We start from the raw sequence: 57,237 nt of genomic DNA, 5'->3' as shown, positions 1-57,237 counted from the left end.
GGCGTGCAACCAGCGGATCGTCTTCCGGCTCTGGGGCGCCGGGGGCTGGTCCGACGACCAGCGCCGGTTCACCTTCGTGCGCTGACGCCGGCCGGGGGGCCGCTCGGCCGCCGCGGCGACGCCCGTCCGGCCGCGGCGACGCCCGTCCGCGGCCCGCCCGCCGCGGCTTCCCGCGCGCTCCAGCTCGCTGCCCGGCGGGCCCGGGCCCGCTGCCCCGGCCCGGCCGGCGCGGAGCCTCCGCCGCGGCGGGCCGCGAAGCGATGTCAGCGAGCTTGACCCCTCCGCTCTTCGACGTCTAGAACCGTGGTCCTCTCCACCCGGGTCGGGAATCCAGCGCGAGGTGCGGGCCGGGTTCTCCGTCCGGGCTCGCTTCATCGGTCGGGGGTCCGCCCAGGCGGCCTCCCACTGGCGCGGGTCGGAGAACCGCGATCCCGCGGTCCTCCAATGCACCGAGGCGACGTTTGCACACCGAGCAGCACGAGATTGGCATCGTCTGTGGCCAGTGCGATCTGTGGAGCCCGATGGGCACCGCGCGTTGCCCTGAGTGCGCGAACGACCTGGCCCTGTTCACGCCGCGACGGGCGATCGCGCCGGCGACCTCGTCCCGGCGCTCCCCGACGCCCGCCGCCGGCAGCGGCAGGGTGGAGCCCCGGCTCGACCCGACGAGCTCGCGCGGCTCGGGGCGAAGCCCCAAGACCACCTCGCCCAAGAGCGAATTTGCCGAACTCTCCCAGGAGGAGCTGATGGAGCAAGCCCGTAACTACGTCTGCCGTTCCTGCTCGAGCGGTGTCCCCTCGGGCCACAAGTTCTGCGGGAGGTGCGGAACCGCGGTCCCGCCCGAGATCCTGAGCGCGCAGACGCTGTTCTTCGGGGACATGCAGAACCCGGCGAAGGCGAAGCTGATCCTCATCCGCGGCGAGGGGATGGACGGCCTCTCCTTCCACCTGAAGGCCGAGCAGCACATCGTCGGCCGCAACGGGCAGCTCGTCTTCCCGGACGACCCGTTCGTCTCGCCGAAGCACGCGAACTTCTTCTACCGCGACGGCAAGCTGGTGGTGCGCGACGAGGGCTCGCTCAACGGCGTGTACATCCGCGTGCGCGGCACGATCGACATCACGCCGGGCGACACCTTCCTCGCGGGCGAGCAGCTCTTCCGGCTCGATCCGACGCCGCGCGCCTCCGACGGCCAGGATCCGGACGGGACCTTCTTCTACTCGTCCCCCAAGCACCCGAGCCCCTTCCGCCTCACGCAGGTGCTCCAGGGCGGCGCTGTCGGCATGACCGTCTGCGCGCGCGGCAGCTCGCTCCAGATCGGGCGCGAGGGCGGCGACCTGAACTTCCCGGTCGACCTGTACATGTCGGGCTCGCACTGCCGCCTCGAGGAGCACAACGGCAAGTTCACGCTCACGGACCTCAACAGCCGCAACGGCACGTACGTGCGCATCAAGAGCGAGCGCGAGCTCGCCCACGGCGACTACCTCTTCATCGGCCGCAAGCTCCTGCGCGTCGAGCTCAACACGAACTAGCGCCGCGCGGGGTCGACCCGCGCGCTTCGACCCCGCGCCCACGTCGCGCCGTCCTGGCGCTGGCCGCGGCGCCTGTGCGCGGCGCGCGGCGCGCGTCTCCGCCGCGCAGGCGCCGCGCAGGCGCCGCGACGCGCCTGCTACACTCCACGCAGGCCGGTCGATCCCTGGCACGCGTTCGCGCCGGAGCGATCTCCTCCCGGAGGACCTCTCGCCCATGACCACCGCTCGCTGGCCCCTCAACGTCTTCCGCGCCGGACCGGTCGCAGCGGGCGCGACGCTGTGGCGCAGCCGTGGCCAGCTCCATGTGACCGTCATCGCCAAGGCCACCTTCACGATCGTCGCCGGCGGCGAGGCGCAGCGGATCGAGCCGCTCGAGGTGATCCGGAGCGAGGTCTACGCGCGGGGCCATCCGATGAAGCCGCTCCTCGCGGCCAGCGAGCTCGCGCCGTGGCTGGAGCGCGCGGAGGTGGTGCTCACCGGGCATGCATGGGCGCCGGGCGGGGTGCCGGTCCGGCGCATGCCGGTGCGGCTCGCGATCCTGCGCGGGGCGGCGGCGCTGGTCGACAAGCGCCTCGAGATCGTGGGCGATCGAACGGCCACCGCGGCGTCGCCGGACCCGGAGCCCGAGCCGTTTGTGAAGATGCCGATCGAGTACCAGCGCGCCTGGGGCGGCGACATCCGCGACCCGGAGAACCCCTTCGGCGTCGGCGCGATCCAGGACCCGCGCGGCAGAACCTCGCTGCCCAACCTGCTGCCGCCGGGCGGGGGTCGCGCGCCGATCGGCCTCGGGCCCATCCCGCCGATGGTGCCGAGCCGGGCGAGCAAGCTCCGCGGCCTCGCGTGCACCGCGCTGGAAGGGATCGCGTCGCTCCCGGACGACTTCGACTGGTCGTATTTCCAGTCGGCGCCTGCGGATCAGCGCTTCGATCGGGTGCTCGGCGGCGAGCAGATCGTGCTGGAGGGGCTGAGCCCGCATCACCCGGTGCTGACCACGCGCCTGCCGGCGCTGCGGGCGCTCGCGACGATCTACCTGCCGAACGGCGCGCAACGGTGGCTGCTGCTGGTGGGCGACACGCTGATCGTGCATCCCGACGCCGAGCGCTGCGCCGTGGTCTTCCGCGGGAGCTTCCAGGTGGCCCTGGAGGAGGCGCTCTCCGCGCTGCGCGTCGCGGTGGGCGTGGAAGCGGGGGGCGAGCCGGTGCCGTGGCCGGACGCCACCGAGGTGCTCGCGAGCGCGCCGATCGAGGCAGCGGCGGCGGGGCGCGTGACGTCGGGGGACTGGAGCTCCACGGTGACGCTCGACGACGATGACGTCGTGGACGCCCCGGAGAGCGCGGTGGGGGAGCACCCGCTCGCGGGCACGCTGCCGCTCGGCGACGCGGCGCCGTCGCCTGGCGTCGAGGCGCGGCCCGAGGCGCAGGCCGCTTTCTCGTCGGCCGCGGGGCTCCGAGCCCAGGGCCGGGACAGCACGGCGGGCGCGCCGTTTCCGCTCGCGCCGGCGGGGGTGCACGGCGCTCGGAGCAGCGGCGAGCACGCGGACGCGCCCTGGGCGACGAGCCGTACGACGGCGATCCCGGCGGCCGCGTCGCCGCTGGAGGGCACGATCGATCTGAGCGTGACGGCCGCCGCACCGCTGGAGGGCGCGCTGGAGGGCGCGCTCGTTCGGCGCGCGCCGGCCGCCGCACCGCTGGAAGACACGATCGATCTGCGCGTGCCGGCCTCCGCGCCTGCGCTCGCCGCCGCGCCTGCGCCCGCCGCCGCGCCCGCGCCCACCGCTGCGCCCGCGCCCGCCGCCGCCGCCCCGCCGGCTTCCACGCGGGTGCCCACCTCGGATCGCGATCCGCAGGCCGAGCGCTCGCCCGGGCCGAGCGCGCCAGCCTCCGCGCCGCCTGCGCCGAAGCAACAGCGGCCCGATCTCCTCGGCAGCCTGTACAAGCGCTTCCGCAAGGGCTGAGCCGGAGCGAGGATGGAGGGAACGTCATGTCGCAGGAAGCCGTGATCCGGGAGCGCGCCGCGTCCGTGCGCGCCGAGGAGTACCTCGGGCCAGCGCACGTGCTGGAGGTCCGCGGGCAGGCGGTGGTGGCCGAACTGCCGGAGGGGGAGAGCGCAGAGGCGACGATGGCGCTGGCGATCCCTTATGCGCCGGCCGTGGGCGACGTGCTCCTGGTGATCGGCCGCGGCGGGCGCTTCTATGTGATCGGCGTCCTGCACGGGACGGGCAAGACGACGCTGGAGCTCCAGGGCGACGTCGACGTCCGGGCGGCGGGCGGGGCGCTGCGGCTGTCCGGGGACCGGGGGGTGGAGCTCCGGGGGCCGGAGGTGGACCTGCACGGCGACAAGGTGAGGGTGTTCGCGGGATCGCTGGTGCAGAAGGCGGCGTCGCTCTACCAGCGCGTGACCGACCTGTTCAGCCTGCACGCCCGGGAGAGCCACACGGTGGTGGACGGGTCGGCGACGACCAAGGCGAAGAGCGCGACGGTGCTGACCGAGGAGACGATGACGATCAACGGCAAGGAGATCCACCTCGGCTAGGCGCCGTCGGACGACCAGCCGCGCGGCCCGATCCGTCGGTCGATCCAGCTCGCAGCGCTGCTGCGTTCCTCGCTCGCTCTCCCTGGGCGCGGGCCGCTCGCGACCTGCGTCCGACCGCGCCTAATCGGAGCGGGGAAGAGGGCGGGGGTCGAAGGCGACCAGCTTGGACCCGTCCTGGATGTGCCCATCGACCTTCTTGTAGCGCGTGTGGTCCTCGTCCTCGCCATCCCGCTGGTGGATCGTGCATTTGAAGTCCTTGGTCAGCTTCTCTTTCTCCATCTCGGAGGTCCCTGCGTCGCAATGGAGGAAATACCCGTTCTTCCGCGCGCGGGAGTGGGTGAACCCGATATAGTGCTTCACCGGGGTCGCTCCCTCCCTGCCGTCGGTGTAGGTGCCGAGGATGTCCGTCTCGGGGAGCACACCGAGCGAGGGGAGGAGGTGGATGTCGACACCATCGCCGCCGACCTCCTTCTCGAAGAAGCGCAGGACGTGGTTCCGGCGATAGTCGTTGCATACCTCCACCGCGAAGACCAGATCGCGCAGCCGAAAGAGCGCGCGCGTGTCCTTGGAGGCGTCGGGGTACTTGAGGCCCCACAGCTTGCCGCTGCCGCTCTCTGTGCTGCCTGGCCACCGCTTGCAGTACACGCACTGCAGCTCGCCACCATGGAAGACCGGGACGACGTTGAACGCATGCGTGGCCGTCTCGAAGCAACATGACCCGGGGATGATCACCATCTCAGGGTGTTCCTCGCTGTACGCCGCGATTCGAGCGAATGCCATCTCGCGCTCCTCGTCCGAGATCGCCACGCCGTCAGGCCCCGACAGGAACCCCTCCGCGGTCATGAAGATCGGCAGCGTCCCGGCGTCGTCCTCGGCGCCGAGCGCGCCTGCGCGGTCCAGGTAACCGTCCTCGCCGAGGAGCTTGTCCAGCCTGTCCTTCAGGGGACCTCCGTCGTCATAACCACGGTCGAACGAGAGCATCGTCACCCTCGTGCTCGTCGGGCGATCGCCTTGTGCGGCGCACTGGAAGATCGCGGGGAGAGAATCGTCGCTCGAGTATGCGCGAACGAGCGACTTCCCGGGATCGGCGCGGCGGCGAGGAGCTTCATCGCTCGCTGACCCGCTGCCCCCCTTCGTGCCCGTGTCCCGGAGCGTCGCGAGCCTCGGCGTGCTTCCATGACTCGAGCTCGTGATGGTCGTTGGAGCGCCGCCGGACGCGGTCGCCCGTTTGCGAGGTGTGCAGCAGCAGAGGAGGGCCTTCAGCCAGCTGGGCATGGCGTCGTCACCATTCCCCCCGTCCGACGCCCACCCCCTGCACCTCTGCCCCGCCCGGCAGGGTCACCCGCACCGCCGCCGCCATCTGCGCGCCCTCCTCGCTCACCCGCAGCGCGTGCCCCACCCCCTTGCCGTACGTCCGCTCCCCGACGATCTCCGCCCGCCCGTGCGCCTTCAGGCACCCCGCGAACAGCTCCGCCGCCGACGCCGTCCCGCGGTTCACCAGGATCGTCACCGGCGCCGTGTACGGCTTCTCCTGCCCTGACCGGTACACCGTCTCGTCCCCGTCGCCGTCGGCCACGATCGCGACCACACTCCCCGCGGGCAGGAAATCCCCCGCCAGCTCCACGAACGCCCTCAGCTCTCCCCCCGGATTGTCGCGCAGGTCGATCACGATCTCCCTCATCCCCGCCGCCTCGAGCGCGCGCACGGCCCGGTACACCAGCGCCGGCGTGTCCAGCGAGAACACCCGGATCCGGATCACCCCGATGCCGTCCCCGACCAGCGCGTGCGCCACGTTCTCCGGGCCGGGGAGCACCTCCTCCGGCGCCGCCGCGCACGTGTAAAAGACATTCACCGCGCTCGGCACCAGCACCGCGCCCACCGCGTTGTTTCCGGCGTTCCCGGTGGTGGGGCAGGTGAGGTTGATCGCCGGCAGCCCCTCGATGATCACCTTGGAATTGCCCGTCACGTACGCCCCGACATCCATGTAGAGCGGGTGCGCCACCCCGGGCTCCATCCCGAAGGTCATCGGGATGGTCGTGCCGAGGTTCAGCGCGTTCATCATCGCGACCTTCACCTTCACCGAGAAATTCACCGCCATCGCGTTGAGCGCGAAGTTCGGATAGGGGATCGGCACCACCACCGGCCCCACCGGCGTCAGGCACACGTCCGGGAATCCGATGCTCATCCCGGCGCCGTTGTTGCTTGCAGGCAGCATTCCCTCCGCTCCTTATCCCGGCCCTGATCGGGGCGGCCGCGGCGGCGTGTACGCCTCCGCCGCGAGCCGATCGGCGTCGGTCCGGCGCGCGCCGGCGAGCTTCGCGCCGGCGAAGCGCGCGCCCCTGTCGTGCAGCGCGTGCAGGTTGGCGCCGCCGAGATCGGCCTCGCTGAAATCGGCCTCCTCGACCCGCGCGTGCGACAGGTTGGCGCGCTCGAGGCGCGCCGAGAGGAAGAGCGCGCCGCGGGCCTCCGCGTGGTCGAGCATGGCGTCCCGCAAGTCCGCCGCGGCGAGGTTCGCGCGCTCGAGGTCCGCCCGGGTGAACGTGGCGTACCGGAGCATCGCCTGCGAGAGCTTCGCCCCCCGCAGCGAGGCGCCGCCGAAATAGGCGGCCTTCGCCACGACCTTCGGCAGGCTCGCGCCGTCCATCGCGGCCTCGCGGAGCTTGGCCTGCGTCAGGATGGATCCCTCGAGATCGGCGCTGCGCAGGTTCGCCCTCGAGAAATCGCTGCCCATGAAATCGCAGCCGCGCAGGCTCATCCGCTCGAGGTTCGCCTCCGTGAAGGCGCAGCGGTGGACGGTGAGGCCGGAGAAAGAGACGGCGCGCAGGTCCACGCCGGTGAAATCGACGCGATCGAAGATCGTCTTGCCGAGCACGGCGCCCGCCAGCGCGGCCTCGCGGAGGAGCGCCTGCTGGAGCACCGCGCGCGTGAGGTTCGCGCGCGAGAGCCGCGCCCGGTCGAGGATGCAGCGGACGAGGCGCGCGGCCGTGAGATCGGCCCCCTCGAGATCGGCCTCGATGAGGATCACCGACTCCAGGTCGCGGCCGGAGAGATCCACGCCGCGGAGGGTCGAGCGCGAGAGGTCGCAGCCGAGGAAGCTCGCGCCCCGGAGGTCCGCGCCGGTGAGATCGCAGCCCGAGAGGATCGAGCGCTCGAGGCGGGCGCCGCGGAGGTCGGCGCCCCGGAGGTCGGCGCCGCGCAGCGAGCAGAGGGAGAGGTTCGCGCCGTGGAGATCGAGCCCGGAGAGGTCCGCGCCCTCGAGGTCGCTCCCGGCGAGGTCCTTGCCCGCGAGCTCCGGCCGGCCCAGCGTGGCCTCGTCGAAGATCGCGCCGTGCATGCGCCGCGGGAAGCGGACGCCGCGGAGGTCGGCCTTGACGAACACCGCGCGTTCGAGCGCCGCGCCCTCGAGGTCCGCGCCGCCGAGATCGGCCCCGACGAAGGCGCCGTCCTCGACGTGGGCGCGGGCGAGGCGCGCGCGGCGGAGGTTCGCGCGGCTGAAAGAGGCGCGCGCGATGCGGGCCTCCGTGAGGTCCGCACCCTCGAGGTTGGCGAGGTCGAGGCGGGATGCCTCGATGGTCGCGCCGACGAGCCGGGCGCCGGACCAGTCCGAGCCCACCGCTTCGACCTCGACGATCGTCGCGCCGGAGAGATCGGCGCGGGCGAGGCGCTGATAGGCGAGCTTCGCGCGGGCGAGCTTCGCGCCGACGAGGCGCGCGCCCTCGAGGTTCGAGCCGAGCACCAGCGCGCGGTCCAGCGCGCAGCCCTCGAGATCCGCCCCGCGGAGATCGCACTCCACGAGATGCGCGCCGGAGAGCGCGCTGCCCGCGAGCCGGGCGCCGCGGAGGTCGGTGCGAAGGAGCCTGACGCGCGAGAGATCGAGGCTCGAGAGGTCCCGGCCCGCGAGGTCGAGCCCATCGAGGCGGGCGTCGGTGAGCCGCTTGCCGGCGCGGATGCGCTCGAAGAGCTCCTCGACCGTCTTCACGCGCGCTCCAGGCTGGAGCGCCGCAGGTTCGCCCCCTCGAAGTCGCACCCGGCGGCGCTCGCGCCCTCGAGGCGGGCGCCATACAGGCTGGCCCCGGCGAAGGAGGCGCCGTCCAGGCGGGCCTTGCAGAGGTCGGCGCCGAAGAGGTCGGCCCGCGAGAGGTCGGCGCGCTCCAGCGAGGCCCGGTAGAAGCGGCTCTCGCGCAGGACCGCGCAGGCGAAGCGCGCGCCCCGGGCCGAGGCCCCCGAGAGGTGCGCCCGCGGGAGCGAGGCATACCGGAGGTCGGCGCCGTCGAGCTTCGCCCGGAGCAGCGCCGCGGCTTCGCCCTGCGCTTCCACGAGCGTCGCGCCCTCGAGATCGGCGTCGGAGAAGCTCGTGCGCGGCAGCGACGCGCCGGTGAGGTCCGCGCCCTTCGCCGAGGATCCCGCGCACATGCACCCCACGAGCGCCGCGCGCCGCAAGGAGGCGCGATCGAGCCTCGCCCCCTGGAGGACGGCGCCCTCGAGGTGGAGCTCCTCCCCGTCAATCTCGCGAAGGTCGGCCTCGTCGAGCAGCACGCCGCGCCCGCGCGCCCCGGCCAGGCGGGCGCGGGTGAGCGCGGCGCGCGTCAAGATCGCCTGGTCGAGCGTGGCGCCGCGCAGATCGGCGGAAGCGGCGCGCGCGCCGGTGAGGTTGGCCTGGGAGAGATCGGTGCCGGAGAGATCGGCGCCCGAGAGGTTCGCCTCGAACAGCACGGCCCGCGAGAGATCGGCGCCGGAGAGGTTGGAGCCCGAGAGGTTGGCGCCCGAGAGGAGCGCCCCGGAGAGCTTCGCCCTGGAGAGGTCGCGGCCCGAGAGGTCCTGCCCCGAGAGGTCCTGCCCCGAGAGATCGACGCCGGGGCCGGGCTCGGGCGGCGGCGCCGCGGCCTCGCCGGGGAGCCGGTAGCCGGGGAGGATCTCGCGGAGGCGGGCGTCGCCGAGCAGCGCGTCGAGGCGCTCGACGCCCTCGAGCTTCGTCCCGCGCGCGGCCGCGCCCTGCCGGAGCGCCTCGAGGCGCTCGACGAGCGCGGCGAGCGCGCCGCCCATGGGGACCCGCGGCGTGCCCGCGGGCGTGGCCGGGAGGTACGCGGCCTGCCGCCGGGCGGGCAGCCGCGCGAGCGCCTGCGCGACGGTTCGCTCGAGGTCCACGCCCTCGGGGGTGCGCAGGGTCCGGAGCTTCGCGACGAGCGCTCGCACGCGCTCCTGCTCGGGCGCGTGCAGGCCGCCGAGCCGCTCCGCGAGGAGCCTGGTCACGGGATCGGCCTCGTCCGCGACGACGCGCGCCGGCCGCGGCGCACCGTCGCGGACGAGATCGTAGGCCTCACGCATCTCCGGCGGGAGATCCTCGAGGCCGCGCGGATCGCGGGCGAGCTGCCCGAGCCCGTCCCGATAGCGCTCGAGCGGCAGCGGCGGGGCCTCCAGCGGCTCGGCGCCGATGACGGCGGCGCGCAGGTCGGCGAGGTCGTCCTCGGCCACCTCCGCGTGGCCGCGCCAGGTGAGGGTCACGAGGCCCTCGTCCGGCTCGACGAACAGGGTGTCGAGGTTCATACGGGCGTCCTGCACGCGGCCCCGCGCGTCCTCGACGACCGCGCGGATCCGGAGCCCCGGCAAGCGGAACGAGGCGCTCTGCGCGGCGGGGTGGAGGTGGAGGAGCGCGACCTCCTCGTCGCCGCGCAGGTAGCCGGGGAGGCGCTGATCCGGCGGGGCGGCCTGGAAATAGGTCCAGTCGAAGTCCTCGGCGTACCATGGGGCGCGCGTCTTCCGGTACGACGGGCCGTACTCCTTGCCGAGCCTCCGGCGGCGCTCGGGCGCGTCGGGGTGGAGCGGCCCGAAGGGCGCGGGGACCGGTCGGCCCTGGCGTGGCGCCGGGACTCGCTGCGATTTCGACCACGTCCCGACCGCGAAGCGCACGGGGTGCTCGCTCGGCGCGTCGCCGGGAGGCGGATGGCACGCGCCGCGGAGCAGGAGGTCCGCAGCCGGCTTCCAGTCGGCGAAATCGCCGGGATAGGTGGGCTCGCCCTCGCGCTCGCCGCCTCCGCCCGCGAAGGTCTCGGCCGTGAGAGCGCCCTGGGCCAGCGGGCCGTCGTCCACCGGTGCGAGCGGATCGCCCAGGCGGAGCGAGAAGCGGCCGCGGACGATGAGGACCACCTCCGGCTGCGGCGGCCTGCGCGAGCAGGCCTTGGTGCCGAAGAGGAACGGCGTGAGGTTCCGGGTCTGCATCAGAACAGGTTGATGACCCCAGACATCAGGTTGTACGCCCCGGTGCTCACCGATTCGGCCGACGAGACGCTGGAGCAGATGTTCTTCACGTTGGTGCGGAACTGAGAGAGCTCCTGCCGGTTGGTCAGGTTGAGCTCGGCCTTGGGGCCCATGTTGATCGAGACCCCCGCCGTGAGCGAGACCTCGAGCAGGGCCGCGATCGTCAGCTCGACCAGGCCGCCGATCGTGACCTCCTCGGTGGCGCCGACGGTGATCGACATCGCGTTGCCGATGGTGACGTCGCTGGTGCTGCCGATGGTCACCGACTCGACATCGCCGATGGTGGTATCCGATACGAGCGCGGCGGTGGTGGTGCTCGAGACCGTGCTCGCGGTCGTGTCGTCGCTGATCGTGGTGGCCGTGGTGGTGCTGGAGACCGTCTGCGCGGTGGTCTCGTCGGTGATCGTGGTGGCGCTCGTCCTGCTCGCGATCTGGCCGGCCCAGGTCTCGTCGAGGATCTGCGGCACCGGGCAGGCGGCGGAGCCGGTGTACGACTCCATCTGCTGAGCCCACGTGTAGCTCAGGCAGGTGGGGTTCGGGCGCTCGGCGGTCGGGGCCTCGGAGCCGGTGATGCTGGTCTGCTTGTTACCGTAAAAGCGATCGAAGGTGTCGCCGTGGTAAGTGGTGTCGACATCACCCTTCTCGGTCTTCTCGGTGACCTTCCAGGTGCCGTTATAGTTCTGGACCCATTCGATGGTGGTGGCGGCGGTCCAGAGGTCGGTGGCGTCCTGGACATGGCCCCCGGAGACGTCCCAGCCGGCGGTGTCTTCCTGCCGCCCGAGGACGAGCATGCGGTAATTGCCCTTGATCACCTCGACCTTGTCGCCGCGCGTGGTGGTGATTCGATTACCGTCGGAATGATCGCGCCAGCCGCCCTTGGTGTGCAGCTTTGCGGTCTCGGCCTGCCGCTCGCCCTCGGGGACGAAGCCCGGGCAGCCGTCGCGCTTGCGGGTGTCGTCGATGAACGAGGTGACGCGGGAGGCGAGGTCCTCGCCGCTCGCCTTGGGCGCGTTCGGGTTGGCGGCGAGGCCCGGGTCCTTGACCGCGCCGAGGCGCAAATAGGAGCTCATCGCCTCGGACTCGGTCCCTGCGTCGTTGAAGTTCGGGACCTCGATGAGGAGGTATTTCCCGCTGATACCGTCACCCTCGCGCGTACCCATGCGTGCCTCCGTATCGGGTACAGTAACAGGCGAGCCGCGGAGGAGGCGCAACGATGAACGGGGAGCCGACCGAAACCCTGAGGTGCAGCGGGCCGAACGCCGGGTCGTGCGGCGAACGGGTCGCCGCGACAGCGTACCGCGCGCCGAGCGGCGTGCAGATCGGCGCGGAGTCGGCCGCCGCCCGCATCCGCGTGGCGCCCGACGCAGGTCCCCTGTGCCGGGAGCCGATCTCGCGCGCGGCGTGCGCAGCGACCGCGGAGCAGGCGCCCGGGCCGGCGACGGAAGGTGCCGCCGCGGCGCCGACTGCAGGCGAGGGCAGCATCGCCGCGGCCCAGGGGCGAGGGAGCGCCGCGGAGCAGATGGATGTCCCGCCATCGCCGGTGAGGGCGCGCGCCACGGAGCAGATGGATGTCCCGCGGCCCCCGGGCGGCATGCCGGGGCCGCGCCATCCGCCGCTGCGGGAGCTCGAGGCGGCGGAATCAGCGCTTCGCGCGGCGCGCCCCCGGCCCACCGAAGCGCTGCAGGAGGCGAAGGCCGCGCTCCGGGGCCGGACACGGCACGCGCCCATCTTGCGGCTCGATTCCAACGATTTCTCCTGCGCCCACGTCCGGGTGCGCGAGGTGCGCGGCAAGGAGACCATCGGCCAGCTCTTCTCGTTCGACATCGACGTGGTGTGCAGCGACGACGCCGAGCTCTCGATCGATGAGGTGCTGGGGGCGACGGCGTCGCTCGTGTTCGACGTCCAGGGCGCCGAGGAGCGCACCGTGTACGGGATGATCTCCGAGGTGGAGGACCGGCACGAGACGGAGACCGCGTTCCGCTCGTACCGGCTCCGGCTCGTGCCGCGGGCGTTCCGCGCGACGCTGGTCGAGCTGCAGCAGGTCTTCCTCGACATCAGCGTGCCGGAGCTCATCCAGCAGAAGCTCGCGATGGTGGGGCTCGGGCCCGAGGACGTGACGATGCGCCTCTACCGCGATCACCCGGCGCGGGAGATGATCGTCCAGTACAAGGAGACGGATCTGGCCTTCATCTCTCGGCTCGCCGAGCACCTCGGGATCTCCTTCTTCTTCGAGCACGAGTCGGGGCGCGACGTCATGGTCTTCACGGACGAGCAGGTGGGCTTTCAGCCGCTGCCGGGGGGTGACGCGGTGGTGTTCCGGCCGCGGGGCGAGCGGCGCGACGTGTTCGAGCTCAAGGAGCAGGCCAGGGCCTTCCCCGCGACTTACGTCATGCAGGAGTACAACTACCGGACGCCGAGGCTCGATCTCACGGCAGCGCACGAGTCGGCGGCGGGCCTCGGCGGCGGCGTCGTCGAGTACGGCGCCCACCACAAGACACCGGAAGAGGGCCAGCAACTGGCGCAGATCCGCGCGGAGGAGCGGGCCTCGTCGAACCGCTATGTCGAGTGCCAGAGCGACGAGCTCCGGCTGATCCCGGGGGCCGTCTTCGCGCTCGAGGGCCACCCGCGGCTCGACGGGGCGCGGTTCCTGATCGTGGGGGTGGAGCACAGCGCGGTGCAGCCGGTCGCGATCGAGGGCGGGGCCGGGGGCGAGCAGGAGTATGTCAATCGCGCGCGGCTGGTGCGCGCCGAGCAGGCCTATCGCCCGCCGCGAGCGGCGCCGCGGCCGAGGATCCACGGGGTGGTGACGGCGCTGGTGGAGCCGCTCCCGGACGGGGAGATCGGGGAGGTCTCGCCGATCGACGCGCAGGGGCGCTACCGGGTGCGCTTCCATTTCGACGCGGGGGATCCCGCGTCGCGGGCGTTTCCCTCGCGGCTCGTGCGGATGATTCAGCCGCACGCCGGGCCGAATTACGGGTTCCACTTCCCGCTGAAGCCCGGGATCGAGGTGCTGATGGTCTTCCTGGACGGAGACCCCGACCGTCCGATGATCGTGGGCTCCGTGCCCAACCCGATCACGCCGTCGCCGGTGACCCGGGAGGTGAACCTGATGCACCGGATCGAGACGTCGACCGGCATCCTCATCGAGATGAGGGACTGCCCGCCCCGCGGTTGAACCGCGCCACGTGCAACCCGAGCGGCGGTCGCCCGCACAGGAGACGGGCCCAGATCGGCGTTTTCGGCGCGCAAGCGCACTCCAGTGCGCTGAGCACCGAAAACGTCGAGGTGGGCCCGTATCCGAAGCGGGCGACCGCCGCTCAGCGCTTTCGTCCGGCGCGCCCGCTGAGCCGGCTGATCGCGTCGCCGGCGGCCCAGGCGACGCGGGCGGCCGCGTTCAGGGAGCGGACCACCGCCTCGGGCACCTGCGCGATCAGCCGCTCGAGATCGACGGGGCCGTCGATCGACGGCAGCAGCTGCTCCATGAGCTCCGCGAACAGGTCGTACTTGCGCGACAGGTCGTCGAGCCGGGCGCGCATCGCGTCGGCCTCCGGGCCCTGCGCGTCGCCGAGCAGCGCGAGCGCGCGCCGCGCGAGCGTGCGCTTGTCCTGCACGACGCGGCGCAGGCGGCCGAGGTAGGCGCCGACGATGACGTCGGGGTACTTGCCGCGCAGCGCGAACGAGTCGTGCCGCGCGCCCGACTCCCGCCGGCGCTCGATGATCCCCGCCGCCTCGAGCCCGCGCAGGTTCGCGAAGATGTTGCTCTTGGAGCGGCCGAGCTCCTGGCTGAGCTCATCCATCGAGCGCGGCACGTCGGCCAGGTAGAGCGCCGCGACGACCTGCCCCCCGAGCCGGGTGATGCCGGGGAACGATGCGGCGATCTCGGCGCCGACCCCCTCCAGCAGCGCCTGCCGCGCGGCCGCGACCCGCTCGTCCGAGGCGCTGCCGTCGCCCCCTTCGCCGGCAGTGGGCGTCTGCGGCGTCTGCGGCGTCTGCGGCGGCTGCGCTGTCGGCGACGTCGGCCTGCGGGCGGTCATGATGGGTGACTCACATAACGATCTTTCGCGGGTGCGCCAAGCGGCCAGCGCGCCCCCTGCGCCCCGCGCGCCCGGCCTGATTGCCCCCGCGACGGAGCGCTTCAGGAGTCATCGGTGCAGACCCGGGGGGAGCCGGCGCGCGGCTTTCCCTTGAAGATACCGGCTGGGCACCCGCCCCATCGCGAGACCATCTCCCCCACCTCGAGGGCCAGGCTGCTCGACCCGTCCCGCGCGCCATCGAAGCGGGCCCGGAGGAGCCCGTCCGCGCCACTACCGCGGAGGGGGCGAGACGCGGAGGGGCAAGCCGAGCGCGGAGGCTTTGTCCTGGTTCATGACCACGGTGTCGCACGTCAGGCCGAGGAGCTCCACGTACGCCCGGATCGAGCAGGCGATCTGATCCTTCATCGTGCTGATCGGTTTCATCCGCGTGGCGGCGTCGACCTTGAGCACGAAGATGAGCCGCACGCGCGAGCGGACACGCAGCCGCTCCGGGAGCTCCCCGGCGAGGGTGGCGCCGATCCCCGTGTCACCCCCGCGCCACGCGCTCTGGAGCATGACCAGCGATCAGGCAATCTGCGAGGTGGCCGGGCGCATCGCGCCCGGTGTAGTCCTTGACCTCGAGGAGGACGACACGGCTGCGGTCGGGGTCCCAGTACGTGAAGTCCATCTCCGCGACGCCCGCGCCCGAGAGCCGCCGGTAGGTGGGGAGATCCTCGAAGCGGAACCACGCCGCGTCGGGCGGGGTGAAGGCGAAGCCCGATTCTTCCACCACGGACGTCAACCGGCCATCGCGAGGTCGACGTCCTCATCGCCCATCGAGAGCTCTTCCTCGACGATCTCGTTGGGCGGCATGCCCTCGGAGAGATCATGAAAGCTCCCGCTCACGTGGCCCTCGCGGTTCGTGAGGGCGCAGAGGCGCACGTCCACCTTGTGCTGCCTGGCCACGAGCTCGAGCTGCTTCAGGATGAAGTAGCTGTGCGTCGCCATGAAGATCTGGACGCCCGCGAGCGACACGTCGTGGAGCATGCGCACCAGCGCGCGGGCCGCCGCAGGGTGCAGGTTGGTCTCGGGCTCATCGATGAACAGCACGGTGTTCCGCCGGAGCTCGCCGTTCTGGATGAGCCTCGCGAAGAGGCCGATCTTCTTGATGCCCTCGGCGACCTGGGACATCCAGAACTGATCGTCGCCCCGGCGGAACACGAACCTCCCGCTCTCGCCCGAGAACAGCTTGCGGAGGGAGTTGAGCACGCGGCGCAGGCTGTCCGGGAGCTCTTCCTGCATCACCTCGCCGCGGAGCGCGACCGCGAGGTCGTAGTACGTGTCGTCAAAGCCGAAGCGTTTGTCCTGCTCGTGGAGCGACGTGATGGCATCGACCGACGTGAGGATCTCCTTCGGGGGAATGAACAAAGCGCGCAGGTTCGGCTGCGGGCCGCCGTCATCGTCCACGCGGAGCGACCGTGCGTCCGACGCCGAGAGGATCGCAGAGTACACCGCGTTGCACAGCGTGGCGCCGACGACGGCGTCTCCGGGACTGCGCTTCTTCACGAGGTCTCCGAGGCGGGCGCTCGCGGGCTGGAACGTCCACATGAGCTTCTCGGCGAGGACCTCCCCCATGGAGGGCCGGTCGGCTTCCATCCGCCGCGTGTAGTCCTGCACGCTCCTGGCGAGCGCATAGCCCAGCTTAAGGAGCGTGCTCTTGCCGGTGTCATTGCGGCCGATGATCACGTTGATCCGGCCGAGGTCGGTCCAGCTGAACGCCTCGAACGGGCCGAAATGGAAGGCGCCGAGCTCGTCGAAGAGCGCGCTGTCCTGCCCGGCGAGATCGGGCGGGGGCTCACCCGCCGCGGCCTCGGGGACGCCCTCGCTCCTCCCCGGCACAGGTCGCTTCGAGTGCGCGAGCGCGCGCCGGATATCCAGGTACGGCTCGCCCTCGACATCGCTGTCCTCTCCGCGCGTGACGAAGGGCAGCTTCACGAGCGCCGCGCGCACAACGCGGGCGAAAGCGTCGGGGTCGAGCGCGCCCGAGAAACCCTGGGGAACCCGGAAGAGCGTCGCCGTGGCGGCGCCCGTGAACGGGAGCCCGAGCTTGCGGGCGAGCTCGATCTGGTAGCGTAGGTAGGCACGCTTCTCGTCGCCTTTCTCGCGGTCGAAGAGAGAGAGGCTCACCGGGATCACCGCGTCCTCGAGCATCGCGTCCTCGCCCTCGGGCGAGACGTCGAGGATGCGCTGGGTGACCGTGCTCCAGACGATCTGGCGGTTGCGCGGCGCGGTCGCGACCTCGAGCGCCAGCTGCCCGTGATAGCGCGGGTTGGCGCGCCACGTGCTCCAGCGGGCCACGAGCGTGACGTGTCCGCCCTTCCACGAGCAGTCGAGCCGCACCGCCGAGGGCCACGGGCCGTGGCGCTGCTCGTCGAGGCCAGGGATCGGCTTCCCGTATGGAAGCGCGGGCCACGCGATCGGCGGCTCGCGCTGCGGGGCCACGTGGATCGTTACCCCCTCGATCTCCACATCGAGCGGCCCCGCCGCGCCGAGGACGGCTCTGCCCACCTCGAACGCGAGCACGTTGGCAGCCTCGAGCTTCATTGGCGGATCCTGTGCCCTCTCACCACTCTCAAGGCATGGATCCCTTCAGGAGTCGTCCGTGCAGACGGACGCGAAGTTGCCGCGCGGCTGGCTCTTGTAGATGTCGACCGGGCACGAGCCCCAGCGCGTGACCATCTCCCCCACCTCGATGGCGAGGCTGTTCGACCAGTCCCGCGCCCCGTCGAAGCGGGCCCGGATGATCCCGTTCGGGTCGATGATCCACGTCTCCGGGTAGAGCTGCGTGCCGTACTGGTCGAGCACGACCTTGGACTCGGGGTCGAAGAGGACCGGGAACGGCGGATCCCCGTTCAGGGCCACCTTGAGCGCGTCCCGCACGTCGTCCGGCCCCTCGTCGGTCGATACGGTGAGGACGACGAAGTCCTTCCGCGACTGGGCGATCCGGCCGAGCTCCGCGAGCGCCGGCATCTCCTGCAGGCACGGAGCGCAGGTCTTGGTCCAGAAGTTCAGGAACACCGTCTTGCCCCGGAAGGACGACAGCCGGACCGGCTTGCCCTCCATGTCCGGCAGCTCGAAGTCCGGCGCGAGCCGGTTCCGGCCGGCGTAGGCGGGACGCAGCGCGCACATGGCCTTGCAGGCCGTGGTGCGCTGGTCGTTCTGCGCCGCGTGCACGAAGCCGTACACGGCGACGGCGGCGACGAGGATGAAGAGGATCTGCGCGATGGTCGTCCACTTCACGGGGATGGGCATAGCCTAGCGCGGCGCCGGGAGAAAGCGGGCGGAACCGTCCTGACGGCGCCCGAAGGTCATTCCGGCCCCGAGAGCAGCCGCTCGAGCCGCCGCTCGTCGACGCGGTACTTCATGATCTTGCGGCCTTCGAGCTCGACGACGGGGACCTCCCAGTCGTAGAGCGCGCGCTTCTCCGGGTCGGCCTCCCGGTCCAGATCGACGACGGCGAGCTCGAACGGCAGCCGCGCGCGCACGCGCTCGAGCGCGGCGTGGGCGTCCTCGCAGAGGTGGCAGCGCTCGCGCGTGAACAGGGTCACCGTCTTCATCGGCTTCCTCAGCTCCTCCTGGGCGGGCGGCCGCCCCGCTCACCCGGCCGCGAGGAGCGGCAGGCTCTGGCGGCGCGGCGGCTCGGGGCGCTTGACCTTCTCGAACGCGCGCTCGTAGTCGCGGAACGAGCCGCCCGCGTGCACCGCCTGCAGCACCGCGCGCCCCTCGGCCTCGCCGCCGGCGGCCAGCACCGCCTCGACCCACGCCCAGCGGGCGCTCGTGGCCCGCACGTCCGCGCGCCCGCGCAGCCCGCGGCGGAGCCGGTCGAGCCGCTTGTTCACGACGTCGATGCCCGCGAAGCGCGCGCCGTGCAGCGGCGTGTTGCGCTTCGGGCAAAACGGCGCGATCCCGAGCGCGACCGGCACGATCCGGGAGAGCTCCGCGACGAAGGAGACGCACTCGTCGACGTCCTCGTCGGTCTCGCCGGGGACGCCCACCATGAGGTACAGCTTGAGCCGGTTCATCCCGTGCTGCCGCGCCAGCTCGGCCGCCCGCTGGAGGTGCCTCGGCCGCGCGCGCCGCTCGAGCGTCTCGCGGACGCGCTCGCTCGTGCCGTCCATGGCCGTCGTGAGCGTCTTGTAGCCCGCGAGCCGCAGCGCGCCGACGAACTCGTCGGTCAGCCGGTCCGGCCGGAGGCTGCTCAGCCCGACCTCGCAGCCCCGCTCGGCGAGCGTCCGGACCACCTCGACGATCTTCGGGTGGTCGCTGACCGCGGCGCCGACGAGGCCGACGCGCTTCGCGTCCTCGGGGACGAGCTCGAGGAGGCGCTCCTTGGGGACGATGCGCATGCCGCCGTTCGTCGAGCGGCGCATCACGCAGTAGGTACAGCCGCGCGAGCAGCCCCGCTCCGCCTCGATGAGGAACATGTTCGAGAGCTCCGTCTCCTCGGCGCGGATCGGCGACCAGGCGGGCAGGAGCGCGCTGTCGCACTGGGCGACCGGGGGCATCTCCGCGCCGTGGCGCGCGGGGACGAAGACGTGGGGGACGCGCGAGAGCTCGTCGAGCGCCGCCTCGCGCGAGGGGGCGTCCCGCAGCACGCGCAGCACCTCCACCGCCAGCGTGTCGGCCTCGCCCATGATGATCGCGTCGGCGAACACCGCGAGCGGCAGCGGGTTGGAGAACGTGAGCGGGCCGCCCGCGAGCACGAACGGGTGGCGGCCGTCGCGCTCCTCCCGGAGCGCCGGCAGCCCCGCGAGCTCGAGCAGCCGGACGACCCCGGCGAGCTCGAGCTCGTAGGCCACCGAGAGCGCGATCACGGGGAAATCGGAGAGGGGGCGGAGCCCCTCGTACGTCACCGGGGCGCCCTCGGCGCCCTGGCCCTCGTCGTCGGGCAGGAAGGCGCGCTCGCACGCCATCCCGGGCTCGGCCTGGATCGTCTTGTAGATCTGGAGGAAGCCGAGCGAGCTCATGCCAGCCCGGTACGGAGACGGGTAAGACAGCGCGACGCGGAAGGGCGCCTGCTTGTCGATACGACCGATCTCGCTCGCGAGCCGGCGGCGGATCGTGGTCGTCATCGCGCTACGAGACATCGGCGGAGCGTCCCTCAGGGGACGTCCAGGCGCAAGGACACGGGACGCCCGGGCGGCCCCGCCGAGCGCCGGTTTCCTCCCGGTCCTCCCCCCACCTCCAGCTCCGGCTCACCTCCCCGGCGTGGCGGTCGCCTCCGCCGCGCCGCGGCGGGCGGGCGCCGGCCTCGGCGGCTCGCCCGGGCGGGACCACACGACGCGCTCGCCGTCGGTCTCCCAGATCAGGGCGCCGCCGCGGTCCATGCGCGCGATCGCGACGCCGCGGGCCGAGAGGCGGGAGAGCACCTCGGGGCTCGGGTGCCCGTAGCGGTTGCGGACGCCGCAGGTAACGGCGGCTACGGCGGGGTCGACGGCGTCGAGGAGCGCCGGGCCTGTCGACGTCCTGCTGCCGTGGTGCCCGACCTTGAGCAGGTCGGCCCGGAGCGCGGCGCCGTACCGGGCGACGAGCGCTTCCTCGGCCTCGTGCTCCGCGTCGCCGACGAGCAGCGCGGCATGAGCCCCGTGGGTGAGGCGCAGGATGAAGGAGTTGTCGTTGGCGCCCCGGTCGGGGTGGAGGTCGGGGCAGGGCGCGAGCACCTCGACGGTCGCCCCGGAGAGCGCCCGCGGCCTGCCGCACAGCGAGGCGGGCCGCACGACGGGCACCCCGCGCCGGCGCAGGTCCGACAGCAGCTTCGCGTAGACCGGGCCCGCACCCTCGGCCTCGCCCTGGCCGGTGTCCCAGAGCTCGCCGACCTCGACGCCCTCGACGACGGCGGGCAGGCCGCCGAAGTGATCCGGGTGCGGGTGCGAGAGGACGACCGCGTCGAGGCGCGCGCGGCGGCGCGACCTGAGGAGCGGCCGGATCACGCGCGCGCCCGGATCGACGGGGCTGCCCACGAAGCCGCCGGCGTCGACGAGCATCGCGCCGCCCTCGGGGAGGTCGATCAGGATGGCGTCGCCCTGCCCCACGTCGAGGACGCTCACGCGCAGCACCCCGCGCGGCGCGCCCGCGCGCACGGCGACGATCTCGAGCAGCAGCCACGCGGCGGCGCCGGCGGCCAGCGCGGCGAGCCGGCGGGCGCGGCGCTCCGCGGCCCACGCGAGCGCGATCGCGGCGGCGAGCGCGGCGAGCTGGGCGGGCGACGGCTCGGGCAGGCGCAGCACCACGCCGGTGTCCGCCGAGGCGCGCGCGACGGCGCGCACCGCGAGCAGCGCGCCCGACCCGACGAGCGCGCACCCGCGCTCGACCGGCGGCGCCCACGAGAGCACCGCGTGCGCGAGGCAGAACGGGAGCGCCGCGAGCTCGCCGATCGGCGCGGCGACGACGTTCGCCGCCACGCCGAGCAGCGGGAACGTCTCCCCGTTCATGAGCAGCAGCGGCGCGCACCCGAACATGGCGGCGAGCGTCGTGGCGAGGGGCGCGAGGACCTTTCGCGCGAGCGCGCGCGGCGACGACGGCGACGAGGACGACGACAGCGCGCCGGGCGGCCCGCCGTCCGCGCGCTCGTCGCCGCGCCCCTCCTCGCCGGGCACGAGCAGGGCAGCGAGCGGCCGCTGCAGCCAGAGCAGCCCGGCGGTCGCGGCCGCCGAGAGGCCGAACGAGAGATCGCACGCGACGAGCGGATCGACGGCCGCGGCGCCCGCGAGCGACAGGGCGAAGCAGCGGACGCCGGCCGGGCGGAGGCCCGCGAGCCGCGCGCACATCGCGCAGCTGAGCATCGCCGCCGCGCGCATCGCCGAGCCGCCGCCGCCCGCGAAGTCGGCGTAGAGCCACGCGGCCGGCACGCACAGGGCCGCGGTGATGCGGCCCGCGTCCCACCGCGCCGCGATCGGATCGACGCGGACGAGGAGCGCGCGGACGACCGCGGCGAAGCCCGCGACCGCGAGGATCAGGTGCGTGCCCGAGACGGCGAGCAGGTGCGCGAGGCCGCTCTCGCGGAAGGCGTCCTGGTCCTCGGGCGCGAGGTCGGTCTCGCCGAGCACGAGCGCGCGCCCGAGCGCGGCCGCCTCGGGGTGGAACGTGGCCTCGATGCGCCCGCGCACGGCGGCCCGCGCGCGGTCGACGGCCGCCCCGATCGACCGCCCCTCCGCGGTCCGCCGCGCGTCGACGATCGACCCGCTCGCCACGATCCCGCTCCGCGCGATCGCGGCGGTCGCGTCGCGGAGGCCCTCGTTGCGGAACAGGTGGATCGGCGCGAGATCGACGACCACCGCGAGCCGGTCCCCCCGCGCGAGGTCGAGCGGCGCCCCGTGGAGGCGCGCCCGGAGCGGGCCTGGCAGCGCTCGTCCGCCGCAGGTTCCGCCGGAGAGCTCCACGTCGATGCGCGCGGTCGGCGGCTCGCCGGCCGGCCGCTGCGCCGCCCCGACGACGACGGGCGAGCTGATCACGGCGCCCGCCACCTCGCAGCGCGCCGGCGGCTGCAGCAGCGCGGCGGCGTCGCCGTAGAGGCCGCCCGCGTCGTCGAGCAGCGCGCGGGCGCGGAGGCCGCCGACGATGAGCGCGACCGCGGCGGCGGCGAGCGCGGCGCGGCCGGCCCGGCGGCGGAGCGCCGCCGCGGCGAGCGCCGCCGCGAGCGCCGTGGGCAGCGGCGAGAGCGCGAGCGGCGCGCCCGCGACGAGCGCGAGCCCGAAGAGCAGGACGGGATCGATCACGGCCGCGTCTCCCCGCAACACCCGGGCCGCTCACGTTTCCACGGCATTTCACCCCGGCGCCGGCTGCCCTGCCCCTGGCGCCGCCATGGCGGAACCGGGTGACGCCGGTCACCTGACGATCCTGCAAGAGCTCTCGAACGGCATCTTTATGTGGTGCATGCAACGAGCCGAGTCCGCGATCGCGCGCGGTGCGCGTGCATGACCGCACATTCGCCTCTAGAATCTTTCGCTCGATGCGACGCGCGAGGCTCGTCGCACCTACATTGCAGTACTTGGAGGCTCTCGATGTCGTTTTGCTCGCCCAGAGTCACCTTGATTCTTGCCCTGGGACTCACTGCAACAGCGTGCAGCTCGGCCCTGGAGGAGCCCCCTGATGAGACCGGTCAAACGCGTGATGCCATCCGCGACGGTTACCTGGATAACGATGACAGGGCTGTCGTGGGCATATACAACGCCGAGATCGGCGCGATCTGCACGGGGAGCTTGATTGCGCCCAACCTCGTGCTGACGGCCCGGCATTGCGTGTCGGACATGGCCAATGAGCTCGACGGCCAGATCACCTGCCGTTCCACGAAGTTCACGGACACGCACCTGGCGGGGCGGATCCTGGTGACGACGGACGCGGAGATCGGTCGAGACTCGGCCTTCTATGCCGGCCGGGAGATCGTGCTGCTGCCGGGCAACGACGCCGACAGCTTCTGCGGCAACGACCAGGCGATCCTGATCCTGGACGAGCTGATCCCGGAGAGCGACGCGGCGCCGCTCGTGCCGCGCGTCGACGTGCCCCTCGTCGAGGGCGAGGAGTACTACGCGATCGGCTTCGGGGCGACGAACGACATGAGCACCGGCGCGGGCCTGCGGCGGCGCCGCGACAAGCTGTTCATCGACTGCGTGGCCGACGGCTGCCCGGCGTCGGTGGTGAAGCGGACGGAGTGGGTCGGGGACACGGGCATCTGCGAGGGCGACTCGGGCGGGCCCAGCCTCGACCTGATGCACCGCGTGATCGGGGTGACCTCGCGCGGCGCCGAGGGCTGCGAGTATCCGATCTACGGCTATGTGTACGGCTGGGCGGAATGGATTAAAGAGACGGCCGTGCGCGCCGCCGATCTCGGAGGGTACGAGGAGCCCAGCTGGGCAAGGGGCTTCCCCACCGATCCCGTCTACTCGGCCGAGGTGGGCGCCGCCTGCGAGCAGCCGGAGCATTGCGCGACGAACGCGTGCCTCGACGGCTACTGCACGCGGCCCTGCAGCGAGATCGCGACCTGCCCGGACGGCTACAGCTGCAGCGAGGAGCTCGGCGGCTTCTGCGCGAAGCTCCCCGAGCCGCCGCCGCCCGAGGATCGCGGCGGGGACGAGGAGGCGGTCGAGGACGGGGGCGACGAGGCGTCGGCCGGGTCGTGCAGCATCAACCCGCGGCCCGACCCGACGAAGCCGGTCCCCTGGATGCTCGGCGCGGCAGGCCTGGGCGTCGCGTCGAGCCTGCGACGGCGGCGCCGCCGGGACCGGCTTGGCTGAGAGTCGCCGCGCATCCACGAAAGGCGCGCCGGGGCCCGCGCTCGTGGCGGGCGCGCCGGGGCCCGCGCTCGTGGCGGGCCTCGCGCCGCCCCCGGGCGCCGTCGGCCCCGCGCTCTCGCGGCGCGCCGCGCTCACGGCGCTCGCCGCGCTCGCGCTCGCGGCGTGCGGGCGCCGGGCCCCGGTCGCTGCCGGCGCGGCGCGCGTCGTCTCCCTCTCGCCCAGCACGACGGAGGCGGTCTGCGCGATCGGGGCCGGCGCGGCGCTCGTCGGGCGCTCCCGCCACTGCGACCACCCGCCCGAGGTGCTCCGCCTGCCCAGCGTCGGCGGCTACGCCGATCCGAGCATCGAGGCGATCGTCGCGCTCTCGCCGACCCTCGTGGCCGGCGCCCGCGGCCCCGCCGGCCCGGCGCTCGAGCAGGCGCTGCGCGGCCACGGGATCGCGACGTTCTTCCCCGAGACCGAGTCGCTCGCGCAGATCGAGGAGATGCTCGCGGGGCTCGGGCGGCTGCTCGACGCGGCCGCCGGCGCGGAGCAGGCGATCGGCCGGATCCGCGCCCGCCGCCTCGCGGTCGAGCAGGCCGTGAAGGGCATGCCGCGGGTCCGGGTCGCCCTGCTCTTCGACACCTCGCCCATCTTCGCCGCGGGCCCCGGCAGCTTCGCCGATGAGCTCATCCGGCTCGCCGGCGGCGAGAACGCGATCACCCGTGGGGGCGCTTACCCGTCGCTCAGCGTCGAGCACCTGCTCGCGCTCGATCCCGACGTGCTGCTCGACGGCGCGGCCGCCGAGGGCGAGACGCAGCCGGGCACCTCGAGGCTGGCGGCGCTCCGGGACGCCCCCGGCTGGAGGTCGCTGCGGGCCGTGCGCGAGGGGCGCGTGCGCCCGCTCCGCACCGACGTCGCGCTGCGTCCGGGGCCGCGCATCGCCGAGGGCCTCGCCGCGGTCGCCCGGGCGCTCCACGGCGACGCGCTCGCGCTCTCGGACGCGGCCGCCGCGCCCCTCTCCCCGGGCGGAGGCGCTGGCCTCGTGGGCCCGCTGCCCCCGGGGGCGCCGTGACCCGCGTGCGCGCCGACGCGCTGCTCGTCGCCCGCAAGCTCGCCGGCTCGCGGACCGAGGCGCAGGCGCTGATCATGGCCGGCAAGGTCACCTCGGGGCCCCGCCGCATCGACAAGCCGGGCACGCTGCTCCCGGAGGACGCCGAGGTCCACGTCGCCGCCGGCCCCCGGTTCGTCTCGCGCGGCGGCGACAAGCTCGAGCACGCGCTCGCCGCCTTCGAGGCGCACGGCCTCGACGTCGCCGGCAAGACCTGCGTCGACGTGGGCGCCTCGACGGGCGGCTTCACGGACTGCCTGCTCCAGCGCGGCGCGGCGCGGGTCTTCGCCGTCGACGTCGGCTACGGCCAGCTCGCCGCCAGGCTCCGCGCCGACCCGCGCGTCGAGGTGCGCGACAGGGTCAACGCCCGCGAGCTCCAGCGGGAGGACTTCGACAGCCCCATCGACCTCGTCGTCGTCGACGCGTCGTTCATCAGCATCGCCCGGCTGATCGACGCGATCGCCCGCCTGCTGCGCCCCTCGGGCGACCTCGTGGCACTGATCAAGCCGCAGTTCGAGGCGGGCCGCGAGGCCGCCGCCCGCGGCCGCGGCGTCATCCGCGACGAGGCGACCCGCCTCGCGGCGATCGCCGAGGCCCGCCAGGCCGTCGAGGCCGCGGGCTTCTCGGTCGTCGGCGAGGTCGACAGCGCGGTGCGCGGGCCGAAGGGGAACGTCGAGCACTTCGTCCACGCGCGGCGCGCGGGCTAGGCGCCTCGCCCGGCGCGCAGGCCGGCCTCGCCGTCCGCCCGCCGCGGCGGACGAGGCCGCCGGAATCCGTGGAGAATCCAGCACTTAACACGTTCGACACGGGGCGCGGCGCGCCCCGACAAAGCTGACGGGCCGCGTAGACAATGGTAGACGCGACGGGTACACGCGCTCTCGGCCGCTGCTTGGCGGCCGTGGCCACCGGCGGGCGACCCACACGCGGCCCGGCGACAGGGAGGACGACGACATGCTCGGACGACGGGGTTTGGTGAGGATGATCGCCGGTGCGCTCGCGCTGAGCGCGCTGGCGCTCGGCTGCGGCAAGAAGAGCGAGGGGTCGGGGGGCGACCCGGCGAAGCACGCGCAGGACGACCCCGAGTGGAAGGTCGGCGCCTACTTCAGCCTCTCGGGCGAAGAGACGGCGTTCGGCATCGACTCCAAGGAGGGTATCGATCTCGCCATCGACGAGATCAACGCCGCCGGCGGGGTCAAGGGCAAGCCGATCCATATCCTGTACGAGGACAACAAGTCGAAGCCCGAGGAGGCGACCAACAAGGTCTTGCAGCTCATCGATCGAGACCACGTCCTCGCCCTCCTCGGCGAGGTCGCCTCGTCCCGGTCGCGCGCCGGCGGCATCGTCGCCAACAAGAAGAAGGTGCCGATGATCTCGCCGTCGTCCACGAACCCGGACGTGACGAAGGTCGGGCCCTTCGTGTTCCGCGCCTGCTTCACGGACGACGTGCAGGGCCAGATGGGCGCGCAGTTCATCGTGAACACGCTCGGCAAGAAGAAGGTCGGGCTCTTCTTCGCCTCCGACGACCTCTACTCGTCGGGCCTCGCCAACGAGTTCCGCGCCGAGGTGAAGCGCCTCGGCGGCGAGATCGTCATGGAGAAGAGCTTCCTCAAGAAGGAGACCAACTTCACGACGTACATCAACGAGCTCAAGTCGGCGAACCCCGAGATGATCTACGCGCCCATCTATTACACGAGCATGGCCCCCATCGCGCGGCAGGCCAAGGCCGCGGGCGTTCCGGGCAGCATGTTCGTCGGCACCGACGGGTGGGACGCGAACGAGCTCCTGCGCGACGCAGCGGAGGAGCTGGAGGGCGCGTACTTCACGAACCACTACGCGCCGGACGTCCCCTGGCCCAACTCGCAGGCCTTCGTGAAGAAGTACCAGGAGCGGTACAAGCGCACGCCGTCGAGCATGGGCGCGCAGGGCTACGACGCCGCCAGGCTGCTCGCCGACGCGATGGGCCGCGCCAAGGAGATGACGCCGGACGGCATCCGGCAGGCGATCCAGGACACCAAGGGTTTCCAGGGCGCGACGGGGGTCATCACCATCGACGCCGAGCGCAACGCCGACAAGCCGGTCGTGATTGTCCGGATCAAGGACAAGCAGTTTACCTACTACGCGACGGTCAACGACAAGGCTGCGAAGCAGTAGTGGTCGTCCACGCCGCGCGCGGCGGTCCGGTCCGGTCCGCACCGGGCGCGGTGAAGAGGTCTCCATGGAGAAGATCGTGAACGCCCTGATCACGGGGCTCGCCCAGGGGTCGATGATCGCGCTCGTCGCCCTCGGCTACACGATGGTTTACGGCATCCTCAAGCTCATCAACTTCGCTCATAGCGAGGTCTTCATGATGGGCGCCTTCGCCGGGCTGTTCGGGATCACGGCGTTCGGCGCCCAGGACGCGCCGCTGGTAGCGGGCGTGGCCGGCACGCTGTTCGCGATGGCGTTCGCGGGCGTGCTCGGGGTCGTCGTCGAGAAGGTGGCTTATGCGCCGCTGCGGTCCCGGGGCCGGGGCCTCGCGAACACCCGGATCACGCCGCTCGTGACGGCGCTCGGGATGAGCGTCCTCCTCCAGAACCTGGCGCAGCTCCTCTTCACCGCCCGCTACCGCGGCTATCCGCAGCTCCTGCCGATCGAGCACACGCGCAAGGTGATCTTCGTCTCCTCGATCCTGGTGATGATCGCGCTGGAGCTGCTCGTGCGGCGCACCTGGACGGGCAAGGCGATGCGCGCGCTCAGCGTGAACATCGAGGCCGCCCGGCTGATGGGCATCCGCACGGGCCGCATCATCGCGCTCACCTTCATCACGGGCTCGATGCTCGCGGCGGTGGGCGCGGTGCTCTACTGCCTCGACCAGTCGCAGGTGTACCCCACGATGGGCGTCGTGATCGGCAACCGCGCCTTCGTGGCGGCGGTCATCGGCGGCATCGGCAACATCACGGGCGCCATGCTCGGGGGCATGCTGATCGGGATCATCGGCGAGATGACGAAGCTCACGCCGTACTCCGGCCTTCAGGACGTCCTCGTCTTCGCGGTGCTGATCGGGGTGCTCCTCGTGAAGCCGACGGGCCTGCTCGGCACCACCGGGACCGAGAAGGTCTAGCGCTCAGCGCGGCCTCGGCCGGCCCGAGCCGCCCGAGGCGCCGGCTGGCCGACGCGCCGGCTGTTCCTGCGGTATGCTCGCCGCATGCGACGCCTCGCCCTCGTCATGCCGCTCTCGCTGCTGGCGGCGTGCGCCGCGACGCCCCCGGCCAACTGGGCTCGCGGCGGCGCGCTGCTCGACATCCCCCGCGCCCGCTGGGTGTATGCCGACCTGGCGGTCGACGTCATGCCGGACGGCAAGATCTTCGTGAACGGCGACCACGAGCTCAACGTGGATCGCGGCGGGCGGGTGTTCGGCCTGGAGGCCGAGCCGGTGGCGTTGCTCGAGCGGGACGGCCGGGTCACGGGCCCGGACGACGACGCGCTGGGCAAGATCGGCGTGCTGCACGCCTCGCTGCCGGGCGAGGCGACCGCCTGGCTCACGGTGGCCGAGACTGGCGCGGTGATCCGCTACGCGGAGGACGGCGAGCGGCAGACGTTCGGCGTCTGGATGGGGTGCGAGGCGACGGCGCGGGCGCACCAGACGTGCACGCTGGTCACGCACGTCCTCGGGCTGCGCATCCGGAAGCTGGAGCGCCAGGCCACGACGGAGCCGGTCCGCCTGGGGCTCGGGAGCGGCTTCGGGATCGGCGTCGGGTCGCCGTTTCCGTAGCGCGGAGGCGGCGCTCTATTTGAGCAGCCAGCCGAACAGCATCCTCTTCGTCGTGTCGCGGGCGACCTGCGCCAGCGAGTCGACGAGCGGGATCTCCTTCGGGCACACCTCGACGCAGTTCTGTGACTTGCCGCAATCGGTGATGCCGCCCTCGCCCATCACGGACTCGAGGCGCTCGTTCTCGTGCATCGCGCCCGATGGATGCATGTTGTAGAGCCGCACCAGGTTGATCGCGAAGGCGCCCACGAACTTCGTCCCGTCGTTGTACTGCGGGCACGCCTCGACGCAGCAGCCGCACGTCATGCAACGGGAGAGCGGATACCGCTCCTCCTGCCGCTCCGGCGACTCGCGCGGCCCCGGGCCGAGCTCGTGCGTGCCGTCGATGTCAATCCACGCGCGCACGCGCTTCATGTCCTCGAACATCCGGCTCCGATCGACGAGCAGGTCGCGGACGAGCGGGAACTTGGACATGGGCTCCAGCGTGATCACCTCGCCCTTCGGCGCGATCTGGTCGATGAGCGCGGAGCAGGCCTGACGGACCCGGCCGTTGATCACCATCGTGCACGAGCCGCACACCTCTTCCAGACAGACCGCCTCCCAGACGACCGGAGCCACCTCCTTGCCGTCCGCGGTCCGCGGATCCTTCTGGATCTGCTGGAGCGCGCTGATGACGTTCATCTGCGGCAGGTAAGGGACCTTGAACTCCTCCCAGCGCCGCGACTCCGGCTGATCCGCGGTGTCCTGCCGCCGCACGCGCAGGTGCACCAGCCGGCCGTCGCCCCGCGCCTGCGCCGGCGCCGCCGCCCCGTTCGCCTTGTCTCCGCTCGCCTTGGCCATCCTACACGCTCTTCTGCGACAGCTTGCCCGTCGTCTGGACGTTCGCTGCGCTCGCGGCGCTCGCCGCGCCCGCCTGATCGTACTTTCGCTCCCGCGGCGCCACCAGCGACGTGTCGACCGCGTCCGTCACGTGGACCGACCGGCCGGCGCACGCGTAGTCGAACTCGCGGACGAACCTCACCGAGCCCTTCTCCTCGTGACGAGCCAGCGTCGTGCGCTGCCACTCGGCGTCGTTCCGCACCGGGAACTCCGGCTTGTAGTGCGCCCCGCGCGACTCGTCGCGGCGCCTCGCCCCCTCGGCGATGACCCGCGCGAGCACCAGCATGTTCTCGAGGTGACGCACGAACTGCGCCCCCTGGTTCACCCGCGGGGCCGTGTCCGTGCACCGGATCCGCCCGGCCCGGTCCTCGAGCTCGCCGAGCTTCTCGAGCACCCGGTCGAGCGTGGCGTTGTCGCGCTCGATCGTGCAGTCGCGCAGCATCACCTCGCCGAGCTCCTGGTGCAGCCGATAGGCGTTCTCCGGCTGCTTCGCGTCCTGGTTCTGCGTCAGGATGCGCTGGTAGTCGGCCTCGGCGCGCTTCTCGGCCTTGTCGAAGATCGAGCGCGGCAGGTCCAGCGCGCTCCGCTTGATGCTCTTCTGGTAGCTCGCGACCGCGGGACCGCACACCATGCCGCCATAGATGCACGAGAGCAGCGAGTTGGCGCCGAGCCGGTTGGCCCCGTGATACTGGTAGTCCACCTCGCCGACCGCGTAGAGGCCAGGGATGCTCGTCGCGTGGTTGCGCGGCGACCCGGCCTTGAGCGAGCCCCGCGCGTCCGCCTCGTAGTCGACCCACAGGCCGCCCATCGAGTAATGGACCGCCGGGAAGACCTTCATCGGGTTCGTGTACGGGTCGGTGCCGGCGAACTTCTCGTAGATCTCGAGGATGCCCGCGAGCTTCGCCCGGAGGAACTTCTCGTCCTTGTGCGTCAGGTCGAGGTAGACCTCGTTCTCGTTCCTGCCCGTCGCGGCGCTATAGATGCCGCGCCCCTCGTGGAAGCACGTCTTGAAGATCGCGCGCGCGGCGATGTCCCGGGGGACGAGGTTGCCGTAGCCGGGGTACATCCGCTCGAGGAGGTAGTCGCGCTCCTTCTCGGGGATGTCCCGCGGGCTCCGCGCGTCGCCCTTGTCCTTCGGCACCCAGACGCGGCCGCCCTCGCCGCGCGCGCTCTCGGAGATGAGCCGCAGCTTGTCCGCGCCCGGGATCGCCGTCGGGTGCACCTGGATGAACTCGCCGTTCGCGTACACGGCGCCCTGCTGGTAGACCGCCGACGCGGCCGTCCCGGTGCAGATGACGCTCAGCGTGGAGCGGCCGAAGACGATGCCGCAGCCGCCGGTCGCGAGCACGACCGCGTCGCCCGTGAAGGCGCGGATCTGCATCGACTTCAGGTCCTGCGCGACGCAGCCGACGCAGGTGCCGGAGTCGTCGAGGATCGCCCCGAGGAAGTCCCAGAACTCGTGCTTCCGGACCATCTTCTCGCCCGGGATCGACACGCCGTGCTCGTCGGTCACGTCGGCGAGCTCGAACCGCCGCACCTGCTCGTCGAGCGCGTAGAGCAGCTGCTGCCCCGTCGTCGCGCCGGCGAACGCCGTGCGGTGGAACAGCGTGCCGCCGAAGCGGCGGAAGTCGAGCAGGCCCTCCGGCGTCCGGTTGAACGGCACGCCCATGCGATCGAGCATGTACACGATGCCCGGCGCGGCCTCCGCCATCCCCCGGATCGGCGGCTGGTTCGCGAGGAAATCGCCGCCGTAGGCCGTCTCCTCGAGGTGGACCTGGGGGCTGTCGCCCTCGCCCTTCGTGTTCACCGAGGCGTTGATGCCGCCCTGCGCGCACACGGAGTGGGAGCGCTTCACCGGCACGAGCGAGATGAGGTCGACCGGGACCTTCGCCTCGCACAGCTTGATCACCGTCATCAGGCCGGCGAGGCCGCCCCCGACGACGACCACGCGCCGAACCTTCCCCCCCTCGCTCCTCGTCGTGCTCTTCGCCGCCATGTTCGATCCCAGTGCTCCCGCGCCGCTCCCACCCGGGCGCGGCCGCTACGATGGTCAGTGCGAGGCCGGCGCGAGCGGCTCGGCCGGGACGCCAGGCACGCCCGTCACGCCCGCCGCGCCCGTCGACGCGCGCGCGCCGGTAGGAGACGCGATGTCCGCGCAGGTGCGGGCCCCCTCCGCGGCCGGGCTCGGCGTCCCGGGGAACGGCGCGCCGGTCGCGAAGTAGACCACCGTGTTGGCGCCGAGCGCGAAGACCACGAGGCCCGCCAGGCCGAAGACCACCGCCGCCGTCCGCTGCGCCCGGCGCGACACGGTGACCCCCCACGAGAAGCAGAAGCCCCAGAGGCCGTTGGCGAAGTGAAAGACGCTCGCCGCGATGCCGAAGATGTAGACGAGCGCCATCACCGGGACGCCGCCCATGGTCGACGCCATGCTGGCGCAGAGGCGCGGGTAGAAGTCCTCGGGCGCCATCCGGCCCAGCCACTTCTGCGCCCAGTACTGCCAGAGGTGGAGGCTGATGAACGCGAACGCGAGCAGGCCCGTGACCCGCTGCATCGTGTACATCCAGTTGCGCGAGTACGTGTAGCGGCCGACGTTCGGCCTGCCCTCGAGCGCCAGCTTCACCCCGTAGATGGCGTGGAACGCGAGCGGCAGCACGACGAGCCCGATCTCGAGCACAGGCAGGTACGGCATGTGCGAGATCTCAGAGACCGCGGCGTCGAACCGCTCCTGCCCCTGGAGCGCCTTCGCGTTCGTCCAGAAATGAAAGAGCAGGAAACCGCCCACAGGGAGGGCGCCGGTGAGAGAATGCAGCTTGCGCAGGAGAAAGGACCGGCGGCTCTGGGAAGAGAGCGACCTCGCGGGGGTTGCCTCGGACACGCTGACCTCGATGGAAGGCGGGCGCGGCGGGTGTATGGGATGCCCCGGGTGACGTCAAGGTGAACCCAGTCGACACTTTCGGCCGAATTTCCGCTGCCTTCAGCGCGCCGAGCGGCGGCGCGACGACGGGCAGCGCGACGACAGGCGGCGCGCCGCCCCGCGCGAGGCGTCCGGCGCCGAGCGGCGGCGCGCCGACCGAGCGCGACGATGGGCGGCGGCCGCTCCTCGACCGTGCGCGCCGTGCGCCCGCGATCGCGGCCGCCGCCCTGCTCGCGCTCGGCGCGGCGATCGCCGGCGCCGGCTGCGGCGCGCAGGGCGGCGGGGAGCCGGTGAGCCCGGCCCTCAGCGCGTCGCCCGCGGCCCAGGCAGAGCTGCGCCGCATCCTCACGCGCTTCGCGAACGGCGCGCGCGCCGAGCGCCTCGCGCTCGAGCCGGAGCTCCTCGCCTTCCGGAAGCGCTACCCGGGCGACGACCTCGCGCGCGTCGCCGACACCCACCTCGCCTGGATCGCGCTGGAGCAGGGAGACATCCGCCGCGCCGAGGCGCTCTCGGCCGAGATCGAGGCGCGGGGGCGGGGCGCGACCGGGGACATCGCGCGCGTGCTCCGCGGCGCGGCGCTGCGGCGCGCCGGCAAGCCGAAGCCCGCCTACGGGGTGCTGCGCCCGCTGGTGAGCAAGGTGATCGACCCGTACGTGCGCTCGCTCCTCAACGAGGAGGTGACCGCCGCCGCGATGGAGGCGGGCGCGTGGACGCAGGCGATCGAGCTGATGAGCGTCTGGCTGCGCGAGGCGAGCGACGACGAGCGCGCCGCGGTGCGGGCGCAGATCGGGGCGCTGCTGCGCAAGGTGCCGATCGAGCGCCTCGTGGGCGCGCTGCGCGCCGGGCAAGCGGCCGGCGAGGTCGTGGAGCCGGAGGTCGACCTGCGCTCGCTGATCGCCGAGCGCCTCGCGATCGTCGCCCGCGAGCGCCGCGACGTGGCGCTCGCGAAGGAGCTGCTCGACCGGGCGGGCCCGCTGCTCGGCGCGCAGGGCGACGCGCTGTCGGAGCTCTGGACCGGCGCGGGGACGGCGCGCGTCGAGCCGCCCACGGTCGGCCTGCTGCTCTCGACGCGCACGCTGCAGTCGCGGCGCCGCGGCGTCGAGGTCGCCGCCGGCGTGGCGCACGGGCTCGGGCTGCTGAGGCCGGGGTCGGACGCGCGGCTCGTGAGCCGCGACGTCGGCGGGGAGGGCAGCGTCGACGAGGCGCTGAGCAGCCTGACGGCCGAGGGCGCCGCGGTGCTCATCGCGGGCTCCGACCGGGAGCAGGCGACCGCGGTGGCGAAGTTCGCGCGGGCGAACGCGATCCCGGTGCTGCTCGTCCACCCGCCGGAGCCGGCGGCGCTGGACGGCGCGTTCGTCTTCGTCGTGGGCGAGGAGCCCGCGAGGAGCATCGAGGTGCTCGCGGCCGCGCTCGCCGAGCGGGGCGCGAAGCCGGTGGCGCTCGTGGGCGGCGACGCCGGCGCCCAGCAGGACGCGGACGCCTCGGCTGGCGGCGCGCCGCCGGGCTCGGCTGGCGGCGCGACGCCGGGCTCGGCTGGCGGCGCGCCGCCGGGCCCTGCAAGCGGGGCCGGGGGGCCAGGCGCGTCCGCGGCGGCGTCGGGCGCGGCCACGGCGGCGCCGGCCGAGGGCGGCGTCGCGCTCGCGCTCCCCTGTGACGGGGCGTTCGACCCGCGCGCGCTCCGGCCGCCGGGGATCCGGGGGCTCATCCTGGCCGGCGACGCGCCCTGCGCGGAGCAGGCGCTCCGCGCCGCCCCGCGCTCGGTGACGATCGCGCTCGGCTTCGAGGCGGCCATCTCGCCGCCGCCGGGGTCCCTGGTCGCGACGGCGGGGCTCTTCCCGTTCGCCGCGGCGCCCGCCAGCGCGCAGCGCCTGCCGGGCGGGGACGCGCCGGGCGCGCCGCCCCAGGACGCACCGGGCGCGGCGGTCGCGCTCGAGGCGTGGCTCGCCACCCACCCGACGCCACCGAGCTTCTGGGCGGCGCTCGGGCGCGACGCCGGCGTGCTCGCCTGGGCCGGGGTGCAGCGGCTGCCGAAGACGGGCACCGAGGACCCGGCGGAGGTGAAGGCGCGGCGGCTCGCGGCGGCGAGCGCCCTGAGCAGGGCGGCGGCCGAGCTGTGGACGACGTCGGCGACCGGCTTCGGCGGCAAGCGCGTGCTCCCGAGGGCGATCGGGTACCGCGAGATGGGGAAAGCGCGATGAGCGGGGCGGACCGCCCGGCCGGCGCCCGAGCAGCACGTAGACGCCGCGCCGGCGGGTCGTCCTGGGGCTGCTCCGGCCTCCCGGGGCGCGTAGCATGGCGGCGCATGATCCGCCGAGCCCTCTCCTGTGCCGCCGCCGCCGCGCTGATGGCGATCGCCCCGGCCGCGCTCGCCGACCGCGTGGCGATGCTCCCCGCGCGCGGCGGCACCGACGCGGCCGCCCGCGGCGCCGCGGAGGCTGACATCGCGCGCGCGCTCGCCGCCCTCGGCCACACCCAGGCGCCGGGCAGCGCGGTCGCGGCCGCGCTCAAGGGTGTCGCCGACGGCGTCGCCGACACCGCGGACGAGTACCGCGCCGTGAGCGCGCAGACCGGCGCGGAGTGGGTCCTGACCGGCACCGTCGAGCCTGCGGTCACGACCACCCGGGTCGAGCTCACCGCGTACCTCGCCTCGACGGGCCGGGTCGAGTCGGTCGCGCGCGAGGTCGACAGGGACCAGTCGTCGCGCCAGACGCAGGAGATGCTCGACGTGCTCCTGCGCCCCGAGGGCGTCGGCGTCGGCGCGCTCCCCTGGGAGCGCCCCGTGCGGGCTCCGCCGGCGAGCGCGCCGCCTCCGTCCGCGGGCGGGACGGTCGTGCTGCCCCCGGTGCCCGCGGCGCCGGAGGCGCCTCCGGCGAAGGAGGTGATGATGGCGTACCCCCTCGGGCCGGAGCGCGTCTGGCCTGCGTACTCGGGCGGGCGCCGGCTCGCCGTCTCCGCGTCGCTCGGGGCCGCCGTCGCGGCGGCGCGCCTCCCGGGCGCGAGCGGCAGCGCTGCCTCCCTGGTCGGGGCGGCGCGCGTGGCCTACGCGCTCGGCGACCGCGGGTTCGAGCTGTTCGCCGGCGGCGGCGGCAACCTGGTCGGGCCGTTCGCCGCCTGGCTCGAGGGCGGCGCGCGCCTGCTGCTGACGCCCAGCCTGGCGCCGCAGGACGGCGCGTGGCGCGCGTTCCCGCTCCACGTCGGCCCGGCGCTCCACCTCGGCGCGTTCTTCAGGTCCGGCGCCGGCGTGGTCGGGCCCGGCGGCGCGACGTACCGCGGCGATCTCGAGGTGCGCCCGGTGATCGGGGCGTCGCTCGACGTCGTGCTCGCGCTGAGCTCGTCGGTGCAGCTCGAGGCCCAGCTCGGCAACCTCCGGTGGGTCCCGGCCGGGGACGGCTCCTTGCTCCTGCTCGGCGCCACGCTCGGCGCCGGGGCCCGGTTCTGACGCATGCGCATCGAGCTACCGAGCCGCCGCAGCACGATCCGCCTCGCCCGCGCGCTCGCCGGCTGCCTCGAGGGCGGCGATCTCGTCGTCCTCGCCGGCGACCTGGGCGCCGGAAAGACGTTCTTCGCTCGCGCCCTCTGCCGGGCGCTCGGCGTGCCGCCGGCGCTCCCGATCACGAGCCCGACCTTCACGCTGGTTCACGAGCACGAGGGCCGCGTCCCGATCGCGCACGCCGACGCGTACCGCCTCGGCGGCGCGTCCGCTGGAGGGGACGCGCACCGCGCCGCGGCGGCAGAGCTCGCCCACCTCGGGCTGCGCGAGCGTCGAGCCGAGGGGGCGCTCGTGGTGGTGGAGTGGGGCGAGCCGTTCGTGGAGGCGCTCGGCGGGGACGCGCTCCTGATCCACCTCGCCGTCCCGGCGGATGCGGCGGATGGCAGCGCGCCGGGCCGCGCCGCGGAGATCGGGGCGACGGGCGAGCGCAGCCGCGCGGTGCTCGAGGCGCTAAAGAGAGCGCTGCTCTCGTGAACTCGGCTCCTCGTGGCGGTGTGGTCGCGGGTAAGCAGTTCGGTGGAGGTGCTGCCGCATGGGTCCGCTGCGCCTCGGGCGGCAGCGATCCTCATGCGCCGCTTCAGCCGAGCTGCCGAAGCTTCTTTTCCAGGTAGTAGGCCGCAGCCTGGCAGTAGGGCGGCAAGAGACCGCCAGCATCCGGAGTCGACGAAAGCTCCAGCAGTGCCTTCACGCGTGCGGCCCTCGGCGCTTTCCTCTGAAATTCGGAGCGGAGGGCGTCGATCACGGACCTCCGGTTCCGTCGAAGGCGGGCGATGTTGAGGTTCAAGCGCTCGATCTGCGCTTCGGCGCTGGCGTGCATCGTGGGCTCCAGGCCATGCGCGGGTCGCATCTCCCCCTGGTTTGTGTACGAGAACATCGAACTGACGTCGGGCGGCAACGCCGCCGGGTTCAGCTCGAGCGGCTGCTCCTCCCTCGGAAGATGTCCGCGGTAGGTGTCGCAGTGATAGCGGTCGCGGTGATCTCCTCCGCCATCGCCGTGGATGCCCACGTCGCCTAGGCAGACCCCGAGGAGGTTGTCCCAATCGAAGACCAGCTCCGGCGACAGCGAGCGCGTCCTGAAATGCTCGATCTTCATGCCCTCGGCGCTGGGCGGCCCTGGCAGCCTGGACATGCAGTACGCGCAGAGCCCGTGCTGCTCGTTGAACGCGTGCTCCCGCATCTGCTGCCGCTGCGTCCCGTGCACCGAACTCCAAGCCGCGCCGGGCGTACCCCGGAGGTCGGCCAGGCAAGCGGGCTCGCGATCCTTCTCAATCCGGCGCATCGCCGGTCTCCGCCATGGAGAGCTCCCATCGCGCGGCGACGATCTGAGCGTCGTCCTCGCCGAGAAGGCTCGACAACTCCGCCAGCAGCGCCTTCGCCTCCACGAGCTGGCCGTCGTCGATCAAACGTGCCAGCTCGTCGAGCTTCTCTCGCGTTTCCTTCAAGCGTGACGGGGCGCCGAGGATGTCCTCCAGGATGGTGTTGGCGTCCTTTCCCGCGATCCTCTCAACCCGGTGCGCCTGGTGATCCGGGTCGAGGAGACGCACCGAGCCGCGCGGGGCTGCGGACATCACCTGAGGCGAGTGTGTCGTCACGACGAACTGGAGGCCCGGGAAGGCGTGAAGGAGATCATCGAGCACGCGCCATTGCCACGCGGGGTGGAGGTGGAGATCCACCTCGTCGATGAGCACGACGCCCGTCGCCCGCGCCGGGGCCTCGGCGCCGAGAGACGGATTGAGCTGCGTCGCGCGCCACGCGATGTCTGCCGCCACCGCGATGAGGTTCCGCTGGCCGTCGGAGAGGGCGCCGAAGGGGAGGGAGGAGCCGTCCCTGAAATCGACGCGCAGCTCCTGGTGGTTGGCGCTGTAATAGATCCGGCGAGCGCCCTCGAGGCAGGCGCAGGCCGCCGCGCTCACCCCCTCCAGCTCGGGGCTTCGCACCTCGGAGAGCGGGCGCCCCTCCTCCGCAGCGCGCGCGAGGCGCTGGACGCGATCCTCCTCGCGCCAGGCCATCCAGGCCTCGAATCCCTTCTGGTCGGACGCGGCCTCGAGTGCCGCCCGGTAGCCTTGAAGCCTGGACTTCAGGCCCGCCTTCTCAGGCTTCTTGTCCCGCTTGTGGCGCCAGAGCCGACCTGTGCCGTAGTAGGCCAGCACTGGGAGCGCGATGGATTCGGCATCCGCCATGCCATCCTCGATGTTACGTCGAATCGTTTGGACTTGGTTCGCTTCCAGCGGGACCGCTTGACCGTCCGATGTGATGCGGCTCGTCGTCGTGCGGCCGTCCGCGCTGCGAAGCTCCCTCGCCCAACCTGCCGGCCCCATCAGCGTCTGTCCGTTCGCTTCGACGCGCACCGGATAACATGTCGCCACGCTCGGGACGCCGCCGTGCATCGTCGTAACGAAGCGCGCTGCCGACCTCGGGATCGGGCGGTCGTCCCGGCTCGCGTTGAAGAAGCTCAGCCACGCGCCCAGCGCCACCGCCAGCCCTTCGAGCACGGTCGTCTTGCCCGTCCCGTTGCGGCCGACGAGCACCGTGAGCCGCGGCTCCAGATGCAGCGCGAACCGCTCGAACGCGCGGAAGTTGATCAGCCGGATCTCGTCGATTCGCATCGAGGCTCGACGGGTGATACGCGCTGGAAACTTGGGGAGCTAGTGGTTTCCGCCAGGGTCGCCGGGTCCGCTGGTCGCCACCTTGGGCAGGTTGAGCACCGGCGTGACTGCACGCCTCCCTCGCCTCTCGCCGCCGTGCCACGCCTCCACCATGGCGCAGCCGGCCATGGCGCAACCGGCACCGCCGCGCGGTGCGAAGGCGCCGCCGCGGCGGCGCAGCCCTACCCCCGTGGCCCCGGTAACAACGCCGCCGGACGCGCATGCCCGACCCCGGATGGCCGCTCTGCAGCCATCTCTCCGGTGCCCGCGCCTCCTCGGCTGACGCAACGGCACGACGAGGCAGGCGGGCTGCGCCGCTGATCGCACACCAGACCCCATGCGCCGGGGCGTTGCGTGGTACAAGGGCGGCACGGTGAACGGACGCGCTGAGACCAGCCGCAGCGAGCTGCTCGACAAGGCGCTGGGGCCGGTCCTCGGGTTCCTCGACAACATCGGCACCATCGTCACGCTCACCTTCCAGACGGTCGTCTGGCTGGTGCGTCCGCCGTTCCGCCCCGCGCAGTTCCTCGCGGCGATGGACTTCATGGGGGCCCAGTCGGTCTTCATCGTCGGCCTGACCGGCGTCTTCAGCGGCATGGTCGTGACGCTGCAGACGTCTTACGCGCTGCGCGCGTTCAGCGCCGAGGGCCGGGTGGGCGGCCTCGTCGCTGTCTCGCTCGCCCGCGAGCTCGCGCCGGTCTTCTCGGCGATCATGGTCACGGCCCGCGCCGGCAGCGCCCTGGCCGCGGAGCTCGGCAACATGCGCGTCACCGAGCAGATCGACGCGATCGCGACGATGAGCGTGAGCCCCGTGCAGTACCTGCTCTCGCCCCGGCTCTTCGCCGCGACGGTGATGCTGCCGCTCCTGTGCATCCTCTACACGAGCGTCGGCATGTGCGGCTCGTACCTCGTCGCGGTGGTCTGGCTCGGCGGCGACGCGGGCGCGTTCTTCCAGAGCGTCCGCGACTTTGCCCTCCCCAGCGACATCTCGATGGGGCTCATCAAGGCGTGCGTCTTCGGGTTCATCATGTCGGCGATCTCGTGCCGGCACGGCTTCTTCGCCTCGGGCGGCGCGCGCGGCGTCGGCGTCGCGACGACGCGCGCGGTCGTCGAGAGCTGCGTCACCGTGCTGATCACGAACTACATCCTGACGCAGCTGCTGCTCGGCGTGTGAGCCCTGCGGTCCGGCTGATATTCGCATTGCCCTGTTGGCCTCCACGGTAGGCCCCCGGAGAGGGTGCTCGTCGCGCGGCGCAGGGACGGGCTGATGTTTGAGCGCAAGTATTACCCCCTTGGCGTCCACGGTAGGCCCCCGGAGAGGGTGCTCGTCGCGCGGGGTGGGGACGGGCTGGTGTCTGAGCGCAATTGACGTGCTGTGTCCGTCGTGCGCAGCACGACGGGCACAGCACGTCTCACGCGAGTTCAGCCCGTCCCTGCCCCGCGCGACGAGCACCCTCTCCGGGGGCCGGGCGCCTCGGCGGGACCTCCCCCGGCTCGAGCGATGCGCTCGGGAGACGCAGCGCTACCGCAACGTGCTGGGCGGGTCAGGCTCGCGCAGCGCGATCAGCGCCGGCGACAGCTGCACCGGGTAGCGCGCCGGCGCGCGCAGGTGCGCGACCGCGTACGGGAGCAGCTGGCGCGCGGCCACGGAGCGCTCGCGCCCGACGCTCGGCGGCTCGGGCGACTCGAGGGCGTGCCCGCCGCGCACCACCGCGCGCGCGAGCGGGGTGAGCCTCGCGACCCCGAGCGCGCGCGGCGCCAGCATCCGCTCGTGCGCGAGGTGGATCACGTCGGTGACCGCCCGCCCCGCCTCGTCGAAGTAGCGCGCCACCATCTTGCGCCCCGCGATCACGTCGCCGCGACCGCTCGTGCCCTGCCGGAGCGCCCACGCGCCCGACTCCTCCAGCGCCACCAGCTCGTAGCGCACCGCGGGCAGCCCCTCCCCGGGCTCGGCCAGCCCCGAGGCGACCCAGCCGCCGGCGGTCGTGCCCACGCGCCGCGCCTCGAGGAGCAGCGCCTCCTCGTCGCGCCCGCCGAGGTCGATCACCCGGTCGGCGTACCAGGGCCAGCTGCCCTCGAGCGGCGATGGCGGCGGCGCGAGTTCGCCGAGGTCGATCCCCGCCTCGCCGCGGAACGGGATGCCGAGCGCCGCGGCCGCGAGCGCGCTCGTCGTCGCCGCCGTGCCGCCCACGTGCGCCGCGCGGGCGAGCGCCAGCGCCTCGTCGGCGAACGGCACGCGCGCCGACGACCCGTCGACGACGGCGCCGCCGTCCGAGGCGATGTGGAGCCGCGCCGCCCGCGTCGCCGCGGCCGTGCCCCGGCGGAGCGCCGGCACGAGCAGCGCGCCCACGAGGAGCGCCTCGACGAACGGCCCCTCCACCGAGACGACCGGCGTGCCCGGGAAGGCGACCGTCCCGTCGGGCATCGCGTCGATGTCGACCGAGAGCGGCGCGCCGGCGAGCCGCTCGACGAGCGCGTCGCTCAGGCCGCAGGCCGCGCGCGCCGCGAAGACCTCCGCCGCGTCGAGGCGCCCGCCGTCGAGGGCGAGCGCGTCGAGCGCCGACTCGACGCCGGCGACCACGAGGAACCCCGCGTGCGGCGGCATCGCCGTGAAGGCGAGCTCGAAGCTCGCGCGCCGGTCGCCGACGCCCGCGCGCAGCAGGCGGTCGGCGTCGAGCAGCGCGCGTCCATCGCTGAGCAGCGGGCTCGCTCGCACCGTCGCCGCCGGCATCGGCCTCGCTCAGAGCCGCTCGGCCAGCATCCGCGTGCCGGCGACCGTCGAGGCGTCGTCGAAGAGGAACGGCAGGATCACGGTCGGCACCTCGCCGAGCTCGCGGCGCAGGCGGGCCAGGCTCTCGTGCTGCACCGACTCGCGCATCGCCCGCCGCGCGCCGGCCACCACGGCGCTCTCGACGGTGTGCGCGGCGCGCGCCGGCGCCTCGATGTCGAGGCGCCCCGGATCGACGAGCAGCGCCCGGCGCTCCTCGGGCGAGAACAGCGGCGGCAGCACGCTGTTGATGATCAGCCGGTGGACGGGCAGGCCGAGCTCGCCCCGGACCTCCGCGACGAGCTCGACGGTCTCGGTGGCCGGCATCTCCTCCGGGAGCGTCACGACGACGACCCCGCTCCGCGCCGGGTCCCTGAACATCGCCCACGCCGCCTCGGCGTCCCGGCGCAGGATGCCCGGCGGCGCCACGTCGAGGATCACCTTCGGCACGCGCAGCATGTCCATGCCGTGCCCCGTCGCGGGCGCGTCGAGCAGGACCACGTCGAAGCGGTTCGAGCCGTCCGCGAGCAGCTCGGTCGTGTGGAACCAGGCCTTGCCGAGCATCGCCCACTCGTAGAGGCCGGGCACCGCGCGGAAGAAGGTGCGCGTGTACTTGTTGTCGAAGACGAGATCGGCCGCGGCGCGCACCTTGAGGACCATCTCGCCGTACTCCCGGAGGGCCTTGTCGGGCGAGATGTTCACCGCCCACACCCGCTCGGCCACCGGGGTGACCTCCTGGCCGATGGGCTTCGTGCCGAGGATGGCCGAGAGCCGCTCCTTCGTGTTGCACATCGCCACGAGGACGCGCTTGCCGCGGGCGGCGAAGGCGAGGGCGAGCGCGCCGGAGATCGTCGTCTTGCCGACGCCTCCCTTGCCGGTCACGAACAGGAAGCGCCGGCGCTCGAGCTCCGGGAGGGCCTGGCCGAGTCCGCCGGCTTGCGAGGCTTGGTGGGCGCTGCTCATTCCGGGATAGCGGAGTTAGGCGCAAGCTCAGGCGAAGGCAACCCCGGATCAAGGAAACGGGCTCTGCTATGCATCGCGTATGCGCATCACCGAGCGAGACCTCGAACCGCTGAACCGACGCTTCCAGGGCGCGCCGCCCGTCGAGCTTCTCCGTTTCATCCGCGAGTCCTTCGGCCCCCGCGCGGCCATCATGAGCAGCATGCAGCGGGCCGGGACCGCGCTCTGCCACATGGCCGACCGCGCCGGGCTCTCCTTCGACGTCGTCTTCGTCGACACCGGCGTGCTCCACGCCGAGACGCTCGCCACGCGCGACGAGCTCGCGCGCACCCACCCCAACCTTCGCGTCGTCACGCTCTCGCCCGAGCGCAGCTTCATGCAGCAGACGCGCGAGGAGGGGCTGCTCTACCTGTCGAAGGAGGGGCAGGAGCGGTGCTGCGAGCTCCGCAAGTCCGTCCCGCTGGGCGCCATCCGGGGCCGCTACGACGCGCTCGTCGCGGCGCTCAGGCGCGGCGAGGGCGGCGCCCGCGCGAAGGTCGCCCCGTTCGGCCTCGACCCCGGGAACAACGTGATCCGCGTCCACCCCTTCGCGTCGCTGGACGGCGAGGGCCTCGACGCGTACTTCGCCGCGCACCCGGACGCGGTCGAGAACCCGCTGCACGCGATGGGCTTCCGCACCATCGGCTGCTTCCCGTGCACGACGCCCGTGCTGCCCGACGAGCCGGAGCGCGCCGGGCGCTGGCGCCACCTCGCGAGCGTCGAGTACTGCGGGATCAACCCGGTGGACCGGGGCGAGACCGACGGCGGCGTGGAGCTCGACGACCGCTACCAGCGCCTCTTCGCGGCGTGACGATTCGCCTGCGAACCCCGGTTCGCGGCAGCTCGATCTTGACTCTAACGGCATGAAGGGAGATTTGCCCCACATGCCGGCGAGCTACTTCGACGTAGACGGCACCCTGGTCACGACCAACCTCGTGCACCCGACGGTGTTCTACATGCTGAACCAGCCAACGCCGATGCACAGCATCGCGAAGCTCGGCCGCGCCCTCGTGAAGGCGCCGTGGATGGTGATGGCGGAGCTGCAGGATCGGCGCCTCTTCAACGAGCTGCTCTTCAGCTCGTTCGACGGCGTCTCCGAGGACCGCCTGGTGGCGCTCGCCGAGGAGGCGTTCGCGAAGGTGCTGAAGCCGGCCATCTACGGCAAGGCGCGGGACCTCGTGAAGTGCAGCCTCGACAAGGGGCACGACGTCGTCCTGATCTCCGGCGCGCTGGATTTCCTGATGGAGCTGCTCGCCGAGCACCTCGGCGCGACGGGCATCATCGCGAACCGCCTCGAGGTGAAGGACGGGTTCGCGACGGGCAAGCTCCTGCGCCCCGTGGTGGCCGGGCCCGAGAAGGCGCGCCTCATCCGCGAGCACGCCCACGCGCACGGGCACAACCTCGACGAGTGCTTCGCCTACTCGGACAGCTACTCGGACGTCCCGATGCTCTCGGTCGTCGGCTACCCGGCGGCGGTGAACCCGGACCGCAAGCTCAAGCTGCTCGCGCAGGCCTACCACTGGCCGATCCTCCATCTCGCCGCATGACCCCGGCCTGTCCGGGGCGGCGGCGGGAAGCCACGCCACAGCCCAACACGTCGCACCCCCTGCTCTGAAAGTCCCATGAGCCATCCTTGCGTCGTCACGCTAGACAGCCGCAGCGCCCCCCGGGTGCTCTTCTCAGGCGACCAGCTGGTCGAGGTCGACCTGCCCACCGGCACCCGCGTGCTCTACGCGAAGCCGCCCCTCGAGCCGCTGAAGGACGTCGACGCCGCGATCCGCTACGCGATCAACCACCCGTACAACTCGGAGCCGCTCTACGCGAAGCTCCGCCCGGGGATGAAGGTCACGATCGCGGTGGACGACATCTCGCTGCCGCTGCCGCCGATGAAGCGGCCTGACATCCGCGAGCGCGTCCTCACCATCGTGCTCGACCTGCTCGCCGACTACGGCGTCGACGACGTCGAGATCATCATCGCGACGAGCGTGCACCGGCGGATGAAGGACTGGGAGGTCCGGCACATCGTCGGCGACAGGATCTTCAACGCCTACTGGCCGAAGAAGCTCTACAACCACGACGCCGAGAACCTCGCCAACATGAAGTACGTCGGCACGACCGACCTCGGCGAGGAGGTCGAGCTGAACAAGCGCGCGGTCGACAGCGACCTCGTGATCTACGTGAACCTGAACCTCGTCCCGATGGACGGCGGGCACAAGTCGGTCAGCGTCGGCCTGTGCGGGTACCGGAGCCTGCGCGCGCACCACAACCCGCGGGTGATGCGCGACTGCTACTCGTACATGGACCCGAAGAGCTCCGCGCTGCACACGAGCGTCGAGCGCATGGGCCGGCTCGCGAACAAGAAGCTCAACGTCTTCACGATCGAGACGACGATCAACAACCGCATGTTCGATCGCCCGCTCGAGTTCCTCGCCAGGAACGAGGACGACCTGAGCGCGGGCGAGAAGAGCGCCCTGCGCGCCCTCCGCTTCACGCTGTCCAAGGTGCCGCAGCCCGCGCGCCAGGCGATCTTCCAGCGCGTCCCCTCGCCGTACGGCGTGACCGGCGTGTTCGCCGGCGAGACCGAGGCCACCCACGAGCACACGCTGAAGCGCAGCTTCGACCAGTACCTCGTCCCCGTCACGGGCCAGGCCGACATCCTGATCACGGGCATCCCGTACATCAGCCCGTACAACGTGAACTCGTTCCTGAACCCGCTGCTCGTGCAGGTGATGGCGAACGGCTACCTGTTCAACCTCTACCGGGGTGCGCCGATGCTCAAGAAGGGGGGGACGATGATCATCCTCCACCCCTGCACCGACCTGTTCGACAACGAGCACCACGCCCCGTACATCGAGTTCGTGCACCGGCTCCTGCCGGAGACGCGCGACGCGATGGAGCTGCACAAGCGCTACGAGAAGAAGTTCTCGGAGAACCCCGCGTACATCGAGATGTACCGCTTCGGCAACGCGTACCACCCGACCCACCCGTTCTTCATGTGGTACTGGGGCGAGGCGGGCCGGCAGCACATCGGCCGGATGATCGTGGTCGGCGCCGACAACGAGTACATCCCGCAGCTGCTCGGGTGGGAGACGGCGCGCACGATGGACGAGGCGCTGCGGATGGCGAAGCAGTCGGCCCCGCCGACGCCGGAGATCATGGCCCTCCACTCCCCGCCGATCTTCATGGCCGACATGACGGCGTAGAGGGCCGGCGGCCCGCGGGAGGAGACGCCCATGCGGCTGCACCTCATCGACGGCACGTACGAGCTCTTCCGCGCGCATTTCTCGAGGCGGCCCGAGCACCGCGCGCCTCCCGGCTGGGACGCGAAGGCGACAGTGGGCGTCGTCGCCTCGCTCCTCGCGCTGCTGCACCATCCGGACGAGGAGGTCACGCACGTCGCTGTCGCGTTCGACAACCCGATCCGCTCGTTCAGGAACGACCTGTTCGCCGGCTACAAGAGCGACGAGGGCATGGATCCGGCGCTGCGCGGGCAGTTCGATCCGGTCGAGGAGGCGGTGCGCGCGCTCGGGGTCGTCGTCTGGTCGATGGACGCGTTCGAGGCGGACGACGCGCTCGCGACGGCGGCGGCGCGGTTTCGGGGCGAGGTGCAGCAGGTGCGCATCCTCAGCCCGGACAAGGACTTCGGGCAGTGCCTCGCGGGCGAGCGCGTCGTGCAGGTCGACCGCCGGAAGGAGCGCGTCGTCGACGAGGCGGCGCTGCGCGCGGCGCGGGGCGTGGCCCCGGCGAGCATCCCCGACTACCTCGCGCTCACCGGGGACGACGCCGACGGCATCCCGGGGCTCGCGGGCATCGGCGACAGGACGGCGGCCGCGCTCCTCGGCGCCTACGGGCACCTGGAGCAGATCCCGGAAGACCCGGCCGCGTGGTCGGTGACGGTGCGCGGCGCGGACCGGATCGCGCGCGCGCTGGTCGAGCAGCGGGAAGAGGCGCTGCTCTACCGCACGCTGGCGACGCTCCGCACCGACGTGCCGCTCGCGGAGCGCCTCGACGACCTGCGCTTCCGCGGCGTGCCGCGCGGCCGCTTCGAGGCGTGGTGCGACGCGCTGGACGTGCGCACGCTGAAGGGGCGGCCGACGCGCTGGGCCCCGGAGGGGTGAGCCGGGGGCAGCGGCCGGGAGGCCTTCGTCAAGGCTACTTCTTTTCCGGCGCCGCCAGCTCGGCGAGCACGCGCTCGCGGATGAGCGGCACCGGCGGCGAGCCGTGCGAGAGGAGCGCGTCGTGGAAGCGGCGCAGCGAGAACGCGGCCCCCAGGGCCGCCCTCGCCTCCTCGCGGAGCTTCAGGATCTGGAGCTTGCCGAGCGTGTAGGCGAAGTAGCCGGGGTCGAACGTCGCGCGCACCGCCTGCTCGCGCGCCGTCGCACGGTCCTGGAAGCAGTCGTCGATGAAGCGGCGCTCGGCCGCGTCGAGGCCCATGCCCTCGGCGTGCACCCCGAGCGACACCACCACCCTGCAGTTGCGCAGCAGCGCGTCCCCGAGCTGGCCGAGCCGGCTCTCCGGGTCTTCCTTGCCGAAGCCCTGCTCGATCATCATCTGCTCGACGTAGTGGGCCCAGCCCTCGACGAACGAGTAGCTCCCGAACATCTTCTGCACGTCCGTCGGCGCGCGGTTCTCCCAGAGGCCCTGGACGAAGTGCCCCGGATAGACCTCGTGCACGGTCGTCGAGCGCAGCGTCCCGCGCTGCATCACGTACTCCTCCTGCTCCTTCCTGGGCCAGGAGGGGTCGGGCTTCGTGATGTAGTAGAACGCCTCGAGCCCCTTCCGCTCGAACGGCCCCGGCGCGTCGAGGAAAGCGGAGTTCCAGCGCATGTACGGCGGCGTCTCCTTCACGAGCGCCCGCTCGTCGGACGGGAGGCTCACGAGCCCCTTGTCCACGATGAACCGGCGCGACATCTCCATCACCCGCGTCGCCTCGGCGAGGAGCAGCTCCGCCTTCGGCCGGGTGGCCTTCACCTTCCGGGCGAGCTCCTGGTACGCGGCCTTGTTCGCCGCGAGGTCCTCCTCGCCCATCTTCTTGAACTCGGCGAGCGGGATCGAGAGCCCCTCCTGCGCGAGCAAGAGCTTCCTGTACCGCGCCTCGCCGAGCACGTGGCTCGCGTCGCCCTTCGGCAGCTCGACCTTCTCCAGGTGCTCGGCGAGCCGCGCCGCCGCGTCGGCCAGGGCCGCGTTCGTCTTCTTGAAATCGGCCTGGAACGCGGCGTCGCCCGCGCCCTCGAGCAGCTTGACCACGTCGCCGCGCAGGTACTCGGCGTAGCCGCGGAAGATCTTCACGGCGACCTCGACCACCGGCCTCGCCATCGGGCTCGCGAGGTTCTCGAGGATGCGCGGCACCTGGGCCAGCGCCGCCTTCTCGTGCTCGAGGAGGCGCCTTCCGCGGTCGGCCAGCGGCGCGTACGCGCGGTCGACGTACTGGTTCACGCCGAACAGCTCGCCGTAGAACTGCGGCCGCCGCCGCCAGTCCTCGAGATCCCTGCCGTTGAAGAGCTTGAGGTCGATCTGCTGGAGCAGGATCGCGCGGTCGAGCGCCTCGTCCGGGGAGAGCGCCGCGGCGTCGACGGCGGCGAGGGCCGCGCGGTCGCGCTCGAGGCGCGCGAGCCTCCGCTCGATCGCGGCGGCGGAGTAGTCGCCGACCTCGCCGTCGCGCTCGTGCAGCCCGCGCGAACGCGCGAACGCCGGCTCGTCCGCGGCCCACTCGCGCAGGATCCGGTCGCGCAGCGCGGGGAACGGCTCCCGCGACGCCTGCGGCGCCTGCGCGGGCTCGCGGGGCGCCGCGGCGGACGGAGGCGCAGCGGGCAAAGGGGCCGCGCCGGCGGACGGAGCCGGCGCGGCGGCGCCCCCGCCGCAGGCGGCGAGCGCAGCGAGGGACGCGAGCGCCGCGAAACGGCGAGGGAGCGAGCGGCGGGGAGAGACGACGCGGGCGGCGGCCATGATGGGCCGGAGCCTCTCAAACCGGCCTTTTCAGGTCAACGGCGGACGCTACTCGCGGAGCGCGCGATCGACGATCGCGTCGACGTGCGAGAGCGCGTGATCGAGATCGAAGCAGCGCGCGATCTCGTCCGGGGAGAGCAGCGCCGCGACGTCGGCGTCGGCGGCGAGGTTGTCCCGGAAGCGCCCCTCGCCCGCGATGGCGCGCATCGCGCAGCGCTGCACCAGCTCGTAGGCCGCCTGCCGCGGCCGGCCCTTCTGGACGAGCGACAGCAGCACCGCCTCGCTGAAGAAGAGCTCGCCCGTGCGGTCGAGGTTCTCGCGCAGCTTCTCGGGGTAGACGACCAGCCCCTCGACGAGCCCCGCGGCGCGGTCGAGCATGAAGCCGAGCGTCGAGGTCGCGTCGGGCGCGATCATCCGCTCGACCGACGAGTGCGAGATGTCGCGCTCGTGCCAGAGCGGCACGTTCTCGAGCGCGGGGATCACGGCGGCGCGCACGACGCGCGCGAGGCCGCACAGGTTCTCGCTGAGGATGGGGTTGCGCTTGTGGGGCATCGCGCTCGAGCCCTTCTGGCCCACGGAGAAGCGCTCCTCCGCCTCGCGGACCTCGGTGCGCTGCCAGTGCCGCACGTTGGTCGCGAGCCGCTCGATGCCCGCGGCGATGAGCGAGAGCGCCGCGAAGAACTCGGCGTGGCGATCGCGCGCGACGATCTGCGTCGAGACCGTCTCGGCGCGCAGGCCCAGGGCGCCGAGCGCGCGCTCCTCGATGCGCGGCGACAGGTGCGCGTACGTCCCGACCGCGCCGGCGATCTTGCCGACGGCGATCGCCTGACGCGCGGCGAGAAGGCGCGCCCTTCCGCGCTTCATCTCCGCGAGGTGGCCCGCGAGCGCCAGGCCGAAGGTGATCGGCTCGGCGGCGATGCCGTGGCTCCTGCCGATCATCGGGGTGCGCCGGTGCTCGTCGGCGCGCCGCGCGAGCGCGTCGCAGAGCTTGTCGAGGCGCGCCGAGAGCAGGTCGGCCGCGCGGACGAGCAGCACCGCGAGGCTCGTGTCGAGCACGTCGCTCGAGGTCATCCCCCGGTGCAGCCACCGCGCCCCCTCGCCCGCCAGCTCCTCGACGTGGGTCAGGAAGGCGATGACGTCGTGCTTGACCGTGCGCTCGATCGCCTCGATCCGCTCCGGATCGAGCGAGAGCTGCTTCGCCCGGATCCCCTTCGCGATGCCGGCGGGCACGAGCCCCTCGGCCTCCATCGCCTCGCACGCGGCGAGCTCCACCTCTAGCCAGGTCGAGAATCGGGTGGCGGGCGACCAGAGCTCTTCGAATTCGGACGGGGTGTAGCGGGGGATCATGGGCGGGACGCTGCGAAGGTCTGGAGGGTGCGTCAAGGCTGGAGTGGTCCGGGGCGGCCCCGGCCGGCTCGCGCCGTTCGCCTGCGCGCGCCGCGCGACGCCGCTTGCGGGCGCGCGGCGCGTTGCGAACGTTTGCGCGCGATGCCGACCGAAGCAACGGCGCCCGCGCGCGCCGACCAGGGCGGGGCGTTCGCCCGGCCGCCGCACGCGGCGGGCGCTGGCGCGGGAGAGGCGCCGCCCGAACCGACGAGCGAGCCGACAGGCGCCGGCAGGACGCAGCCGGATCGCCCGGGCGATCCCGGGCGCAGCGCGCCTCCGGGACGCCCCGGCGGTGCCGCTGGCCCCGCGGCCGAGCGGGCCCCCGCGGCCGAGCGGGCCCCCGCGACCGAGCGGGCCCCCGCGACCGAGCGGATCCCGTTGACCGAGCGGGCCCCCGCGACCGAGCAGGTCCCGTCGACCGAGTCGGCTCCCGTGGTCGAGCCGACTCCCGTGAGCGAGCGCGCCCCTGCGAGCGAGCCGGCCCGCACGAGCATGCGCGGCGCGCGCCGGGTGAAGCAGTACATCGTGGTGGTCGCGATGGACCTATCCGAGCCGGGCGGGCGGGCGTGGCGCTTCGCGTTCGAGCTGGCGGCGCTCCGGGGCGAGACGGAGATCCACGCGGTGGTCGTCGGGCCGCGGCAGGTCGCCCCCGCGGTGCGCGACGTGACGACGCCCGGCGCGTCGTCGCCGCCCTCGCTCCGGGTGCTCCAGCACCGCTTCGCGGACGGCCAGCCGCGGCTCATGGCCATGCACTTCCGCACGGGCCGGCCCGACCGGGCGATCGTCTCACTCGCCCGTGAGCTCAGCGCCGATCTCATCGTCGTGGCGACGCACCCGCAGTCGCCCTTCCAGCGGCTCTTCGGCGGTTCGACCGCCGATCGGATCGCGCGGAACGCGCCGTGCCCGGTCGTGGTCGTGCGCCCCAAGGAGGACGACGACGCGGACGCGGCCGAGTACGACCCCAGGTTGCGATGACGCTGCCTGCGCGCTCGACGCTGCCTGCGCGCTCGACGCTGCCTGCGCGCTCGACGCTGCCTGCGCGCTCGACGCTGCCTGCGCGCTCGACGCCGCTCGCGCGGCTAGCGCTCGCTCGACGCCGCCGGAGCGTCGGCCTGCGCCGCCGGCTCGAGCTTGGCGGGCGCGCTGACGCCCTCGGCCGTGCCCCCCTCGCGCGTGTCGGAGTAGCCCCACGCGACGCCGGCGGCGTCGACGAGGATGTTGTTCGCGTCGCCGATCGGCATCGGATCCAGCACGACGGCGTGCCCCCGCCGCGCGAGGTCGTCGAGGGCGGCCTGCGGCGGGGGCGTCAGCCGCTCGACGCGCACCCGGTCCGGCAGCCACTGGTGGTGGATGCGCCCGTGGCGGACCGCCTCGTCGATCGTCATCCCGTGGTCGACCAGGTTGCGGAGCACCTGGGCGACCGTGTTCGGGATCGTGTCCCCGCCCGGAGAGCCGAGGAGGAGCGCGACCTTGTCGTCCCGGCTCACGATCGTCGGCGTCATCGAGCTCGCCATGCGCTTGCCCGGCGCGACCGCGTTGATGCCCGTCTCCGAGAACGCGCCCATCGCGTTGCCGAGCAGGATGCCCGTGCCCGGGATCACGATCCTCGCGCCGAAGCTCGCCGACTGCGTGGTCGTGCACGAGACAGCGTTGCCCTGCGCGTCGATCACCGAGAAGTGCGTCGTCTGCGGGGACTCCGGCGCGAGGGCGCCCGCGGGCGCCGCGATGTCGCCCGCCGGCGTGGCGCGCTCCGGATCGACGGCCGGCGCGCGGCGCATCAGGTAGCCGCCGTCGAGGAGCTTCGCGAGCAGCTGCGCCGGCTCGGGCCCGACGAAGTCGGGATCGGCGCTCACCTTTCGCCGGTCGGCGTACGCCCGCTTCGCCGCCTCGACGAACAGGTGCAGCGACAGTCCGGAGTCCACGGGCGCCTCGTGCGCCTTGAGCCGCTCCAGCGTGAGCATGATCTCCGCGAGCGCGACGCCGCCCATCGAGGGGGGCGGCATGGTGTCGACGGTGAAGCCGCGGTAGGAGAACCGGAGCGGCGCGCGCCACTTCGCCTGGTAGGCGCGCAGATCGGCCTCGCTGATGTGGCCGCCGCGCTCGCGCATCGCGCCGGCGATCTTCCTGGCGATCGCGCCCTCGTAGAACGCGCGCGGCCCTTCCGCGGCGAGCGTCTCCAGGGTGCGCGCGAGATCGAGCTGGCGCACCAGCTCGCCCTGGGCGAGCGGCGCCTTGCCGCGCCCCCAGATCGCGCTCGCGGCCCGGTCGGTCCTCAGCCGGGGCCACGCCCAGCGCAGCGTGAGCGCCTGCCTGGCGCCGAGGCGGTGCCCCTTGCGCGCCAGGGCGATCGCCGGTGCCAGCAGCTCGGCGAGCGGCCGGCTGCCGAACCGCTCGTGCGCCAGCGCGAGGCCGGCGACCGAGCCCGGGACGCCGGCGGACGCGTACCCGAACGCGCCCGCGCGCACCATGGCCATGTTCGACTCGGTGGTCACCGACGCGGGCGCCGCCTCGCGGAAATCGACGGCCTGCGTCTCGCCGTTCGCGAGGCGGACCATCATGAAGCCGCCGCCGCCGATGTTGCCCGCGCTCGGGTGGGTCACCGCCAGCGCGAACGCCACGGCGACGGCGGCGTCGATCGCGTTGCCTCCGCGCCGCAGCACGTCCGCGCCGACGCGCGTCGCGTTCTCCTCGACCGAGGTCACGAGCCCGGCGTCGCCGCGCACCGCCCGCGCGCCGCCGGACGCGAGCGCGATCGGCGGCTCCGGCGGCAGCGGCTCCGTCGGACGCGAGCGCGGCGCCGCGGTCGTCGCCGCCGCCGCGCTCGCGGCCTGCGGCGCCGCCGCGGCGCTGGCGGGCGCCGGCGCGCCGGAGGTCGCGGGCACCGCCGCGGGCGGAGCGGGCGGCGTGCGGGCCTCGCAGGCGGCGAGCAGCGCGAGGACGAGCGCCCAGCGCGGCCTCGAACGACGGTGCAGGGTCATCAGGGTGGTCGCGAATCTACTACGGTGCCGGAGAAAGCCAGGCCGGGCCGCGCGAGGCGACCCGGCCTGGGGGCTCGGTCCTGGGGGAGCGAGAGCGCGCGCCGTCAGGCGCGCCGGGCCCCGCTCAGGACCGCTTGCGGCGGCGCGTGGCGGCCACGCCCACGCCGGCGACGAGCGCCGCGAGCCCGGTGCCCGTCAGCGGCGCCGAGGAGGACCCCGGCGTCGCGGAGCAGGAAGCGCTGGCAGAAGCCTCGGCCTCGAAATTCACCTCGATCTCCAGCGAGCTCAGGTAGTCGAGGCAGTCCTGCAGGCTCCCGGCGACGTCGACGTACTGGTCGTTGCAGAACAGCGCGCCCTCCGGCTGGGTGCACCGCGCCTCACACCCGCCCTGGAGATCGACCGTGCAGTCCGCATTGCAGTCGACATTGCACTCGAAATTCGCCTCGGCCTTGCACTCGCCGGAGCAGCTCGCGTCACACTTTGCCTGGCAGTCGGCGCTCGGCGGCGTCACCTCGCAGCTCGCGCTGCACTCGCCCTCGCAGCTCGCCTCGCACGCCCCCTCGCACTCCGCCTGCGCGCTGCCTCCGCTGGCCTCCGCCGAGCACTTGCCGCTGCAGTCCCCCTTGCAGCTCGCCGAGCAGCTCGCCCTGCAGTCGAAGCTCCCGGGATCGACCTCGCACTTGGCGGTGCACTCCCCGGAGCAGTCGACGTTGCAGCTGGCGCTCGCGCTCCCGTCGCACCGGCCTTCGCACTTCCCGGCGCAGGCCGCCGTCAGGTTGACCGGCTCGCAGCTCGCGGTGCAGCCGCCCGAGGTACGGAACTCACAGTTGGCGCTCGCAGCGAGCTGGATGTTTCCGCAAGCCTCCGGGCCGGGCGCCGCCGACGCGGTAGAAGCCATCGCGAAAGGAACTGCAAAAGTAAATACGCTTACAAAAAGCTGAGCAATGGTCCGTCGCATGCCAATTCTCCTGGGTTGAGAGCGCGGTGTCCGCGTGTGGTCTCCGCGGGTATTGCAATCGGACGACCAGCACCACCCCTTGAAGCATTTCCCCGAAAAAAAATCTCTGCGGTCGCGCCCGCTCCCTCACGGCGTATAACCGAGTTCACGGCGCGATGATGCGACATGCCACACTGCGCGCATGTCCGTGCAGGTGAGCCGGTATGCCGCGCGGTGATCAGCGGCTCACAGTGTCGGCGATCTGCCCTGTTCCGTAGCGCGCGACGACGCCCTTGCGCGCTCTGCCAGGGGTCGGCTGGCTGAGAAAGTCCCCGCCGACGGCCCAGAAGGCCCCCTCCCCGTCGGCCCAGACGGCGTGGAGGTCGGCGTACGGCTCCTCGGTGAACTCGTCGATCCAGGCCCCATCGACGAGGCGCTGCTTGAGGCCTCCATAACCGACGATCGCGACCTCCCCCGGGCGGCCGCACGCGACGCCGTTCACGTCATTGGTGAGCTCCACGTCGAGCCGCTGCCACGTCTTGCCGTCTGAACGGAGAACATCTCTTCCCCCCACCGCGTACACCTCTTCACGGCTGCAGCCGGCGGCCGTGAAGAGGGTGCCCTGCGCGATCGGCGGATCGGATTGCAGCGCCCACGTCGAGCCCGCGCGGTGCCAGATCACACCGAACTCGCCGACGGCGTAGAGATCCTCGGAGGACTCCCCCCACACCTTGTAGAGCGCCCGGCCGGCCTCCTCGGGCAGCGTCTCTCTCGACCATGCGCTCCCGTCCCAGCGCAGGACGACATCCTTCTCCGCTTCCGCGCCGCCGCCGGGCGTGCCGCCGACGGCCCAGGCATCGTCGGGCGCGAACGCGATGACGCCCCACAGCGTCGCCTCCGTCCCCGTCTCGTGCTCGGTGAACGTGTCGCCGTCCCAGTGGGCGGCGCGGCCGCGCTCGCCGACCATCCAGACGTCCTTCGGACCGGAGCCGGCCACCCACCAGAAGGTCTCTTCCCCGCCCGCCGGGAGCTCTCGCCACGCCGCCCCGTCGTGGTGCAGCACCAGCGACTCGAGGCCTGTATTGCCGAGCGGACCTCCCACCGCGAACACGTCGTCCGGGCCCGTCCCCCAGATCGACAGGACCGCGCGATCGAGATCGCCCTCGTCGAGCAGCACGCGCCACGCGGGCGGCCGCTCGTCGTGCGGCGGCGTCACCGGGTCGTCGGGGCAGCCGGCGAGGGCGAACGCGCCGAGCGCCATCGCGATCGAGGCAATCGGGGCGTTGGGAGCAACCGAGTGCAAACGGGTGCGCATGAGATAGAGGACCACCCTGGAGAGGTCATGTCGAGGCGCGTGCTGCGCAGCGCGTGTCGGCTCGGGGGCTCAGTTGCAGAACACGTCGTCCTGCTTCGGATAGTAGTAGACGAAGATGTTGCAGTGCTCGTTCTTCTCGACGATCGGGCCGAACGTGTAGCAGCAGTCGAGCTGCTCCTCGGACGTCTGGTTCTTCGTCGCGTCGTACTCGTCGAGCCCGGTGCAGCCCACCGAGGGGTCCGGCGGCTGCCACTCGAACGTGCAGCCGTACCAGACGCCGCCGTTCTTCGGGAGCTCCAGGTCGAGCTCCGGCGAGGTGAGCATCGGCGGATCGTCCCAGGCGGTCGACGTGTAGAAGCGCTCGGACTCCGCGGGCGTGCCGATGGAGGTGCCGTCCCACGCGTACATGTCGAACCGCGTGCCCCGGCTGTGAAAATGGCCGTTGGCGCCGATGACCTTCACGGGAGAGGGGCTGTTGATCTGGCAAGAGCCCTCGAACGTGGGCCGCGGGTTCGACTGGCAGACTCGAATCGACTGCTTGGTCGCGAAGACGGTGCCCATCTCGGCCGTCACCTCTTCCTTCGACAGCGACCAGAAATTCACCCGGACGCGCCCGACGGCCTCCGGGGTCTTCTGCGATGAAGCGTTCACGTAATGCGTCTGCAGCATGAGCCACTCGTCGGGCTCGAGGACGTTCGCGACGCCCTCGGGGAACTCCCAGTCGAGCTGGCCGTCCTGCTGGGAGTTCGCGACGAGCGGCCAGTCGGCCCAGTTGGGGCTCTTGAAGCACTCGCCCACGCCGTTCTGGTTCTTCTGGATGAGCCCGCCCTCGGGCCCCAGCCCCTTGATCGTCCGCACCCGGAAGATGTTCATGTGGTGCGAGCCGTCGCGCTGGGCGATCTGCACGCGGTGGAGGTTCACGGGCGCTTCCGGGTCCATCCCGTTCGACGCCGCCAGGTCGCGGACCCGGAAGAAGTAGCAGTCCTGCTGCTCGACCCCCGGCGGGACCACGATCTCCTCCGTCTGTATCTGGAACCCCCGGCCGTCTGACGGCGGATCGAGCAGCGACGGGTCGACCGACGGCCCTGGTACCGGGTCCGGGCGCTCGTCAATGCAGGCAACGGCCCCCAGCACGAGGGAAAGCAAACCGAACGTCATCCATCGAGCAGCCATGAGTCCCTCCAGACAATGGAGCAGCCAGCGGCGATGATGGAGATATACAACGTTTTGCAAATTCAAGACCGTCGTGTCAGGGAGCAGGCAGAGATCCGTCGCGGGCCGGGGTGTCGTGGCCGGACGGGCGCAGAAGCTGCTAGGATGTGGGAGAGGTTCAACCATGGCGTCGACCAAGAAATGCGGTCCGCACACGGAGCTTGCATCGAATGACGCGACGCGCGTCACCCGGTGCGCGTGCGGTACCGTCCACGTGACACTCCTCGGCCCCGGCGTGACATTTCGCATGCCAGCGGACGCGTTCCGCGGCGTCGCTTCCGGGCTCAAGGCGGCGGCCGAGCGGCTCGAGGACGACGCCCGCTTCGGGACAACCTCCATCAATTAGCTTGCGCGCCTGCCGCGATGCGGCCTACCAGTGGCTTCGCCGCTGGCTTCTCCCTCCACGGACGGCGGCGGGTCGATAAAGGGCGCCTGGCGTGTACGACGACGACGCGGAGCACTGGGTCGGCAAGACGTTCGCCGGAATGTGGTGGATCGAGCGCGTGCTCGGCACCGGCGGCATGGGGAGCGTGCTGCTCGGGCGGGCCGCGGACGGCTCGCAGGTCGCGCTGAAGGTCCTGCACCCGGAGCTCAACGCGATCGCGGAGGTGCGCAAGCGCTTCCTGCGCGAGGGGTTCATCGGGAACTCGCTCGGGGGCGCGGACGCGGTGCCCGGCGTGGTGCGCGTGCTCGGCTCCGGCGAGACGCCCGAGGGGCTCGCGTACCTGACGATGGAGGTGCTCCAGGGCGAGACGCTCTTCGATCGCATGGCGCGCACCGGGACGATGCCGCCCGGCGAGGTGCTCGCGCTCGCGGATCAGGTGCTCGAGACGCTGGCGATCGCGCACGCGCGCGGCGTCGTGCACCGCGATCTCAAGCCCGAGAACATCCACCTCGGCAACGACGGGCGCGTGCGCATGCTCGACTTCGGCATCGCGCGGGTCGTCGACGGGCTCACGGGCCTGCCCGAGAAGACCGCGACCAAGACCGGCATGATCATGGGCACGGCGACGTACATGGCGCCGGAGCAGGCGACAGGGCTCATCCACGACATCGACGGGCGCACCGACCTGTTCGGGCTCGGGGCGACCATGTTCCGGCTGCTCTCGGGCCGGCAGGTGCACGGCGACGTCACCGAGGCGATGGAGGTCATCGCCGCCGCGACCGAGCCGGCGCCGCCGCTCGCGTCGGTCGCGCCCGGCATCCCGCCCGCCGTCGCGGCGGTGGTCGATCGGTCGCTGGCGTTCATCAAGTTCCACCGTTACCCGAACGCCGAGACGATGCGCGCGGACGTCCGCGCCTTGCGCGCGGGGGG

The 57,237-nt window shown here is 72.7% G+C and carries 48 protein-coding genes (2 of these 48 cut by a window edge); 22 read left to right on the top strand and 26 right to left on the bottom strand.

Features of this window, described 5'->3' with window-relative positions:
* The 4 genes from lepB to WME85_RS49540 all read left to right on the top strand — a co-directional run.
* Positions 1 to 85, top strand: the final stretch of a protein-coding gene (gene lepB, locus WME85_RS49555) for a signal peptidase I (RefSeq protein ID WP_437832284.1). It extends 554 nt beyond the left edge of the window; only the last 85 of its 639 coding nucleotides appear in the window; the start codon falls outside the window, past its left edge; the stop codon is at positions 83 to 85.
* 376 nt (positions 86 to 461) lie between these two features.
* Positions 462 to 1,526: an FHA domain-containing protein gene (locus WME85_RS49550; RefSeq protein ID WP_437832281.1), complete on the top strand. Its 1,065-nt coding sequence runs from the start codon at positions 462 to 464 to the stop codon at positions 1,524 to 1,526.
* A gap of 214 nt (positions 1,527 to 1,740) precedes the next feature.
* A complete protein-coding gene (locus tag WME85_RS49545; RefSeq protein ID WP_437832278.1) occupies positions 1,741 to 3,480 on the top strand; it encodes a DUF2169 domain-containing protein in 1,740 nt (579 codons plus the stop codon).
* A gap of 26 nt (positions 3,481 to 3,506) precedes the next feature.
* Entirely contained in the window at positions 3,507 to 4,058 is a 552-nt protein-coding gene (locus WME85_RS49540) for a DUF3540 domain-containing protein (protein ID WP_437832275.1), read from the top strand.
* Positions 4,059 to 4,178: 120 nt separating this feature from the next.
* Here WME85_RS49540 and WME85_RS49535 read toward each other — a convergent pair whose 3' ends face one another.
* The 5 genes from WME85_RS49535 to WME85_RS49515 form a co-directional block, all read right to left on the bottom strand.
* Positions 4,179 to 5,045, bottom strand: coding sequence for a hypothetical protein (locus WME85_RS49535; protein WP_437832273.1), 867 nt, complete (start codon positions 5,043 to 5,045; stop codon positions 4,179 to 4,181).
* 295 nt (positions 5,046 to 5,340) lie between these two features.
* On the bottom strand, positions 5,341 to 6,273 hold the full coding sequence (locus tag WME85_RS49530) for a S41 family peptidase (RefSeq protein ID WP_437832270.1): 933 nt from the start codon (positions 6,271 to 6,273) through the stop codon (positions 5,341 to 5,343).
* A gap of 12 nt (positions 6,274 to 6,285) precedes the next feature.
* The gene (locus tag WME85_RS49525; protein WP_437832268.1) at positions 6,286 to 8,037 is read right to left on the bottom strand and encodes a pentapeptide repeat-containing protein; all 1,752 of its coding nucleotides are present in this window, start codon (positions 8,035 to 8,037) and stop codon (positions 6,286 to 6,288) included.
* Positions 8,034 to 10,274: a pentapeptide repeat-containing protein gene (locus WME85_RS49520; protein ID WP_437832266.1), complete on the bottom strand. Its 2,241-nt coding sequence runs from the start codon at positions 10,272 to 10,274 to the stop codon at positions 8,034 to 8,036. The genes WME85_RS49525 and WME85_RS49520 overlap by 4 nt, the downstream gene beginning before the upstream one ends.
* Positions 10,274 to 11,473: a hypothetical protein gene (locus tag WME85_RS49515; protein WP_437832263.1), complete on the bottom strand. Its 1,200-nt coding sequence runs from the start codon at positions 11,471 to 11,473 to the stop codon at positions 10,274 to 10,276. The genes WME85_RS49520 and WME85_RS49515 overlap by 1 nt, the downstream gene beginning before the upstream one ends.
* Before the next feature lie 53 nt (positions 11,474 to 11,526).
* On the opposite strand from WME85_RS49515, the gene WME85_RS49510 reads away from it, so the two are divergent.
* Positions 11,527 to 13,488, top strand: coding sequence for a type VI secretion system Vgr family protein (locus WME85_RS49510; RefSeq protein ID WP_437832261.1), 1,962 nt, complete (start codon positions 11,527 to 11,529; stop codon positions 13,486 to 13,488).
* 142 nt (positions 13,489 to 13,630) lie between these two features.
* Here the strand turns inward: WME85_RS49510 and WME85_RS49505 are convergent, their stop codons facing one another.
* The 8 genes from WME85_RS49505 to WME85_RS49470 all read right to left on the bottom strand — a co-directional run bounded on the left by WME85_RS49505 (position 13,631) and on the right by WME85_RS49470 (position 22,101).
* Positions 13,631 to 14,347, bottom strand: coding sequence for a GbsR/MarR family transcriptional regulator (locus tag WME85_RS49505; protein ID WP_437832259.1), 717 nt, complete (start codon positions 14,345 to 14,347; stop codon positions 13,631 to 13,633).
* A gap of 270 nt (positions 14,348 to 14,617) precedes the next feature.
* Positions 14,618 to 14,902 (bottom strand): hypothetical protein, encoded by a 285-nt coding sequence (locus WME85_RS49500; protein WP_437832257.1) that lies wholly within the window; start codon positions 14,900 to 14,902, stop codon positions 14,618 to 14,620.
* On the bottom strand, positions 14,874 to 15,119 hold the full coding sequence (locus tag WME85_RS49495) for a hypothetical protein (RefSeq protein WP_437832255.1): 246 nt from the start codon (positions 15,117 to 15,119) through the stop codon (positions 14,874 to 14,876). The genes WME85_RS49500 and WME85_RS49495 overlap by 29 nt, the downstream gene beginning before the upstream one ends.
* Before the next feature lie 5 nt (positions 15,120 to 15,124).
* On the bottom strand, positions 15,125 to 16,930 hold the full coding sequence (locus tag WME85_RS49490; RefSeq protein WP_437832253.1) for an AAA family ATPase: 1,806 nt from the start codon (positions 16,928 to 16,930) through the stop codon (positions 15,125 to 15,127).
* 45 nt (positions 16,931 to 16,975) lie between these two features.
* Positions 16,976 to 17,626, bottom strand: a complete 651-nt coding sequence (locus WME85_RS49485) for a TlpA family protein disulfide reductase (RefSeq protein ID WP_437832250.1) — start codon at positions 17,624 to 17,626, stop codon at positions 16,976 to 16,978.
* Positions 17,627 to 17,694: 68 nt separating this feature from the next.
* Complete coding sequence (locus WME85_RS49480) at positions 17,695 to 17,943, bottom strand: glutaredoxin family protein (protein WP_437832248.1); 249 nt, start codon at positions 17,941 to 17,943, stop codon at positions 17,695 to 17,697.
* A 39-nt stretch (positions 17,944 to 17,982) separates the two neighbouring features.
* Positions 17,983 to 19,458: a B12-binding domain-containing radical SAM protein gene (locus WME85_RS49475; RefSeq protein WP_437832246.1), complete on the bottom strand. Its 1,476-nt coding sequence runs from the start codon at positions 19,456 to 19,458 to the stop codon at positions 17,983 to 17,985.
* Between the two features lie 123 nt (positions 19,459 to 19,581).
* Positions 19,582 to 22,101 (bottom strand): DNA internalization-related competence protein ComEC/Rec2, encoded by a 2,520-nt coding sequence (locus WME85_RS49470; RefSeq protein WP_437832243.1) that lies wholly within the window; start codon positions 22,099 to 22,101, stop codon positions 19,582 to 19,584.
* A gap of 285 nt (positions 22,102 to 22,386) precedes the next feature.
* Between WME85_RS49470 and WME85_RS49465 the strand changes: the two genes are divergently transcribed.
* The 6 genes from WME85_RS49465 to WME85_RS49440 all read left to right on the top strand — a co-directional run bounded on the left by WME85_RS49465 (position 22,387) and on the right by WME85_RS49440 (position 28,457).
* Complete coding sequence (locus tag WME85_RS49465; protein ID WP_437832241.1) at positions 22,387 to 23,616, top strand: trypsin-like serine peptidase; 1,230 nt, start codon at positions 22,387 to 22,389, stop codon at positions 23,614 to 23,616.
* Positions 23,609 to 24,670, top strand: coding sequence for an ABC transporter substrate-binding protein (locus tag WME85_RS49460; protein ID WP_437832238.1), 1,062 nt, complete (start codon positions 23,609 to 23,611; stop codon positions 24,668 to 24,670). The genes WME85_RS49465 and WME85_RS49460 overlap by 8 nt, the downstream gene beginning before the upstream one ends.
* Positions 24,667 to 25,413 carry a TlyA family RNA methyltransferase gene (locus WME85_RS49455; RefSeq protein WP_437306002.1) on the top strand — a complete coding sequence of 249 codons (747 nt, stop codon included), beginning with the start codon at positions 24,667 to 24,669 and terminating at the stop codon, positions 25,411 to 25,413. Before WME85_RS49460 ends, WME85_RS49455 begins: the two co-directional genes overlap by 4 nt.
* Before the next feature lie 244 nt (positions 25,414 to 25,657).
* Entirely contained in the window at positions 25,658 to 26,857 is a 1,200-nt protein-coding gene (locus WME85_RS49450) for an ABC transporter substrate-binding protein (RefSeq protein ID WP_437832235.1), read from the top strand.
* Between the two features lie 64 nt (positions 26,858 to 26,921).
* Positions 26,922 to 27,806, top strand: a complete 885-nt coding sequence (locus tag WME85_RS49445; RefSeq protein WP_437832232.1) for a branched-chain amino acid ABC transporter permease — start codon at positions 26,922 to 26,924, stop codon at positions 27,804 to 27,806.
* Between the two features lie 84 nt (positions 27,807 to 27,890).
* Positions 27,891 to 28,457 (top strand): hypothetical protein, encoded by a 567-nt coding sequence (locus tag WME85_RS49440; RefSeq protein ID WP_437832230.1) that lies wholly within the window; start codon positions 27,891 to 27,893, stop codon positions 28,455 to 28,457.
* Positions 28,458 to 28,472: 15 nt separating this feature from the next.
* On the opposite strand, the gene sdhB is transcribed toward WME85_RS49440, so the two are convergent.
* The 3 genes from sdhB to WME85_RS49425 are packed head-to-tail and all read right to left on the bottom strand — an operon-like array spanning position 28,473 to position 32,208.
* Entirely contained in the window at positions 28,473 to 29,294 is an 822-nt protein-coding gene (gene sdhB / locus WME85_RS49435) for a succinate dehydrogenase iron-sulfur subunit (protein WP_437305998.1), read from the bottom strand.
* Position 29,295: 1 nt separating this feature from the next.
* On the bottom strand, positions 29,296 to 31,329 hold the full coding sequence (gene sdhA / locus WME85_RS49430; RefSeq protein WP_437832227.1) for a succinate dehydrogenase flavoprotein subunit: 2,034 nt from the start codon (positions 31,327 to 31,329) through the stop codon (positions 29,296 to 29,298).
* Positions 31,330 to 31,383: 54 nt separating this feature from the next.
* Positions 31,384 to 32,208: a succinate dehydrogenase cytochrome b558 subunit gene (locus tag WME85_RS49425; protein WP_437832224.1), complete on the bottom strand. Its 825-nt coding sequence runs from the start codon at positions 32,206 to 32,208 to the stop codon at positions 31,384 to 31,386.
* A 59-nt stretch (positions 32,209 to 32,267) separates the two neighbouring features.
* Here WME85_RS49425 and WME85_RS49420 point away from each other — a divergent pair, with 59 nt between their 5' ends.
* From WME85_RS49420 to tsaE, 3 genes are all read left to right on the top strand, one after another.
* Complete coding sequence (locus WME85_RS49420) at positions 32,268 to 34,445, top strand: hypothetical protein (protein ID WP_437832223.1); 2,178 nt, start codon at positions 32,268 to 32,270, stop codon at positions 34,443 to 34,445.
* Positions 34,446 to 34,549: 104 nt separating this feature from the next.
* Complete coding sequence (locus tag WME85_RS49415; protein WP_437832220.1) at positions 34,550 to 35,686, top strand: hypothetical protein; 1,137 nt, start codon at positions 34,550 to 34,552, stop codon at positions 35,684 to 35,686.
* A 3-nt stretch (positions 35,687 to 35,689) separates the two neighbouring features.
* A complete protein-coding gene (gene tsaE, locus WME85_RS49410) occupies positions 35,690 to 36,211 on the top strand; it encodes a tRNA (adenosine(37)-N6)-threonylcarbamoyltransferase complex ATPase subunit type 1 TsaE (RefSeq protein WP_437832217.1) in 522 nt (173 codons plus the stop codon).
* A gap of 103 nt (positions 36,212 to 36,314) precedes the next feature.
* Here tsaE and WME85_RS49405 read toward each other — a convergent pair whose 3' ends face one another.
* On the bottom strand, positions 36,315 to 37,016 hold the full coding sequence (locus WME85_RS49405) for a retron system putative HNH endonuclease (protein ID WP_437832214.1): 702 nt from the start codon (positions 37,014 to 37,016) through the stop codon (positions 36,315 to 36,317).
* Positions 37,003 to 38,343, bottom strand: coding sequence for an AAA family ATPase (locus WME85_RS49400; RefSeq protein ID WP_437832212.1), 1,341 nt, complete (start codon positions 38,341 to 38,343; stop codon positions 37,003 to 37,005). The genes WME85_RS49405 and WME85_RS49400 overlap by 14 nt, the downstream gene beginning before the upstream one ends.
* 412 nt (positions 38,344 to 38,755) lie before the next feature.
* Here WME85_RS49400 and WME85_RS49395 point away from each other — a divergent pair, with 412 nt between their 5' ends.
* Entirely contained in the window at positions 38,756 to 39,556 is an 801-nt protein-coding gene (locus tag WME85_RS49395; RefSeq protein ID WP_437832210.1) for an MlaE family ABC transporter permease, read from the top strand.
* A 348-nt stretch (positions 39,557 to 39,904) separates the two neighbouring features.
* Here the strand turns inward: WME85_RS49395 and WME85_RS49390 are convergent, their stop codons facing one another.
* Both WME85_RS49390 and WME85_RS49385 read right to left on the bottom strand, forming a co-directional pair.
* Positions 39,905 to 41,113 carry a hypothetical protein gene (locus WME85_RS49390; RefSeq protein ID WP_437832208.1) on the bottom strand — a complete coding sequence of 403 codons (1,209 nt, stop codon included), beginning with the start codon at positions 41,111 to 41,113 and terminating at the stop codon, positions 39,905 to 39,907.
* Positions 41,114 to 41,122: 9 nt separating this feature from the next.
* Positions 41,123 to 42,112, bottom strand: coding sequence for an ArsA family ATPase (locus tag WME85_RS49385; RefSeq protein WP_437832205.1), 990 nt, complete (start codon positions 42,110 to 42,112; stop codon positions 41,123 to 41,125).
* Between the two features lie 79 nt (positions 42,113 to 42,191).
* On the opposite strand from WME85_RS49385, the gene WME85_RS49380 reads away from it, so the two are divergent.
* From WME85_RS49380 to WME85_RS49365, 4 genes are all read left to right on the top strand, one after another.
* On the top strand, positions 42,192 to 42,959 hold the full coding sequence (locus WME85_RS49380; protein ID WP_437832202.1) for a phosphoadenosine phosphosulfate reductase family protein: 768 nt from the start codon (positions 42,192 to 42,194) through the stop codon (positions 42,957 to 42,959).
* 52 nt (positions 42,960 to 43,011) lie between these two features.
* Positions 43,012 to 43,695 carry an HAD family hydrolase gene (locus WME85_RS49375; protein ID WP_437832199.1) on the top strand — a complete coding sequence of 228 codons (684 nt, stop codon included), beginning with the start codon at positions 43,012 to 43,014 and terminating at the stop codon, positions 43,693 to 43,695.
* A gap of 75 nt (positions 43,696 to 43,770) precedes the next feature.
* Positions 43,771 to 45,351, top strand: coding sequence for a lactate racemase domain-containing protein (locus tag WME85_RS49370; RefSeq protein ID WP_437505585.1), 1,581 nt, complete (start codon positions 43,771 to 43,773; stop codon positions 45,349 to 45,351).
* 30 nt (positions 45,352 to 45,381) lie between these two features.
* Positions 45,382 to 46,266, top strand: a complete 885-nt coding sequence (locus tag WME85_RS49365) for a 5'-3' exonuclease (protein WP_437832196.1) — start codon at positions 45,382 to 45,384, stop codon at positions 46,264 to 46,266.
* Between the two features lie 34 nt (positions 46,267 to 46,300).
* Here WME85_RS49365 and WME85_RS49360 read toward each other — a convergent pair whose 3' ends face one another.
* Positions 46,301 to 48,094, bottom strand: coding sequence for a DUF885 domain-containing protein (locus WME85_RS49360; protein WP_437832194.1), 1,794 nt, complete (start codon positions 48,092 to 48,094; stop codon positions 46,301 to 46,303).
* Between the two features lie 48 nt (positions 48,095 to 48,142).
* Positions 48,143 to 49,441, bottom strand: coding sequence for an adenylosuccinate lyase (gene purB / locus WME85_RS49355; protein ID WP_437832192.1), 1,299 nt, complete (start codon positions 49,439 to 49,441; stop codon positions 48,143 to 48,145).
* A 141-nt stretch (positions 49,442 to 49,582) separates the two neighbouring features.
* Here purB and WME85_RS49350 point away from each other — a divergent pair, with 141 nt between their 5' ends.
* Complete coding sequence (locus tag WME85_RS49350; protein ID WP_437832190.1) at positions 49,583 to 50,455, top strand: universal stress protein; 873 nt, start codon at positions 49,583 to 49,585, stop codon at positions 50,453 to 50,455.
* Positions 50,456 to 50,559: 104 nt separating this feature from the next.
* On the opposite strand, the gene ggt is transcribed toward WME85_RS49350, so the two are convergent.
* The 4 genes from ggt to WME85_RS49330 form a co-directional block, all read right to left on the bottom strand.
* The gene (gene ggt / locus WME85_RS49345) at positions 50,560 to 52,458 is read right to left on the bottom strand and encodes a gamma-glutamyltransferase (RefSeq protein ID WP_437832187.1); all 1,899 of its coding nucleotides are present in this window, start codon (positions 52,456 to 52,458) and stop codon (positions 50,560 to 50,562) included.
* 124 nt (positions 52,459 to 52,582) lie between these two features.
* Positions 52,583 to 53,356: a hypothetical protein gene (locus WME85_RS49340; RefSeq protein WP_437832185.1), complete on the bottom strand. Its 774-nt coding sequence runs from the start codon at positions 53,354 to 53,356 to the stop codon at positions 52,583 to 52,585.
* 277 nt (positions 53,357 to 53,633) lie between these two features.
* Positions 53,634 to 54,710: a WD40/YVTN/BNR-like repeat-containing protein gene (locus WME85_RS49335; protein WP_437832183.1), complete on the bottom strand. Its 1,077-nt coding sequence runs from the start codon at positions 54,708 to 54,710 to the stop codon at positions 53,634 to 53,636.
* A gap of 69 nt (positions 54,711 to 54,779) precedes the next feature.
* Positions 54,780 to 55,883 (bottom strand): hypothetical protein, encoded by a 1,104-nt coding sequence (locus WME85_RS49330; protein ID WP_437832181.1) that lies wholly within the window; start codon positions 55,881 to 55,883, stop codon positions 54,780 to 54,782.
* A gap of 163 nt (positions 55,884 to 56,046) precedes the next feature.
* Here WME85_RS49330 and WME85_RS49325 point away from each other — a divergent pair, with 163 nt between their 5' ends.
* Both WME85_RS49325 and WME85_RS49320 read left to right on the top strand, forming a co-directional pair.
* On the top strand, positions 56,047 to 56,268 hold the full coding sequence (locus WME85_RS49325) for a hypothetical protein (RefSeq protein WP_437305977.1): 222 nt from the start codon (positions 56,047 to 56,049) through the stop codon (positions 56,266 to 56,268).
* 91 nt (positions 56,269 to 56,359) lie between these two features.
* On the top strand, positions 56,360 to 57,237 hold the 5' portion of the coding sequence (locus tag WME85_RS49320; RefSeq protein ID WP_437832178.1) for a serine/threonine-protein kinase. It continues 319 nt past the right edge of the window; 878 of the gene's 1,197 nt are visible here — the first part of the coding sequence; its start codon is at positions 56,360 to 56,362; the stop codon falls past the right edge of the window.

The sequence above is a fragment of the Sorangium sp. So ce1153 genome (assembly GCF_051521595.1).
GTDB lineage: Bacteria > Myxococcota_A > Polyangia > Polyangiales > Polyangiaceae > Sorangium.
Note: the sequence above shows the minus strand (reverse complement) of the source record. Positions and strands in the feature narration are given on the sequence as shown.

Coding starts and splice junctions, on each gene's coding strand:
- WME85_RS49545 (WP_437832278.1), top strand. CDS start 1,741: ATGACCACCGCTCGCTGGCCCCTCAACGTCTTCCGCGCCGGACCGGTC.
- WME85_RS49540 (WP_437832275.1), top strand. CDS start 3,507: ATGTCGCAGGAAGCCGTGATCCGGGAGCGCGCCGCGTCCGTGCGCGCC.
- WME85_RS49530 (WP_437832270.1), bottom strand. CDS start 6,273: ATGCTGCCTGCAAGCAACAACGGCGCCGGGATGAGCATCGGATTCCCG.
- WME85_RS49520 (WP_437832266.1), bottom strand. CDS start 10,274: ATGCAGACCCGGAACCTCACGCCGTTCCTCTTCGGCACCAAGGCCTGC.
- WME85_RS49515 (WP_437832263.1), bottom strand. CDS start 11,473: ATGGGTACGCGCGAGGGTGACGGTATCAGCGGGAAATACCTCCTCATC.
- WME85_RS49510 (WP_437832261.1), top strand. CDS start 11,527: ATGAACGGGGAGCCGACCGAAACCCTGAGGTGCAGCGGGCCGAACGCC.
- WME85_RS49505 (WP_437832259.1), bottom strand. CDS start 14,347: ATGACCGCCCGCAGGCCGACGTCGCCGACAGCGCAGCCGCCGCAGACG.
- WME85_RS49500 (WP_437832257.1), bottom strand. CDS start 14,902: ATGCTCCAGAGCGCGTGGCGCGGGGGTGACACGGGGATCGGCGCCACC.
- WME85_RS49490 (WP_437832253.1), bottom strand. CDS start 16,930: ATGAAGCTCGAGGCTGCCAACGTGCTCGCGTTCGAGGTGGGCAGAGCC.
- WME85_RS49480 (WP_437832248.1), bottom strand. CDS start 17,943: ATGAAGACGGTGACCCTGTTCACGCGCGAGCGCTGCCACCTCTGCGAG.
- WME85_RS49475 (WP_437832246.1), bottom strand. CDS start 19,458: ATGACGACCACGATCCGCCGCCGGCTCGCGAGCGAGATCGGTCGTATC.
- WME85_RS49465 (WP_437832241.1), top strand. CDS start 22,387: ATGTCGTTTTGCTCGCCCAGAGTCACCTTGATTCTTGCCCTGGGACTC.
- WME85_RS49450 (WP_437832235.1), top strand. CDS start 25,658: ATGCTCGGACGACGGGGTTTGGTGAGGATGATCGCCGGTGCGCTCGCG.
- WME85_RS49445 (WP_437832232.1), top strand. CDS start 26,922: ATGGAGAAGATCGTGAACGCCCTGATCACGGGGCTCGCCCAGGGGTCG.
- WME85_RS49440 (WP_437832230.1), top strand. CDS start 27,891: ATGCGACGCCTCGCCCTCGTCATGCCGCTCTCGCTGCTGGCGGCGTGC.
- sdhB (WP_437305998.1), bottom strand. CDS start 29,294: ATGGCCAAGGCGAGCGGAGACAAGGCGAACGGGGCGGCGGCGCCGGCG.
- sdhA (WP_437832227.1), bottom strand. CDS start 31,329: ATGGCGGCGAAGAGCACGACGAGGAGCGAGGGGGGGAAGGTTCGGCGC.
- WME85_RS49415 (WP_437832220.1), top strand. CDS start 34,550: ATGATCCGCCGAGCCCTCTCCTGTGCCGCCGCCGCCGCGCTGATGGCG.
- tsaE (WP_437832217.1), top strand. CDS start 35,690: ATGCGCATCGAGCTACCGAGCCGCCGCAGCACGATCCGCCTCGCCCGC.
- WME85_RS49405 (WP_437832214.1), bottom strand. CDS start 37,016: ATGCGCCGGATTGAGAAGGATCGCGAGCCCGCTTGCCTGGCCGACCTC.
- WME85_RS49400 (WP_437832212.1), bottom strand. CDS start 38,343: ATGCGAATCGACGAGATCCGGCTGATCAACTTCCGCGCGTTCGAGCGG.
- WME85_RS49390 (WP_437832208.1), bottom strand. CDS start 41,113: ATGCCGGCGGCGACGGTGCGAGCGAGCCCGCTGCTCAGCGATGGACGC.
- WME85_RS49385 (WP_437832205.1), bottom strand. CDS start 42,112: ATGAGCAGCGCCCACCAAGCCTCGCAAGCCGGCGGACTCGGCCAGGCC.
- WME85_RS49380 (WP_437832202.1), top strand. CDS start 42,192: ATGCGCATCACCGAGCGAGACCTCGAACCGCTGAACCGACGCTTCCAG.
- WME85_RS49375 (WP_437832199.1), top strand. CDS start 43,012: ATGAAGGGAGATTTGCCCCACATGCCGGCGAGCTACTTCGACGTAGAC.
- WME85_RS49370 (WP_437505585.1), top strand. CDS start 43,771: ATGAGCCATCCTTGCGTCGTCACGCTAGACAGCCGCAGCGCCCCCCGG.
- WME85_RS49365 (WP_437832196.1), top strand. CDS start 45,382: ATGCGGCTGCACCTCATCGACGGCACGTACGAGCTCTTCCGCGCGCAT.
- WME85_RS49360 (WP_437832194.1), bottom strand. CDS start 48,094: ATGGCCGCCGCCCGCGTCGTCTCTCCCCGCCGCTCGCTCCCTCGCCGT.
- purB (WP_437832192.1), bottom strand. CDS start 49,441: ATGATCCCCCGCTACACCCCGTCCGAATTCGAAGAGCTCTGGTCGCCC.
- WME85_RS49350 (WP_437832190.1), top strand. CDS start 49,583: ATGCCGACCGAAGCAACGGCGCCCGCGCGCGCCGACCAGGGCGGGGCG.
- ggt (WP_437832187.1), bottom strand. CDS start 52,458: ATGACCCTGCACCGTCGTTCGAGGCCGCGCTGGGCGCTCGTCCTCGCG.
- WME85_RS49340 (WP_437832185.1), bottom strand. CDS start 53,356: ATGGCTTCTACCGCGTCGGCGGCGCCCGGCCCGGAGGCTTGCGGAAAC.
- WME85_RS49335 (WP_437832183.1), bottom strand. CDS start 54,710: ATGCGCACCCGTTTGCACTCGGTTGCTCCCAACGCCCCGATTGCCTCG.
- WME85_RS49330 (WP_437832181.1), bottom strand. CDS start 55,883: ATGGCTGCTCGATGGATGACGTTCGGTTTGCTTTCCCTCGTGCTGGGG.
- WME85_RS49325 (WP_437305977.1), top strand. CDS start 56,047: ATGGCGTCGACCAAGAAATGCGGTCCGCACACGGAGCTTGCATCGAAT.